The organism is Nostoc sp., assembly GCF_036917615.1.
GTDB lineage: Bacteria > Cyanobacteriota > Cyanobacteriia > Cyanobacteriales > Nostocaceae > Nostoc.
Genome location: NZ_JBALCZ010000061.1, coordinates 1 through 57671, shown reverse-complemented (window position 1 = coordinate 57671; position 57671 = coordinate 1). Strand labels below are relative to the sequence as shown.

General features: G+C 41.4%; 51 protein-coding genes and 1 pseudogene (1 of these 52 running past the window's edge). 23 read left to right on the top strand and 29 right to left on the bottom strand.

Going from position 1 to position 57671, the window contains the following annotated elements:
* Positions 1–765 carry the 3' portion of a glucokinase gene (locus V7K85_RS21600; protein ID WP_334816409.1) on the top strand. The gene continues 258 nt to the left of window position 1, outside the view, so 765 of the gene's 1023 nt are visible here — the last part of the coding sequence; its start codon lies beyond the left edge, outside the window; it ends in the stop codon at positions 763–765.
* A gap of 45 nt (positions 766–810) precedes the next feature.
* Positions 811–1413: a hypothetical protein gene (locus V7K85_RS21595; RefSeq protein ID WP_334816407.1), complete on the top strand. Its 603-nt coding sequence runs from the start codon at positions 811–813 to the stop codon at positions 1411–1413.
* Positions 1414–1749: 336 nt separating this feature from the next.
* Here V7K85_RS21595 and V7K85_RS21590 read toward each other — a convergent pair whose 3' ends face one another.
* Complete coding sequence (locus tag V7K85_RS21590) at positions 1750–2967, bottom strand: ABC transporter permease (protein WP_334816405.1); 1218 nt, start codon at positions 2965–2967, stop codon at positions 1750–1752.
* Positions 2968–3759: 792 nt separating this feature from the next.
* On the opposite strand from V7K85_RS21590, the gene V7K85_RS21585 reads away from it, so the two are divergent.
* Positions 3760–4722 (top strand): hypothetical protein, encoded by a 963-nt coding sequence (locus tag V7K85_RS21585; protein ID WP_334816403.1) that lies wholly within the window; start codon positions 3760–3762, stop codon positions 4720–4722.
* Positions 4723–5147: 425 nt separating this feature from the next.
* Here the strand turns inward: V7K85_RS21585 and V7K85_RS21580 are convergent, their stop codons facing one another.
* Positions 5148–6611 carry an efflux RND transporter periplasmic adaptor subunit gene (locus V7K85_RS21580; RefSeq protein ID WP_334816401.1) on the bottom strand — a complete coding sequence of 488 codons (1464 nt, stop codon included), beginning with the start codon at positions 6609–6611 and terminating at the stop codon, positions 5148–5150.
* Between the two features lie 1293 nt (positions 6612–7904).
* Here V7K85_RS21580 and V7K85_RS21575 point away from each other — a divergent pair.
* Complete coding sequence (locus V7K85_RS21575) at positions 7905–9197, top strand: NAD(P)/FAD-dependent oxidoreductase (protein ID WP_334816399.1); 1293 nt, start codon at positions 7905–7907, stop codon at positions 9195–9197.
* Positions 9198–9494: 297 nt separating this feature from the next.
* On the opposite strand, the gene V7K85_RS21570 is transcribed toward V7K85_RS21575, so the two are convergent.
* The 4 genes and pseudogenes from V7K85_RS21570 to V7K85_RS21555 all read right to left on the bottom strand — a co-directional run bounded on the left by V7K85_RS21570 (position 9495) and on the right by V7K85_RS21555 (position 12106).
* Complete coding sequence (locus V7K85_RS21570) at positions 9495–10841, bottom strand: NAD(P)/FAD-dependent oxidoreductase (protein WP_334816397.1); 1347 nt, start codon at positions 10839–10841, stop codon at positions 9495–9497.
* Between the two features lie 330 nt (positions 10842–11171).
* A complete protein-coding gene (locus tag V7K85_RS21565) occupies positions 11172–11369 on the bottom strand; it encodes a hypothetical protein (RefSeq protein ID WP_334816395.1) in 198 nt (65 codons plus the stop codon).
* Positions 11360–11951 (bottom strand): annotated as a pseudogene (locus V7K85_RS21560) (Uma2 family endonuclease). Before V7K85_RS21560 ends, V7K85_RS21565 begins: the two are co-directional and overlap by 10 nt.
* 29 nt (positions 11952–11980) lie before the next feature.
* Positions 11981–12106 (bottom strand): hypothetical protein, encoded by a 126-nt coding sequence (locus V7K85_RS21555; RefSeq protein WP_334816393.1) that lies wholly within the window; start codon positions 12104–12106, stop codon positions 11981–11983.
* Between the two features lie 55 nt (positions 12107–12161).
* Between V7K85_RS21555 and V7K85_RS21550 the strand changes: the two genes are divergently transcribed.
* Positions 12162–12926, top strand: coding sequence for an ABC transporter ATP-binding protein (locus V7K85_RS21550; protein WP_334816391.1), 765 nt, complete (start codon positions 12162–12164; stop codon positions 12924–12926).
* Between the two features lie 149 nt (positions 12927–13075).
* Here V7K85_RS21550 and V7K85_RS21545 read toward each other — a convergent pair whose 3' ends face one another.
* Positions 13076–13606, bottom strand: a complete 531-nt coding sequence (locus V7K85_RS21545) for an orange carotenoid protein N-terminal domain-containing protein (protein ID WP_334816389.1) — start codon at positions 13604–13606, stop codon at positions 13076–13078.
* 217 nt (positions 13607–13823) lie between these two features.
* Between V7K85_RS21545 and V7K85_RS21540 the strand changes: the two genes are divergently transcribed.
* Complete coding sequence (locus tag V7K85_RS21540) at positions 13824–14201, top strand: hypothetical protein (RefSeq protein WP_334816387.1); 378 nt, start codon at positions 13824–13826, stop codon at positions 14199–14201.
* Between the two features lie 281 nt (positions 14202–14482).
* Here V7K85_RS21540 and V7K85_RS21535 read toward each other — a convergent pair whose 3' ends face one another.
* Positions 14483–15118: an HAD-IA family hydrolase gene (locus V7K85_RS21535; protein ID WP_334816385.1), complete on the bottom strand. Its 636-nt coding sequence runs from the start codon at positions 15116–15118 to the stop codon at positions 14483–14485.
* A complete protein-coding gene (queG, locus tag V7K85_RS21530) occupies positions 15093–16067 on the bottom strand; it encodes a tRNA epoxyqueuosine(34) reductase QueG (protein WP_334816383.1) in 975 nt (324 codons plus the stop codon). The genes V7K85_RS21535 and queG overlap by 26 nt, the downstream gene beginning before the upstream one ends.
* A 314-nt stretch (positions 16068–16381) precedes the next feature.
* Between queG and V7K85_RS21525 the strand changes: the two genes are divergently transcribed.
* Entirely contained in the window at positions 16382–16813 is a 432-nt protein-coding gene (locus tag V7K85_RS21525) for a nuclear transport factor 2 family protein (protein ID WP_334816381.1), read from the top strand.
* A gap of 105 nt (positions 16814–16918) precedes the next feature.
* Here V7K85_RS21525 and V7K85_RS21520 read toward each other — a convergent pair whose 3' ends face one another.
* The 3 genes from V7K85_RS21520 to V7K85_RS21510 form a co-directional block, all read right to left on the bottom strand.
* Positions 16919–17344 carry an ATP-binding protein gene (locus V7K85_RS21520; RefSeq protein ID WP_334816379.1) on the bottom strand — a complete coding sequence of 142 codons (426 nt, stop codon included), beginning with the start codon at positions 17342–17344 and terminating at the stop codon, positions 16919–16921.
* 3 nt (positions 17345–17347) lie between these two features.
* Complete coding sequence (locus V7K85_RS21515; protein WP_334816377.1) at positions 17348–19021, bottom strand: SpoIIE family protein phosphatase; 1674 nt, start codon at positions 19019–19021, stop codon at positions 17348–17350.
* Between the two features lie 164 nt (positions 19022–19185).
* Entirely contained in the window at positions 19186–19905 is a 720-nt protein-coding gene (locus tag V7K85_RS21510; RefSeq protein ID WP_334816375.1) for a response regulator transcription factor, read from the bottom strand.
* A 502-nt stretch (positions 19906–20407) separates the two neighbouring features.
* On the opposite strand from V7K85_RS21510, the gene V7K85_RS21505 reads away from it, so the two are divergent.
* Entirely contained in the window at positions 20408–21217 is an 810-nt protein-coding gene (locus V7K85_RS21505) for a WecB/TagA/CpsF family glycosyltransferase (protein ID WP_334816373.1), read from the top strand.
* 263 nt (positions 21218–21480) lie between these two features.
* Positions 21481–22227, top strand: coding sequence for a cell division ATP-binding protein FtsE (gene ftsE, locus V7K85_RS21500; protein ID WP_334816371.1), 747 nt, complete (start codon positions 21481–21483; stop codon positions 22225–22227).
* Between the two features lie 274 nt (positions 22228–22501).
* Here ftsE and V7K85_RS21495 read toward each other — a convergent pair whose 3' ends face one another.
* Together V7K85_RS21495 and V7K85_RS21490 are read right to left on the bottom strand one after the other, a co-directional pair.
* On the bottom strand, positions 22502–23275 hold the full coding sequence (locus V7K85_RS21495; protein ID WP_334816369.1) for an armadillo-type fold-containing protein: 774 nt from the start codon (positions 23273–23275) through the stop codon (positions 22502–22504).
* Positions 23276–23714: 439 nt separating this feature from the next.
* Positions 23715–24299, bottom strand: a complete 585-nt coding sequence (locus V7K85_RS21490; protein ID WP_334816367.1) for a hypothetical protein — start codon at positions 24297–24299, stop codon at positions 23715–23717.
* A 556-nt stretch (positions 24300–24855) separates the two neighbouring features.
* Between V7K85_RS21490 and V7K85_RS21485 the strand changes: the two genes are divergently transcribed.
* A complete protein-coding gene (locus V7K85_RS21485; protein WP_334816365.1) occupies positions 24856–25752 on the top strand; it encodes an alpha/beta fold hydrolase in 897 nt (298 codons plus the stop codon).
* A 580-nt stretch (positions 25753–26332) separates the two neighbouring features.
* A complete protein-coding gene (locus V7K85_RS21480) occupies positions 26333–28267 on the top strand; it encodes a type I restriction enzyme HsdR N-terminal domain-containing protein (RefSeq protein ID WP_334816363.1) in 1935 nt (644 codons plus the stop codon).
* Between the two features lie 2 nt (positions 28268–28269).
* On the opposite strand, the gene V7K85_RS21475 is transcribed toward V7K85_RS21480, so the two are convergent.
* From V7K85_RS21475 to V7K85_RS21465, 3 genes are all read right to left on the bottom strand, one after another.
* Positions 28270–28857, bottom strand: a complete 588-nt coding sequence (locus V7K85_RS21475; RefSeq protein ID WP_334816361.1) for a Uma2 family endonuclease — start codon at positions 28855–28857, stop codon at positions 28270–28272.
* Between the two features lie 78 nt (positions 28858–28935).
* Complete coding sequence (locus tag V7K85_RS21470) at positions 28936–29640, bottom strand: ImmA/IrrE family metallo-endopeptidase (RefSeq protein WP_334816359.1); 705 nt, start codon at positions 29638–29640, stop codon at positions 28936–28938.
* A gap of 8 nt (positions 29641–29648) precedes the next feature.
* The gene (locus tag V7K85_RS21465) at positions 29649–30131 is read right to left on the bottom strand and encodes a helix-turn-helix domain-containing protein (RefSeq protein WP_334816357.1); all 483 of its coding nucleotides are present in this window, start codon (positions 30129–30131) and stop codon (positions 29649–29651) included.
* 49 nt (positions 30132–30180) lie between these two features.
* Here V7K85_RS21465 and V7K85_RS21460 point away from each other — a divergent pair, with 49 nt between their 5' ends.
* From V7K85_RS21460 to V7K85_RS21445, 4 genes are all read left to right on the top strand, one after another.
* The gene (locus tag V7K85_RS21460; RefSeq protein ID WP_334792873.1) at positions 30181–30384 is read left to right on the top strand and encodes a hypothetical protein; all 204 of its coding nucleotides are present in this window, start codon (positions 30181–30183) and stop codon (positions 30382–30384) included.
* Positions 30385–30421: 37 nt separating this feature from the next.
* Positions 30422–31243 (top strand): PD-(D/E)XK nuclease family protein, encoded by an 822-nt coding sequence (locus V7K85_RS21455; protein WP_334816355.1) that lies wholly within the window; start codon positions 30422–30424, stop codon positions 31241–31243.
* Between the two features lie 50 nt (positions 31244–31293).
* The gene (locus V7K85_RS21450) at positions 31294–33510 is read left to right on the top strand and encodes a Piwi domain-containing protein (protein ID WP_334816353.1); all 2217 of its coding nucleotides are present in this window, start codon (positions 31294–31296) and stop codon (positions 33508–33510) included.
* A 138-nt stretch (positions 33511–33648) separates the two neighbouring features.
* Positions 33649–34104: a nuclear transport factor 2 family protein gene (locus tag V7K85_RS21445; protein WP_334816351.1), complete on the top strand. Its 456-nt coding sequence runs from the start codon at positions 33649–33651 to the stop codon at positions 34102–34104.
* Positions 34105–34953: 849 nt separating this feature from the next.
* Here V7K85_RS21445 and V7K85_RS21440 read toward each other — a convergent pair.
* Positions 34954–35916 (bottom strand): orange carotenoid protein N-terminal domain-containing protein, encoded by a 963-nt coding sequence (locus V7K85_RS21440; protein ID WP_334816348.1) that lies wholly within the window; start codon positions 35914–35916, stop codon positions 34954–34956.
* Between the two features lie 682 nt (positions 35917–36598).
* Here V7K85_RS21440 and V7K85_RS21435 point away from each other — a divergent pair.
* Together V7K85_RS21435 and V7K85_RS21430 are read left to right on the top strand one after the other, a co-directional pair.
* Positions 36599–36811 (top strand): high light inducible protein, encoded by a 213-nt coding sequence (locus tag V7K85_RS21435; RefSeq protein ID WP_334816346.1) that lies wholly within the window; start codon positions 36599–36601, stop codon positions 36809–36811.
* Positions 36812–36861: 50 nt separating this feature from the next.
* A complete protein-coding gene (locus tag V7K85_RS21430; RefSeq protein ID WP_334816344.1) occupies positions 36862–37098 on the top strand; it encodes a hypothetical protein in 237 nt (78 codons plus the stop codon).
* A gap of 534 nt (positions 37099–37632) precedes the next feature.
* Here V7K85_RS21430 and trpE read toward each other — a convergent pair.
* The 3 genes from trpE to V7K85_RS21415 form a co-directional block, all read right to left on the bottom strand.
* Positions 37633–39147, bottom strand: a complete 1515-nt coding sequence (gene trpE, locus V7K85_RS21425) for an anthranilate synthase component I (RefSeq protein ID WP_334816342.1) — start codon at positions 39145–39147, stop codon at positions 37633–37635.
* A gap of 139 nt (positions 39148–39286) precedes the next feature.
* Positions 39287–39709 carry a photosystem I reaction center subunit II PsaD gene (locus V7K85_RS21420; RefSeq protein WP_334816340.1) on the bottom strand — a complete coding sequence of 141 codons (423 nt, stop codon included), beginning with the start codon at positions 39707–39709 and terminating at the stop codon, positions 39287–39289.
* Positions 39710–39852: 143 nt separating this feature from the next.
* On the bottom strand, positions 39853–41862 hold the full coding sequence (locus tag V7K85_RS21415; RefSeq protein ID WP_334816338.1) for a DICT sensory domain-containing protein: 2010 nt from the start codon (positions 41860–41862) through the stop codon (positions 39853–39855).
* Between the two features lie 1084 nt (positions 41863–42946).
* Between V7K85_RS21415 and V7K85_RS21410 the strand changes: the two genes are divergently transcribed.
* Positions 42947–45238, top strand: coding sequence for an amylo-alpha-1,6-glucosidase (locus V7K85_RS21410; protein ID WP_334816336.1), 2292 nt, complete (start codon positions 42947–42949; stop codon positions 45236–45238).
* 141 nt (positions 45239–45379) lie between these two features.
* On the opposite strand, the gene V7K85_RS21405 is transcribed toward V7K85_RS21410, so the two are convergent.
* From V7K85_RS21405 to V7K85_RS21385, 5 genes are all read right to left on the bottom strand, one after another.
* A complete protein-coding gene (locus tag V7K85_RS21405; protein WP_334816609.1) occupies positions 45380–46060 on the bottom strand; it encodes a hypothetical protein in 681 nt (226 codons plus the stop codon).
* On the bottom strand, positions 46060–46449 hold the full coding sequence (locus V7K85_RS21400; protein WP_334816334.1) for a RusA family crossover junction endodeoxyribonuclease: 390 nt from the start codon (positions 46447–46449) through the stop codon (positions 46060–46062). Before V7K85_RS21400 ends, V7K85_RS21405 begins: the two co-directional genes overlap by 1 nt.
* 124 nt (positions 46450–46573) lie before the next feature.
* The gene (locus V7K85_RS21395) at positions 46574–46870 is read right to left on the bottom strand and encodes a hypothetical protein (RefSeq protein WP_334816332.1); all 297 of its coding nucleotides are present in this window, start codon (positions 46868–46870) and stop codon (positions 46574–46576) included.
* Between the two features lie 227 nt (positions 46871–47097).
* Complete coding sequence (locus V7K85_RS21390) at positions 47098–47427, bottom strand: DUF2973 domain-containing protein (RefSeq protein ID WP_334816330.1); 330 nt, start codon at positions 47425–47427, stop codon at positions 47098–47100.
* Positions 47428–47751: 324 nt separating this feature from the next.
* On the bottom strand, positions 47752–48069 hold the full coding sequence (locus tag V7K85_RS21385; RefSeq protein ID WP_334816328.1) for a DUF2605 domain-containing protein: 318 nt from the start codon (positions 48067–48069) through the stop codon (positions 47752–47754).
* 384 nt (positions 48070–48453) lie between these two features.
* Between V7K85_RS21385 and thrS the strand changes: the two genes are divergently transcribed.
* From thrS to V7K85_RS21370, 3 genes are all read left to right on the top strand, one after another.
* Positions 48454–50304, top strand: coding sequence for a threonine--tRNA ligase (thrS, locus tag V7K85_RS21380; protein ID WP_334816326.1), 1851 nt, complete (start codon positions 48454–48456; stop codon positions 50302–50304).
* Positions 50305–50970: 666 nt separating this feature from the next.
* A complete protein-coding gene (locus V7K85_RS21375; RefSeq protein WP_334816324.1) occupies positions 50971–51672 on the top strand; it encodes a DUF433 domain-containing protein in 702 nt (233 codons plus the stop codon).
* Positions 51673–51826: 154 nt separating this feature from the next.
* A complete protein-coding gene (locus V7K85_RS21370) occupies positions 51827–52075 on the top strand; it encodes a hypothetical protein (RefSeq protein ID WP_334816322.1) in 249 nt (82 codons plus the stop codon).
* A 237-nt stretch (positions 52076–52312) separates the two neighbouring features.
* Here V7K85_RS21370 and V7K85_RS21365 read toward each other — a convergent pair whose 3' ends face one another.
* Positions 52313–52651: a hypothetical protein gene (locus tag V7K85_RS21365; protein WP_334816320.1), complete on the bottom strand. Its 339-nt coding sequence runs from the start codon at positions 52649–52651 to the stop codon at positions 52313–52315.
* A gap of 378 nt (positions 52652–53029) precedes the next feature.
* Positions 53030–55555, bottom strand: coding sequence for a cyclic nucleotide-binding domain-containing protein (locus V7K85_RS21360; RefSeq protein WP_334816318.1), 2526 nt, complete (start codon positions 55553–55555; stop codon positions 53030–53032).
* Between the two features lie 212 nt (positions 55556–55767).
* Between V7K85_RS21360 and V7K85_RS21355 the strand changes: the two genes are divergently transcribed.
* Positions 55768–56055, top strand: a complete 288-nt coding sequence (locus tag V7K85_RS21355) for a type II toxin-antitoxin system Phd/YefM family antitoxin (protein ID WP_334816316.1) — start codon at positions 55768–55770, stop codon at positions 56053–56055.
* A gap of 79 nt (positions 56056–56134) precedes the next feature.
* Positions 56135–56773, top strand: coding sequence for a transaldolase family protein (locus V7K85_RS21350; RefSeq protein WP_334816315.1), 639 nt, complete (start codon positions 56135–56137; stop codon positions 56771–56773).
* Positions 56774–57330: 557 nt separating this feature from the next.
* On the opposite strand, the gene V7K85_RS21345 is transcribed toward V7K85_RS21350, so the two are convergent.
* A complete protein-coding gene (locus tag V7K85_RS21345; protein WP_334816313.1) occupies positions 57331–57555 on the bottom strand; it encodes a hypothetical protein in 225 nt (74 codons plus the stop codon).
* Between the last annotated feature and the right edge of the window lie 116 nt (positions 57556–57671).

The following is a 57671-nucleotide window of genomic DNA, read 5'->3' as shown; positions in this document are numbered from 1 at the left end:
GAACGTCTAGAACAAGAATTGGGTATCCCGCAAATTTCTTTGATTAACGACTTCGCCGCCGTTGGCTATGGCATTTTAGGTTTACAAAAACAAGACTTGCTGACATTGCAGGTTGGCAAATCTCAACCCGAAGCCCCCATTGCGATTATTGGTGCTGGTACCGGGTTAGGGCAAGGATTTTTAATTAAGCAGGGAAACAACTATCAAGTCTTTTCCTCAGAAGGTGGACACACTGATTTTGCTCCCCGAAACGAGATGGAGTTTCAATTGTTAAAATACCTCCTGAATAAACATGATATCCAGCGCATTTCTGTAGAACGCGTAGTTTCTGGAATGGGAATTGTCTCAATTTACCAATTTTTGCGCGATCGCAAAATTGCCCACGAATCACCAGACATCGCCCAAATCGTCAGAACTTGGGAACAACAAGCCGGACAGGAAGAGAAAATCGATGCTGGTGCTGTCATTGGTACAGCTGCACTAGAAAAACGCGATCGCCTCTGTGAACAAACTTTGCAATTATTTATAGAGGCTTATGGTGCAGAAGCAGGCAATCTCGCCCTTAAACTCCTACCTTACGGTGGCTTATACATCGCTGGTGGGATTGCGCCCAAAATCCTGCCCTTAATCGAAGACAACAGTTTCTTATTAAATTTCACCCAAAAAGGCAGGATGCGCCGTCTCCTTGAAGAGATACCCGTGTATATTATCCTCAACCCCCAAGTGGGACTAATTGGTGCTGCTTTACGTGCTGCTGGGTTATAACAACTAGCATCATCAGTGATATCAGCATCTCGAAAGGCAAAAAATATGACAGTTAAAAGTCTGTTGCGATTAATCGCCGCCACCTTTGTCTGCGGTGGATGTGTTCTGGTGGAAGCGCGTCAACCTAAACCTGGGGCGGCTGTTGTCAAACCAACCGTTTATCAACCCACACAGCCACAATGGAAGTTATTCACCGCTCCAGATGGGCGCTTTTCTATTTTGATGCCGGGAAGCCCCAACAGAAATACCCAATCCCAAAAAACTTACATGGGGGAAATTAACTTAGAAATATTTGTCGCTCAACCACCAAAACAGGAAGTAGCATATGTAGTTGCTTACAATGATTTTCCTTACAGTTATGGTCAAATGGCTAACCCCAAAGCTGTACTTAATAATGCACGGGATATGGCTTTAAAGACTACGAAAAGTAATTTAATTAGTCAACGAAACATTCGTAGTTCCAATAATCATCCTGGCAAAGAAATTGAGTACATCAATTCTGGAGGAAAAATCACTAAAAGTAGAATGTATGTTGCCGAAGGAAGATTGTATCAAGTAATGGCAATAACTACAAAAAAACAGCAGAAGACATTAGCTAAAACCATTACTGGGTATTTAAATTCCTTTCATGTGGTTTTGAAAAAGTGAAATAACTAAAACCTCTACTATATTAGCCTTGCAATCAATTGCAGGGCTAATAAATAGGTAGGCACAAATAATTGAAGATGGTGTAAAATATGCTGACTTTTCACGGTGGAAAACCGACGCGAAACCTAACCCCCTAGCCCCCTTCCCTACCAGGGAATAGGGAGAATTCAAAGCCTCTCAACAGCAGGAGAGAGGAATGGAAGTGAGATTTTCCAAATAAGAGTGAAAAGTCAGGTAAAATGTGTTATGGCTTCCGCAAGTGATTTAGTGAATTACTTAGAAAATATCTCCCTAACTCAACCTGATCAGCAAGATTAAGTTTCGCCATCCCGATCACTAAGCACTTCTTAACGCCACAATCGGGTCGAGTTGAGCAGCGCGACGTGCAGGAACAACACCAAAGAATAAACCAATACCACCAGAGACACCAACTGCCATAATAATCGCTGTTGGAGAAAGTGCCGCTTCTAAGGGAGTCAAGGCTCCCACTAATAGAATGCCACTGACGCCAACCGCAGTCCCAACTAAACCGCCAGCGGCTGAAACTATTACTGCCTCAATGATGAACTGTAGCAAAATATCTTGTTCAGTTGCGCCGATCGCTTTTCTCAATCCGATTTCTTGGGTGCGTTCGGTGACGGAAACAAGCATAATATTCATGATGCCAATGCCGCCGACAAACAGCGATATACTTGCGATCGCTGCTAGCATAATTGTCAATGCACCAGTAATTTGACCGACAGTTTGCAAAGCATCCTTTTGAGAGCGAAGAGTAAAATCATCTTCACCATTAATTTTGTGTCGTAAACGCAACAAATTAGTAATTTGAAACTCTGCTGCATCCACGCTTTCTGAATCACGAGCGGCAGCGACGAGATAATCTAAGGCGATACCATAAGGAGAATTCTTTCCCACAAGTCGGTTTGCGGAGGTTGTGATTGGTATTAAGGCAGCATTATCATAATCTGCTCCCACGCTGGAACCTTTGGCTATTAACGTCCCAATCACTTGAAAGCTCGTATTTCCAACTCGCAATTGCTGACCTATAGCGTTACTATTACCAAATAGTTTTTCTGCCAAGTCTCCACCTAGCACAACGACTTGGTTACTTCGCTTGATGTCTACCTCAGAGAAAAACCTGCCTTTAGCAGTTTCAAAATCGCGCACCGATAGGAAGCTGGGAGTTGTGCCAATAATGTTGACATCGGTGTTTCTGTTGCGGTATGTAATTACCTGTCTTGTATTTAACTCAGGCGCAACTCCTACTACAGTTGGTACTTGAGAGGCGATCGCTTCGGCATCTTGTAACACCAGAGTTTTTGGCACTTCAAAGGAGATACGCTGAGTTTCTCGATTACCTGGCAGTATAAACAGCACATTTGGCCCTAATGACTCCAGCTGTTTATTCACGTATTTTTGCCCACCTTCACCAATGCCAATCATGGCAATTACTGAGGCGTTGCCAATAACTATACCCAGCATGGTAAGGGCGCTACGCAGCTTATTTGACAGCAGGGTTTTACCTGCCATATTAAGGCTTTCTAAGAGGTTCATACTAATCCCTAATTCGTAATTCGTAATTACAATATAATTAGTTCTATTTTAATGTATTACGGAAAGGACACTATACTTCAAGGTTAGTGAGAATAGTAACTCAACCTTAACCAAAAATTTTTAACTCTTAATCAAGAGAAAATTTGTTTTTAACAATAGTTAAATATATTACTTTCAGGTTACGAAATGTAGTGATTATTTCAAAGGTCGCTTTTAATCTTAAAGTTTGACTTTTGGAAGGCGAATTATAGAAGTCTAAAATTACCATAGCAATCCGAAATTATTTGTGAACTTCTTTCTTTTTTTAGCGTCTTGACAGTTCGCTTAAAAGTAATTCTCACAGATTATATGGGATCGCTATCTCAGTAATTTTCCAGCGCCTATAAACGTTCACTAGAGTTAAGAGTGTTTGTTGACCAATTACCAGATGCAACAGTTTTGAGTCAACTTACAGAATTTCATAAATTATAGCCTTATCGAGTCCATATAAGACTCGTCACTAAGGTGCTAAATTTGTCACTGATTTATGAAATGCTGTAAATTCTCTTAGTCTGTTAGCAATCGAAAGTTTAGTAGCACTCCAGATTTGCAAACATGCCTGGTGAATAGAATTCACGGCTATACAGAATGAAGTTCGATTACGTAAAGAAATTTCAAGGCTTCCTTTGTGTAGCTGAAGCAGTGCCTTGCGAGGTTTTTCTGGTTGTAGGAACTGCTATCTAGACTTCCATTTAGAGGGTAATTTGCATATTTGGAATACTACAGAAGTTTACCCCAAAGGAGCAATTTTTTATGGCACTCTACGGCTATACCATTGGAGAAGATCGTGATGGAAACGCTAGTAATGGAAAGCAACTTGATGTTTACCGCTTTCTTATCCCTACTGCGCCAACTTCGCTAATTACTCCTACGCGAGTAGGTACAGTCAATATTGCAGGTACTGTTACTAACGCAGATTTAGAAGGCTTGGGAACTAACCCTATTACTGGAAGGGTAAGCGCCGTTAACGAACCACGTGCTGGTGGTACCCCATCAACTCCTCCAACTGTTATTCGGGTAGATAATGTCGATCAGCCTTTTGCTGGAACTAGTGTGTTGCCAACGCTTACATCATCTGACCTACGTCGTTTTGGGTTTGATTCAGGTGCTGACTTTGGACGCGACTATTCAGTAAGTGGTCAACCAATTGTTCTGTACAATATTTCCGGGAATGATGATAGCAAGAATGGTTCAGTAGGAAGCTCTCTTTACAAAATTACTACAGCTACTCCTGGAGTTGTTAGCCTTGTAGATAGCACACCTACTGTTACAGAAAGACAAGGAACTCAACCTACTAATCTTGGAAAATTTGCCGACGGATTAGCTATCGATAATCTTAATCCTGGTCGGACTCGTGCTCTTGCTAGCGATTTCAGCACTGCTGATGGAGATGGCGACCAGCTTTACAAGGTCGATTTGCTCACTGGTCAGCTATCTGCGCCAATTGTGATCAGAAATTCTGCAGGTCAACCTCTTAATGTCGACGCAGATTCGGGACTAGCATTTACCAACGTTACTGGATCTTATCAACAACTATTCGCTTTGCTGGAAACTGGCTTTGTTTATGGGATCACAGGCTACCAAGACGATCTCAACGCAGCAGGTCTAGGTTTAGGTGACGGTTTTGCAACGGCCACCTTACTTGGTAGAGTCAATTTACCAAATGCTTTGAGTGGAGTCGTTGATTATGAAGGCTTTACGATCGCTAACCACTAATAGACTTTAGCAGTTAAAGAAGAAGAAAATAAAGGGTCAAAGGATAATTCTATCCTTTGACCCTTTATTTTCCCAACTAAGTTAAGTCGATGACGATAACTCAAACTACAGCAGATTGCAACAGGCGTGAAGTACAGATTATCTTAAGGGCACAGCAGTGCTGTGCCCCTACCTGTGTAATTCATTTACCTGAAAAACCCTGTATATTAACTAGTGTAAAAAATATTGAAATTATTTCATGAAAAGGAGTCATTCGTCAGAATATCCTAAGCAGTCAAGTCAGGGGTTTCAAGCAAGGAATACTTTTATTCTCATCTACGATTGAAGTCGCTTGCAAAAGAACCACGATTCATCCACAATTTCTGTCAGAATTCAATTCTCAAGTCTGACTCCTGACTTTTGAATTCTTCTTCGGTAATTTGGTATTATTTATTCTGTTGCTCCTTGGCCTTTTCGATTTTGTAGTCTTTGGGTGGGTTTACAAACACGCGATCGCCTTCTTTAACTCCCCCTAAAATCTGAGTTTGGTCTTGGATTTGCGCCCCAACTGTAACTTCGCGAAACTGAGGTTTATTCTTTGCATCTGGTATGAGTACGCCAGTTTTACCCTTTTCGGTGACGATTGACACCGTTGGTAACACCAAAGCATCATTGACGCGATCGCCCAAAAAAGTCAGATCCACATTTAAGCCAGAACGCAGTTTATCTGTGCCAGTATCAAGAGCAACCCGCACCTGGAAGGATGTTACACCTTGTTCTATCACTGCTTCTGGAGCAATCAGGCGCACATGAGCTTTAAAAACTTGATCGGGATAAGCATCAGCGACAATTTCTACCTGCTGTCCCTGTTTAATTCTACCAAGATCGGCTTCGGGAACTTGAGCTAATATTTCTAAACCGCGTGCTACAGCGACAATTGAACTGGAAGTTGCCGATGCACTAGTAGAAGCAGAAGTTGTGGGTGTGACAAACGCGCCTGGTTCAGCATATTTTTGCGTCACAATTCCCGAAAGAGGAGCGCGAATAATTGTATCTTCCAACTGCACTTGCACACCCTTCAATTGAGCCTCAGCAGCTGCAACAGCTGCTTGACGCTGGACAACTTCTTCAGGACGGGTGCCATCTTCCAACAGTACCAATGCTGCCCGTGCTTCAGTAACAGCTGCTTGGCGTTGGTCGATTTCCTCAGTCCGAGTGCCACTTTGGACTAACGAAAATCCTTTTTTCGCTTCTTCTAAATTGGCTCTAGCACTTTTGTCTTCGCTAATGGCTTGATCGAGTAATTGTTTATTTTCTGCTCCCTGTTCGTATAGGTATTGATAACGCTTTACCTGTCCACTGGTGTAATTCGCCTTTGCTTGAGCTGCATCCACTTGGGATTGAGATTGAGCAATTTCTTGGGGACGATTACCAGATCGAGCTGCGGCTAGCTGGGCTTGAGCTTGTGCTAACCGCGCCTTTGCTTGAGCGATTTCTTGAGGACGACTACCAGCAACGGCTTCGGCTAGTTGTGCTTGACTTTGGGCTAAGTTAGCCCGGTACTGGCTACTTTGAGCCTCAATGCTGGCACTATCCATGCGAGCGAGAATTTGCCCTTGTTGAATGCGATCGCCTTGTTGTACATATAATTGCGACAGCACTCCAGGGTTCTTCGGACTAATATTTACGCTCTGAACTGGCACGACTTTGCCACTAGCTGTAATCCGCAAGGTGACGTTTTTCGCTGCCACTGGCACAGTTAATTGAGCAATGTCTTCTTTTGTCCCTTGATTTACCAGGGTGTAGGTTGTAATACCAACAACCAAAACACCCCCTGCTATCAGCCCCATCAGCCAGCGTAATGGATACTTAACTTTGCCAATAACAGGAATTTCTATCTGCGTAGCCATATCTAGAAGCCTATAAATCTTGCTTTATGGGAGTAGCCTGTAATTAAAGGGCAAGTGCAGGAATGCGGATTTGTTAAAATTTTTAGATTAAATCTTTAATTAGTTAACTAAAAATTAGATGCATAATTAGCTTCATAGTTGCTTAATCTTCCTTCATAATAGGTATTACATGTCTGTATGTCTTCACCTGAAAGGGTGACCTTAGCCACATTGTTAGGTAAAACTTCGCTAGCAGACCTACTACAAGTGAGGTTACACTTTATTTCTCCCTAGGCTGAAGCCTGAAGCTACCCGTAGCTTGCTTTTAATTGCCACATTTTTGGCGATCGCCACTATCGCTCTTCTATTACTCTGGTCAAATAAAAATAATCGGAGGTTGGAGGGTTTCGGATTTTTATCTAGCGAGAGTAATAAAAGAGGGCTATTGCACCAAAGAAGTCACAATACTTAGGATGCTGGGCTTACAGTATTGAAGCATTATGCTTGCCCCCACATTCTGCACTTCATTTTGTAACATAAATCCTGATAGAAAATTTAACTTTAATAGGACTTACGCAATAACTCTCTGAAACCTTATTCCTTTGTGTCCTTCTCTACGAGACGCTACGCGAATGCGTCCTTTGCGGTTCGTTTTTTCATGATTTTGCGTAAGTCCTGTTTAATAATTGAATATATATACTGATAATTAATATCGACAACTACATTTACTTGTTTATGCATAAAAGTGTAGTTAGCTAAAAAGATTTTTATTGGTGATTCATCATCGAAATCTGTATCTGTATTAGATTCATTAAGCTTTTAACATATCAAGCATGGCTGATATGATAGGATATAAGAGCAGAAGTAAACATGAATAAATATCATCTCTCAAATTATTCATAACTCCTTGGGGATTTTGTAACCCATTACACCTAAATATTCTTAATGCGTTTGGCTTCTGCTGAAGAAAGCAGTTGAACTTAACCGTACCATGATCTTTATTGCAACAGAATTTGTTTGGAGTCAATAGGAGCAGTTGTTTTTGCACTAGGATGAAGCTCTTGATTACTTACAGACAAGAGAATTTGTTTGGAGTCGATAGCAACGATTAGCACATTAGGATAGCTACAGATATTTTTTGACAGTTGTTCGACTGTGAATTCTCTATTTACACTTATCTAATTGCTGACCCCAAGAGCCTCAAAAGATGATGAAAGATATTTTCGCTAACCAATGTTGCGGGAATCTAGCTTCCCCTTGTTAAACCTTTAGCTTAATATTTTGTTTGTGACTTTTAAAGGAGACAAAAGCATTATGTCGTCTGCGTTAGTTAAGCCATTAGATCGCGAATCAGCCATTCTAAGTGACGCAAAGAGTATGCAGTATCAAATCGTAATTGTCGGGGGTGGAGCCGCAGGTATCACAGTCGCCGCCCAACTGCTGAAAAAAAATAAGCAGCTTGATATTGTGATTATTGAACCAGGAGACAAACACTACTACCAACCAGCTTGGACTCTAGTTGGCGGTGGCGTTTACAAAGCTCTTGATACTGTAAGGGATGAAAAAGACTATATTCCTGATCGTGCTACTTGGCTCAAAGATTATGTAGCTCAGTTAGACCCAGACAACAATACAGTTATTACTCAGCAAGGAAAGCGTATTTGCTATGAATATCTGATTTTAGCTCCAGGTATTCAAATTGATTGGCATTTAATTAAAGGGCTAAAAGAAACAATTGGGCAAAATGGCGTTTGTAGTAATTATGCTTATGAATACGCCCCTTACACTTGGGAAGTTATCAAAAACTTCAAAGATGGTAATGCTATTTTCACTTACCCTAATACTCCAGTTAAATGTGGAGGGGCACCACTGAAAATTACCTATTTGGCTGATGATGCCTTCAGAAAACAAGGGATACGCCCTCAGTCAAAAATCATGTTTTGCACAGCTATGGGAGTTATTTTCGGCGTCAAAGAATTCGCAAAAACATTGCTTTCTGTAGTAGAGCGTAAACAGATAGACGTGAGATACAAACAGAATCTCAAAGAAATTAAAGCTGATACCAAAACAGCAATTTTTGATGTTTTAACAGATTCGGGTGTCGAAGAAGTAACTATCCAATACGACTTGCTTCATGTCACACCACCAATGAGCGCACCTGACTTTATAAAACAGAGTAAATTAGCTGCACCAGATGGAGCAAGTCTTGGCTTTGTTAATGTAAACAAACACACCCTACAGCACAATGTTTACCCCAACGTGTTTAGCTTAGGTGATGCTGCGAATCTCCCAACATCGAAAACAGCGGCTGCTGTGAGAAAACAAGCGCCAGTTGTTGTTCATAACTTACTGGCTTTAATTAACTCAAAAAACCTCACTCAAAAATACAACGGCTATAGTTGCTGTCCAATAACTACAGGGTATGGCAAGGTAGTGCTTGCTGAATTTAGTTATGAAAACAACCTTTCCCCCACATTTCCAATTGATCCAACTAGAGAACGGTACAGTATGTGGTTGCTAAAAAAATATGGCTTCCCCTATATCTACTGGAATAGAATGTTGAAAGGTAAACCTTTTGAAGGGAAGTTATTAGGAATTGGCTCTTGAATTTATTTTTATGGAAGATTCCTACGAGTTAGTCTCAGATTTATTGACACTAAGTTCTAACGAGCGCAATTACTACCAGCAAGGGGAGAGAGTTATGAAGCTTAACTCTCAACACCTGCAATATCTTCTTAACTGCCGTTTTCTCTGACTCCATCTCTTGAACTCAATCCAGTAGGTACATTGGGATGAACTTTTTCCTAGAACAGCTAATCTTCGCCCAAGATTTGCTACCACACGGCACTCATTACTCTAATAGCCCCTTGTACCATCGTTGACTAATGCTGTGGGTACCTGAAGTTACAAAGGTGTCCCAGAAGGCTGTTGCACCCTATGGTTAACAGTTTTTGGTTCTACAATCCTTTCTCGACCTGTAATCAATCTAGAGCGACGATTACGAGTGATATAATTCCACGCCCACTGAAATACTACTAGTAATTTAGTGTCAAACTCGATTAAGAAGTAGATGTGAACTAATAGCCAAAATGCCCAAGCAATGAAACCTGTGAGTTTGATTAAGCCTAAATCTACAACAGCTAAATTTTGCCCAATCATCGCCAAACTACCCACATCGTTGTAATTAAATTGTGGCAAAGTCTTACCTTGAAGCCGTCGTCGAATTAGTTTACCTACATACTCTCCTTGTTGTTTAGCTACGGGTGCAACACCAGGTAAGACTTTACTATCTTGGTGGGAGAAGTTAGCTAAATCTCCAATTACGAAAATGTTGTCATAACCCTCGATAGACAAGTCAGGTTCTACAATTACACGCCCAGAGTAATCGCACTCTACACCTGTACTTTCTGCTAAGACTTTCCCCATTGGGGAACCTTGGACACCTGCTGCCCACAATATAGTTTTTGAGGTAATTTCTGTAAATTCATTGCCTTGCTTGAAAGTAACGATATCATCTTCAATATTTGTTACCCTGGTGTGAGTGTGGAGTTCGACACCCAACTTTTGCAAAGCTACTGCTCCTGATTTCGATAACTCTGGCGCAATGTGTGGGAGGATGCGAGGGCCCCCTTGTAATAGTAAAATTTTTGTTTCTGAAGTGTTGATGCTGCGGAAATCTTCTTTGAGAGTTTTGTGTGCTAATTCCGCGATCGCACCTGCTAATTCTACACCAGTCGGGCCACCCCCCACAATCACAAAAGTCAAGAAAGCACGGCGAATTTCTGGATTAGTTTCTTTTTCTGCTGCTTCAAATGCGCTAAATATCCGGCAACGCATTTCTATCGCATCTTCCACACTTTTCAAACCAGGAGCAACTTTTTCCCAGTTATCCTTACCAAAATAGGAATGGTTAGCACCTGTGGCGACAATTAATGTATCATAAGGTACTACTTCATCACCCAAAAAAACTTGTTGCGCTTTTGGATCAATATCATTTACTTCTCCCAACAACACTTTTGTATTCTTGCTTTTCTTAAATACAGATCGCAATGGTGCGGAAATATCAGAAGGTGATAGCGTACCTGTGGCAACTTGATATAAAAGCGGCTGAAATAGATGAAAGTTACGTTTATCAATGAGAGTAACATTTACATTCGCTGCATTCAGACCCTTTGCTGCATACAGTCCACCAAAACCACCCCCAACGATAACTACCTCATGCGGTGCATTCTTCTCAAGAGAGACTACCATAATAAAAATTTCCTTGTGTTAAGAAGTTGTAACTATTCTTAACAAAGTTCTAACAGAATTATCATGCAGGTTGCCGTTTATTTAGAACAATTAAAAAAAGAATGAAAGTAGCCAAACCCACATTCCGCACTTCAATCAGTAGGATGAATAAACTATATTTAAGTAAAAGTCCAAATTATAATTTTGACTCCTAAGTAATACTCAAAAAAATAAATTATGCAGGATAAATACCCCAGCTTTCAAACACCACTAACAAAGCTAGTTATCCAATAACATTTAATATCAATTATCTTCACTTATTAAAATATTAGAAGATAGTCCCATAATTAATCAAATATTTTTATTGCCAACTTTAGTACCAACTGCGTCAACAAAAACCTGTTTAACAGCGATCGCCACAGAGTAACTAAACAAATCTTTGCTATGCACTTGAGCAGATTGCAACTTTTGTTTGAGCTGCCAAACTCCGTTTTCTAGACGATTTTTATATTTTTCCTTACCACTAAAATGGTAAAATGTCAACTCCACACTTCGGTTAAATCCAACATAAACCCAGGTAAAATATCTTCCCCTGACAAATTTACAGGTTTATTTAGAACTTCTACATCCCGACTTTGGCGATAAATTTCCACCTTTTGATTCTTCCGCTCAATTAACCAACCTAAACAAGCGCCATTTTCTATATATTCCCTCATCTTGGCGCATAACTTTTCTATGGAGTCATTTTTAGAACGTAATTCCAGTACGAAATCAGGACAAATTGGAGCAAAACTTTCTTGCTGTTCTATAACTAAGAGCATCCCATCTTTCTTGACGTATCCAAGCAGCACCAGGAGAGCGATCGCTCCCATTAGGTAGATAAAAATCAGTAGATGAGTCAAAAGCTACACCTAATTTTGTTTGACGGTTCCATAACCAGAGTTGTCCAGCGATGTCAAAGTTTCGCTTGCCTGTATCGCTGCCAGTTGGTGGTATAACAATCAACTGTCCGGTAGCAGTTCGTTCTAATTGTAAATCTCGGTTAGCCAATGCTAACTGAACAAATTGCTCGTGGGTGAGTGTGGGTGGAATATTGACGGCTAAAGTTTGGGATAAGTTGGCTTGTGTCATTGTTCCGTCTTTAAACTAGAACTCAAATCTTACAGAAGGCTAAAATAGTTTGTCTTCTGGTTATTTCCAAAGTAACGTGCTTCCTCGCATTCTACGTTAATGACATCATGAAGTTCGTTACCAACAGCACGGCGATCGCCAGGATAACCCGACAATTTGTCTGGCGATGGTGGTTACTATAGTGACAACTCCAAGATTACCTATCTGTTTATGACAAACACTATTTCAATTACCGATTCCCTGGTTCATAATTCTGTACCGAAACCAGCAATAATTCGACTAGAAAACATTTACAAGATTTATGGTAGTGGCGAAACAGAAGTACGAGCGTTGAATGATGTCAACCTAATTGTGGAACAAGGCGAATATTGTGCAATCATGGGGCCCTCAGGTTCTGGTAAATCCACAGCCATGAATATTATCGGTTGTCTAGACCGTCCCACAGACGGACATTATTACTTAGATAACCTCGATGTAGCCCAAATGGACGATCGCTCATTAGCACACATCCGTAATAAAAAGCTGGGGTTTGTATTTCAACAATTCCATCTATTGCCCCAACTAACAGCATTAGAAAATGTCATGTTGCCGATGGTGTATGCTAATGTCAACCCAAAAGAAAGAAGCGATCGCGCAACAGTTGCACTGACAAGAGTCGGTTTAGCAAATCGCCTCAACAACAAACCAACCCAGCTATCTGGTGGACAACAACAACGAGTAGCGATCGCCCGAGCGATCGTCAATCATCCCGTAGTACTCTTAGCCGATGAACCCACAGGTGCACTTGATTCGCGCACAACCCAAGAAGTCTTAGACATCTTTGGCGAACTCAATGCTAGTGGGATTACTGTTGTCATGGTTACTCATGAACCAGAAGTTGCTCGTCAAACCCAGCGCATCGTTTGGTTCCGTGATGGTCAAGTTATACATTCCAACCTCACCCCAGCCGAATTAAATCATCTTGCTGTGTCATAACTTATTAAAGTCCCCCTATGCAGGTTCTCCGTACCCCTTCTCTTAAAGCTTGCTACGCATAGCGTCCCGTAGGGAAGGAGTAGGCAAACGAGAGTTTGTGTAGCCGCGACTTCTAGTCGTTAGGGCTGATAAATGCGGTTTTGATCTGATTACAGACTTGACGTTTTGCCAGTTTCTGCTTGCGTTGCGATCGGCTTAACATCGGTGTAACCCAATTCACCAGATATTGTCCGGAACACCGACATTTGCTCTTCAAATTCTAATCCTTCAATTTCCGAAAGCAAACCATTAATTTCTTTAGTTGGCTGGTAGCTGCTTGGCAAATCAACTACCGTATCTCCCATAGCTACCGCCCAAGCATACCAAACTAACAATTGATTGTTTTCTTTTATCGCCCCATAAGCACGGGAATACTCTGTATCCTTACGGTTTACTATATCCCGCATAATTGCCAGTTGCTCTTCATCTGACAATTTAAAATAGTCTTCTGATAAAATTGGTGATAGTTCTGGTTCAGCAGCAGTTGGAGCGGCTGGAGTCACAGAGTCACCCATTTTTTTATAAACCAAATAGAACCAGGCTAATTTTGCATCGGTGTCTAAGGCGTTAAACGAGTCCACCAATTTTTGAGTTTCATTGCTCTGGGCTTGAGAAATATTTTTATCGTAACTTGCAGTCATAAATTTGTTTCCAAGGAAATTTTACAGGACAAACTAAGGCTTACCAAAGTTTGAGCATCCGATTCTACTACCTATAGAAAGAGTTAAATTAGTTGAAAATTGCAGATTTAATCTACCCTTTAATAGAGGTAAAAGTCTCCCCTAGGAAGCAATAAATTAGCACATTACTTTGCTATAATCGCCCCAGCAATAAAAAATTTACCTAAAGGTTTTAATTATGCCTGATGAAGAAGTGAAGCCCAATTTAAATGAAGCTTCCACCCAGGATGCACAATTAGCTGCCGATAGCATAGCTAGTGGTCAGGAAAAAGCGCCAACGGTCAATTTTGATGCTGATTATGCAGCTGCACAACAATTCAGCGTGAGTGAAGTTGACCGCACAGGTAAAGGTGCAGCAGCAGCCGAAGCAGCCACTGCATCTAACCAGAAAACCTCTCAGCCACAAGAGACAAAAACTCAAGCGCAGTCAACTGGTAATCCTGATGATTTTCTAGAGTTAGCAAAGGAAGTTGGGAATTCTCCGACTGAAGGTGTAACTAATGTTAGTGATGATTTAGTAAAACGAGCTTTGGAAAAGGGTGAACGGAAAAATTAAGTTTTCCTGATATTTTGTAGGCTAGGCAATGTCACAAATATTAAAACTGAAGTTTTCGGCATTGGTAGACATTGCCCACCCTACTGTTTTAGTTAATTGTCAATTGTTAAGATTTTCACTATCGACTTTTTACTATAGCGGTTCTCGTTTGGATGCATTACAGTCTGACCTCTTTGCTAAAAGGAGAAAGGCTTTGAGGCTTACTCCCCAACGCTACAAGGGTTGGGGCTGTTCTTGTTAAGTCTGTATTCCATGCAATTGAGAACCGTTATATTGATTAATTAGCGACCATTCATGACTTCTAGAAGTTCGCTAGGTCGGTGAATTAAATAATCTGGATTTTGCTTGGCTAGTGCTTCCGCTGAGTTAAAGCCCCAAGTCACTGCAATCACTTGGATATTTGCTTTTCTTGATGCTTCTATATCTCTGGTTTCATCTCCAACATAAACGACTTCTTGAGGTTGGAGTTGATTTTGCCTCAATACATTATTGATTATCGTTGTTTTGCCAAAAATTGTAATTCCTGAGTAGATGAAATCAAATAGGTGATTTAAATCATTAATTGTCAGGAATTGAGTTACATTATCTTTAGAATTAGAAGTGATAATGCCCAGTTTATATCCTTGATTTTGGAGTTTCATTAATGCTTCTTTGATCCCCGGAATTGGCTTTAATTCTGGGATTTTGTTTTTTAATTCTCCTTTAACTTTTTTAACTAGAAAAGGGATCTTAAATAGAGAAACTCCGGAGTACTTAATAATTTCCCTAGATGTGAAGTTTTTGAGGAGGGCTAATTGCTCTGGGCTTATTTGTCTATAACCAAAATCTACAGCTAGACGATTAGCAATACTTACAAGGGCATCTACTGTATCAGCAATTGTGCCATCAAAATCAAAAATAATTACTTTCGGGGTCATTCTTCCGCCTGAATGCGTCAAGATTAGCTAGGGCGTTGCGTCGTAACATTTCTGGCTTAATCCGCCGCAAGGCAGATGCTGGAAATCGTTTATCCCACTCCTGATCTGAGATTTGGGCTAATTCTAGCAGATGGGGAGCAATATTCCCAGGATATGGCTGAAGCTCTGCAATATCAGTTGTGCTGGCAAAACGTTGATTCCAAGGACAAACATCTTGGCAAATATCGCAACCAGCAACCCAGCCTTGCAAATGAGGTGTGACTGTTTCTGGCAATTCCTCTGCCCGATTTTCAATTGTATGATAAGCAATGCAGCGATTAGCATCCACGACAAAAGGCTGAGTAATTGCACCCGTAGGACAAGCTTGAAGACAACGAGTACAGCTACCGCAGTGTTCTGTATGCGGGCGATCGCTCTCTAATTCCAAATTTGTCAACACTTCTCCCAAAAATACCCAAGAGCCATATTCCCGTGTAATCACATTACCATTTTTGGCAATCCAACCAATACCAGCTTTTTGAGCCAACACTTTATCTGGCATCGGCCCAGTGTCTGCATAATAACGAGCTCGTACGCCTTCATCAAGTGATTCTAGCCATGTAGATAGCTGCTTGAGTTTTTTATGCATCACCTTATGATAATCCCTTCCCCAACCATAACGAGAAATTTTGGCGTATTCCTCGCCTTCGGGACGTTGATGTGGTGTATAGTAATTTAGCGCCACACACACTAGCGATCGCGCTTCTGGCATCACTAAGCTGATATCTTGACGCTTTGGATTAGCCATCCATTCCATATCGGCGTGATAACCCAGTTCAATCCATGCTTGCAACCTCTGCGCTTCTGTGGCATCTACCCTATCTACAGCAGCAATTCCAACTTTGTGAAAGCCCAACTCCCTGGCTTTTTCTTTCACTACACTGCTGCTTGTTACGGAATACTGATTCATTTTTTTATCTGGATTTTGCCTAACTAAAGGCATGATGATTATACATTACGTATTCAATACCTTTGATTAAGATTTGTTGCCTATCTTACGGATAAATTTTATTTTTAAGCCAATGCGCTGCCTGCCCAATCCTGGGTGAGCTTAATTCCCTGCTTTTTAAGCAGGGTTATAACTGCCTCTTGCTAAATTCTGCTATAAAACTTCCATCGTGAGGAAGATTTACCAATATGTAGCAATCTATCTCAATAGCAGCTTTCTTTTTAGCTATTTTTGTATTGAAATTAATATTTAGCTAGCCTGATACAAGTAATTTTATGACCTCTGCTGAATTTATATCCCCAGCGCAGTTGAAAGAAGAATTCCAGATTGAGGGAATTACAGAAACAAGTATACTGCGTTATTTTGAAACCTTAAATGCAGGAGAATTTGAGGCAACTGCTGCTTTATTTGCGGTAGATGGTGTGATGCGTCCACCATTTGAATCTGATATTGTGGGGACAGATGCGATCGCAGCCTACTTAAAACAAGAAGGCCAAAACATTAAAGTTTACCCCAACACAGGAATAGCCGAGACTTTAGAAAATGCTACGAGCCAAGTCCAGGTAACAGGCAAAGCACAAACTTCGTGGTGTAGTGTCAATGTCTTGTGGCTATTTATCCTCAACCAACAACGGCAAATTCTCTATACTAGAATCAAACTTTTAGCTTCCCCCCAAGATTTACTTTCTTTACGTAGTGAAAAGTAGCAAATAACTATAAATGGTTTAGGCTATATTTGATCATACCCAAAACAAAATCTCAGCATCGAAAATTCGTATAAATCACATGACTTGAAAAATAGTAGCTTTTGTCTATTGGACTAATTCGGGTAAAGTAGCTTCTAACTTGAGACAGTTGGCACCATTAATCTGCAACTGGTAATCTACTTTATCCATGAGACGATTCATAATAAGCCAACCATAACCACCTTCTTGTTTTTCCATCGGGTTTGGAGCGTAATAGGTAGACATATCAAAACCTTCGCCGTAGTCCCAAACTTCCAGGGCAAGATCCCGGTTTTTCACTTCCAAACGTAGTAAAATCGGTAAATTTGGTTTGTCCTTGTGAGCATGACGGACTGCATTTGAGTAGGCTTCTACCAAAGCCAGTCTCAAACGACTTGATTGCCGCGACCAATCCACAGATTCTCCTAACTGGATTTTCAAACATCCCAGCAACCAGTTTTCGACAATATTCAGAAAATTCAAGTCACTTGGTACATGAAGCTCACTTTTCATGACTTACAAAATCTCCAGTGAAAGTATAGTTTGATCATCTTCTTGAACTTGGTTATCGGCTTGGATGCGAGCTAGTAAATGGTTAAGAGAAAGCGGTTGTTGCTCTTGTTGTAAGAGTTGCCAAAGACCATCTTGATTCAGCATAGAACGGTTAACTGGCTCAACGCCAGTCTCGCTTTTTACTGCTAAATTCAAATCATTTGAGATCATTGCTTCTGTAATTCCATCGCTGGCAAGTAACAATGTGTCTCCAGCAGCGAGAACCAAACGACCAGATTGTGCCTGCCACTTAGGCAAGATCCCCAAAGGAACGCTGCGGACTTTCAGGTAATTGGGATTGTCGGCTAAAGCGCCTTGGCGTGACCATAACAGTGGATAGATATGACCGGCATTAGTGTAGACGAGTTCCTTAGTGGTAGGGGTATAACAGGCTAACACAAGGGTGATGAAATAATTGTTGCTAATTAAATCTTCACTGAGAGCGTGGTTGAGGTTTTGCATGACCACATTCGGCTCGGCTGGTGCTTCTTGAGATAATTCCCGGCGTAAAACTGAAATAATACTAGCCATAAATAAAGCAGCTGGGACGCCCTTGCCAGAGACATCACCCACTGCCAACCACAAATCGCCTTTGGGATGAACAAAAACTTCAAAAAAATCGCCTCCTACTTCTCGCGCCGGGTAACAGCAGGCTTGTACCTTCACACCTTTGATGTCAGGTAAACTTTGGCGTAGCAAGTTGTATTGAATTTGGCGAGCTACCTCCAACTCATTATAAATCTGCTGTTGCTTTTCTTGGAGACGCTGGTAGAGTTTTGCTTGAGAGAGGGCTAAGGCTGCTTGTTCGGCAACACCTGCAATCAGTTGGATGTCTTCGTCTTGCCAGGGGCGATCGCTTCCCCATTGGTGGAGGGCTAGTACAGCCAACAAATGCTGCTGGTAACTAAGTGGTACAACCAGATGGTGACAAGGGTTGCCGTCGTATATTTCTTGAGCAAGTTGATAATGACGTGTTTCCAGCACTTTTTCAATTAAAACACTGGAATCGAAGAAGAAATCTAATACACGGGATTGAGGATCGCGGTATAAGAACTCGTCTTGTGTGAGGCGATCGCCCTCTACTGGTCTGAGCAAGCAACTGGTAGCTTCAAATCTTTGTCCAATAGTTGCTACAATCTTTTGCAGCATACTGTCGTAGTCTAAAGATTCCCGAATTGCTGTTGTTACCGCATTAAACAAAGATTCTCGCCGTAGGGATCGACTCAACTCTTGCGTGCGCTTCTTAACTAGGCGATATGTATCACTGGCTTGCTCAACTAACCCTCTAAGCCGATCCGGATTCCAGGGTTTGGTAATGTACTTGAATACCTGACCAGAGTTAATCGCATCTACCAAATCTTCGACATCAGTAAAACCAGTTAACAAAATCCGAATCGTGTCTGGAAAGCGCTCGACGGTGCGACTAAAAAATTCGGTGCCATTCATTTCTGGCATTCTTTGGTCAGAAATAATCACCGCCATCTCGCCAAATTGATCCAAGATTTCTAGAGCACCAAAGGCATGATTGGCTTTATATACTTGATAATCTCGCCTAAAAGTGCGGTAGAGTAAATCTAAGTTATCTGGCTCATCGTCTACCACCATGAGCTTGAGTTTGTCCATCCCGATATCAGCCATATTTGACTTTAGTTTTCACATATTTGAATGGCGAGATAGCGTGATGTTTATCCCACCTGATAATTAACAAAAAATCAGAGAAGCCATTCACTTTGAAAATAAAACTTTCTCAAAGTTGTGAGTTTCCCTTAATCATCCTCAATTGCTCCATACCAAAATTAACTTTATCCAACCAACCCAGAACGCAAGGCGCGGACTGCTGCTTGGGTACGGTCATCGGCACATAGCTTATTTAAAATATTGCGAACGTGAGTTTTAACAGTGCCAACAGTGATGTAAAGTCTTTCTGCAATTACTGCATTACTACAACCTTCGACAATCAACTGTAACACTTCTAATTCCCTTTCTGTCAGGGTGTAAGGTTGAATTCCTTCCAGATTTTCAAAAGAATCAGAGTTAGGGGCAATAGTCTTGGTATCTACAAAAGCCGATTCCAACTTTTGGGGATTTTGTTGCGCTTGTTGTAATACAATCCGAGCGATCGCCGGATCGATCCAGGCGTTGCCATTGTAAGTTACTCGCACTGCTTCCAGCAAATTATCGAATTTGATATCTTTCATACAGTAAGAGTCTGCACCAGCTGCAAAAGCTGCCAACACAGCTTCTTTGTTATCCCGCAGCGTCAAAATTAACACCTTTGTGACTAGCTGCTGCCCATTAGCAATAGATTTTACCTCCCGTGTCAGTTCAATACCATCCTTATCTGGTAAACCAATATCTACAATGGCAATATCTGGTTGTACCGTTTTTAACATTTTTAGCCCCTCAGCAGCATTGGCAGCTTCACCTACAACTTCAATTTCATCCTTTTGCAGTAATGCTGTCCGAATACCTACACGAGTTAGGTCATGATCTTCAATCAGAGCGATACGAATTTTACTCATAGCCAACTTCAGCCCGTTACACTACCTTAACCGTAAAGTCGAGTTTCGTGACATACTCCCACACTAATTGCAAGCAGTATAGTGGGGGCTTCTGTTCCCGGAACCAGAGTTGTGAATTGAGCGTTTTATCCTAAGTAGGTAGGCACAAATTAACCTAACTATGTAACAAAATGTAAAACCGTCAAAGTCCTTGTGATTGCTTCTCTACGAGACCAAGGCGTAGCTTGCTTCTCCGTAGGAGTACGTTGCACTCCGTTTCACTCGCAATGACATACTTATAAATTTTCCCACCCACCTACTTAAGTGAATATTACACTTTAACAACAATAAAATTTGGATTAGTTTAGCTCAAATACAAGCGCCCAAGACTAATTAGTTTAATTATGCTTTCTCTTGTTGCAGGGCAATGGGAAATCTCTCCTGCCTAAGTTCTAATATAAAAAAATTTGATAAACTTAACATTTAAGTAAAATCTGGTGTGAGGCTTAATCAAGAATAGGCTATGTCTAGTGGTAATCAAGCATTTTCAGTGTTGGGAATACCAGTTCATGTGATGGCTAACTATCCAGGCTGGTTGTTAGAATGCCTGCACGCAGGCAGAGGAACTCATGTAGTAACGCTCAATGCAGAAATGACTATGCAGGCAGAGCGAAATCAATTCTTAGCTCAGGTGATTAAAAATGCTGAACTAGTGATTCCAGATGGAGCCGGGGTTGTTTTGTATTTGCGGTGGCTGTTATGGCAAAAAGTGCAGCGTTTTCCGGGGATTGAATTAGCAGAAAAACTTTTGCAAGAACTTGGGCAACAGAAGACAGGGGCAAAGGTATTTTTCTATGGAGGAGCGCCTGGAGTAGCCTCAATTGCGGCAGAGTTTTGGCAGCAGCAAATTCCAGATTTGAGTATAGCAGGCACTCACTCAGGCTACCATTCCCCAGAAGAAGAAGCACGATTGCGACAAACTTTAGCTCAATTGCGGCCACAAGTGATTTTTGTCGGTTTGGGAGTGCCACGTCAAGAGTTATGGATTGCCGAAAACCGCCATTTGTGTCCTCAAGCAATTTGGATTGGCGTTGGTGGCAGTTTTGATATTTGGTCGGGAACTAAAACTCGTGCTCCTGCCTGGTTAGGAAATAATAATTTGGAATGGTTGTATCGGCTTTATCAAGAACCTTGGCGTTGGCGGCGGATGTTGGCTTTGCCAGCGTTTGCTGGCAAAGCGTTTGTTTATCGTTTGACAGCAAGGGGTGCAATTATAACGTTTCTCGTTTGTATGCAATACACTTTGACTTCTCTCCAAACCTCTCTTTTATAAGGAGAGAGGCTTTGAATCTTACCCCCCAACCCTTGTAGCGTTGGGGCTATTCTTGTTAGGTCTGTATTGGACTCAACCGAGAAGGGCTATAGTCAAGAGTGCTAAGTGTTTTTACTTAGTTAGTACTGAAGTCTTCTAAAAATTTTAAATTTTCTTTGTTGAGTTTTAAATTCCCAGGCGAAACCTGGGAATCCTTATTTTGGGGAGAATATCAAATCTAAGCCCGCAAGCTATTTGATTGTGGGTATGAGGAAAATTTAACAATGCCAGTATTAACAACTCAAGTTAAGACAGACAAATCCGTTCATAGAGAGGACAGTGAAACTCAACAGCACGGTAGTAATACTACTGCAAAGGTGCAATTGCAATCTGTAACCAAGACCTATGCTAATGGCACTCACGCCTTGTTGAATGCGAACCTTGAGGTAAAAAAGGGAGAATTTCTGTTTATCACCGGGCCAAGCGGTTCTGGTAAATCAACACTTTTGAAACTGCTGTATGGCCAGGAGTTGCCCACACAGGGAGAAGTAATTGTTGATGAATGTAATGTAGCCGATTTACGGGGCGATCGCTTGTCATTATTGCGGCGACGGATTGGCATTGTATTTCAAGACTACAAACTGATTACCCGACGAACAGTAGCGGAAAATGTGACTTTTGTGCTGCAAGCTCAAGGGTATACCCGTAAAGAAATTCAACGACGCCTAGAACCAACCTTGAAGCTGGTAGGTTTACTGACAAAAGCTGACTGCTTTCCAGATCAACTGTCTGGGGGAGAGCAACAGCGGGTGAGTATTGCTCGTGCGATCGTTGGCACACCACCGCTGCTGTTAGCGGATGAGCCGACTGGAAATCTCGATTTAGATAATTCTTGGCAAGTGATCCAGATTCTCCAGAAGTTAAATTCCTTTGGGGCTACAGTAATTGTTACCACCCACGATGAACAATTGGTAAGGCGGTGCAATCATTCGGTAGTGCAAGTTCGCAATGGACGGCTGTCTCGAAAATAGTCATTAGTCATTGGTCATTGGTCATTGGTCATTGGTCATTGGTCATTGGTCATTGGTCATTAGATATTTCCGAAAATTAATTATGCGTTCACTCAAACCCTTGTAGAGACGCGAAATTTCGCGTCTCTACATTCTTTTCTGGAGATGTCTATTAGTCATTAGTCATTGGTCATTAGTCATTAGTCATTGGTGATTGGTCGTTGGTGATTAGTGATTGGTGATTGGTCATTGGTTATTGGTTATTGGTTATTTGCAAAACACAAAGGACAAATAATTAATAAAGGTGGTGTTTGACTTTTGCAGATAAGGGTGCCAAAGTTGCTGCTGTTTTGGCTGCTACGACTTGTAGGCGATCGCAGGCTTGTAAACTCTTAAAAGCTGCCTCTCGGATCACAACTTCCTCCTCTCGACTGAGTAAAAGTTGCAAGCATTCGACAACATCTTGCTGCACTGTAGAATCAACTCGCTTACGGCTGATGAATTTAGTTAGTTGACGTAGGGCAATCAACCGCTTCAATGGATCTTTTTCTGTTAAATTGACCAACAACTGATCGAGGTGATCTTCTTCTCGATTTTCATGGAAGTTGACAATTTGCCATACCAATAAAATTAAAGTTAACAGCGTTCCAACACCTTGCACAATAGCACCAGCGGCAATCCAGGGACTGTGAGAGTCAACCCAAATTGCAGCTGCCATGTAAGTGCTGACAGTAGCAAGACCACCACTGACGACTGCTAAGGCTAACCGACGATTTGAACTGTTTAAGAACTTACGTATCTTAGACCAGTGCAATTGCCAGTCCCACTCCTGCATTGAGTAAACCAATACCATTATCCCAACGCCGATTAAGAGAGCCAATAGCAGTTTCCAGTTCCACAACAACATAGCAACAACGATTGTCAGGAACCCAAGAAAGCCCCCAGGTCCAGAGAAGCGCTTAAATGTTTGCTGCTTTGTAGCTCCCTTTGTCTTGAATTTTGTCAGCGACCAGTTCCAGTTGGGGATCTGATTGATCAATTGCTGCCAAGAAGACGAAGCCTGTGCCACAGTGTTTACCTACTTGATTACGAAATTACCTATTGTATAAGTTTTACTAGGGATGAAGAAAGGGTGAAGGCCCAAACCACAAGATGCCCGGTTTTCATGCACGGATAGTAGAATAGTACAGGACGGCGGAAATCAAGATACCATTTTAAATGGCTCAGAGCAAGGGCATAAAGGCTTTTTAAATTTTGAATTTTGAATTTGGCGAATGCGGTACTAGGCTATTCGGTACAGTCGTTCCTATACTCTAAAGGAGAACCCGTTTGACGTTTGGCAAAGCCCTTGCAGTCGGGTAGGCTAAAAAATTAATCATATTGAATTAATTTATACTTCATACTTTGCCAGTACCTGGGAGTGTAATTTGATGATCAATATACTCTAAAAGAATACCCTGACTGGGCAAGTAAGATTAATTTGGTCACTGAGTTTTTAACGTTTTAGGTTAAAGACAAAAACGAAAGTTATCAAGGGTGAATTGACCATCAAAAGCACAAAAGGTAACGCTGTAAATGTTATTCACAGTTATAGATAATAAGGTATTGGGAGAAATTGCCGAGTCTGAATTAGCAAGATTAGCGCTTGGTAGTGCAGTTTGACTGAGCAATTGCTGATCGCGATCATAGGCGGAAAGCACTAGCCGTTGCGAACTAGTGACAAAGGCGCTAACCGAGTTAACCGGATGCAAGAAAGTAGCTTCTAAAAATCCGCTTTTAGGCGCTCCCATTAAAACTGTTAGCCCTGAATAGGTTGGAAATGCTGGATTTGATGGTTGTATTGCTAGACAATTGTGGAAAATAACTCCCCAGCGTTCATACTGGCGCTCTACTGCTTCAAAACACTTCAAGTTTTCTAAGTCTAAACAAATACAAGTAGGTACAGTCACTCTGGCAGGGTTAATAGCTGACTCAACCTGACCTTGCCAAACTGAAGCTGTAATTTCGTTTTGTATATTAAAGTTGTCAAGCGCAAATTTAGCGTCTTCAATCGTTGGCAGTTTATTTGATTGAAGAGTAGCCTGCTTTACCATGACATCCCGCCTTACGATTACTTAGAGAATAATCAGATTAGTTATACATCAAAAACTATTATTTCTACGTATATAAGTAGAATTAATAGTTTATTAAAATAAGCCTTTCAACTATTCTTGACGCTCAAAATTATTTATTAGTTTCTTGATAGACTACCACGAAAACTTTTGTTTTATTCACGCTTTAGTGATACTCGCTACCGTAAGAAACCCTTATAAAACAGTAATTACAACGTTAAGTTACTTTTTATTGTGAAAAAATTCACCAAATCTTTACAAGTGATCCAGTAATTTTATATTTACTTAATCTGACGGTGGCAAGAAGTCTTAGAGTGATTAGTTCGCTGATAATAACAATGAGTGGGGAGTTTGAACTAAACACGTAAGCATCCAGGGTGACCAAAAAAGACACGAGGAAGGGAAGACGCAAAGAGGGAAGAAGACGCAAAGAAATTATCAAATACTGTTTCCGTGTCCCCGTGTCCTCGTATCCCTGCGTTGCAGGTTTCTCCTTTCACTTATGCCAACTAATCACTACAATCAACAAAAAATACTTATGTTTCAACCACCAGGATTTGAACAACGCTCCATAAATACCTCGCTAGGTAGAATGGTATATTATACTGCCGCTGGGTCACCTTGGCTGGACAATCTAACTACCAAAGATGATCGGGAAACTTTAGTGTTTCTGCACGGCTTTGGTGGTGGATCTTCTGCTTATGAGTGGTCGAAAGTTTATCCGGCTTTTGCCGCCGAATATCGGGTGATTGCGCCAGATTTAATCGGTTGGGGTAGGTCTGAGCATCCGGCACGGAGTTATCAGATTGAGGATTATTTGACCACGATTCGGGAGTTTTTCGAGCAGACTTGTACTGGGCCAGTAACAGCGATCGCTTCTTCTTTAACCGCAGGATTTACAATTCGAGTAGCAGCAGCTCATCCGGATTTATTCAAGTCTTTAATTCTCACTACCCCCTCAGGACTTTCCGACTTTGGCGAAGACTACTCCAATAGTTTTTTTGCCCAGTTAGTCAGCGTTCCCCTTGTTGACCGTTTACTTTACAGCACTGGAATAGCCACCAGTGGGGGTATTCGCAGCTTCTTAGAGCAACGGCAATTTGCTCAGTCTAATCGAGTGTACCAAGAAATTGTAGATGCTTATTTACAATCCGCTCAACAGCCTAATGCTGAGTATGCAGCACTGTCCTTTGTCCGTGGCGATTTATGCTTTGATTTATCCCTTTTCATTCAACAGTTGACCACTCCTACCGCCATTATTTGGGGACAAAGGTCAGAATTTACAGGCCCCTCAATTGGTCGCCGCCTTGCGGAAATTAATCCCCAAGCGATCCGATTTTTTCAACAGTTGGAAGATGTGGGGTTAACACCGCAATTGGAATTGCCAGCAGTCACAATTGGGTTAATTCGCCAATTTTTACCTTTGCTTAATTAATAGTTTGTTCAGTAGTGAAAGCCCCAGCTAATTTCCTACGTTCTTTACTGAGCTAATTTCAACCATAAGTGTGTAGCTAGACATTTGATTGTCGAGGATTAATAAATTAAGTTAAGGGCGTTACTGAATCACCTTTCGATTTTGTAACGCCCTTAATTTAACCTTAAACTTACTTACAGATTGCTTATGTATATTGCAAAAATATCTCACTAAAAATATAAATAATTCAGTTACTGTTAGTACTAATAACCCAAGTCGTGGATTATTAATTATAGGGTTATCTAATTAGGCGATCGCGCACAATTAAATTTCGGTTACGTACAACACAACCCCGCCTGGGGTTTCCCTGATCTGGTGACTGGCGTCCGGCTTTGCCAACTTAAAGCAACTGGCGTACAAATTCTATTCGCCAGGGCTGGGCATATTTTTACAAAAGTGAGATGCTTCCAGGTCAAGTTCAAGACGAATGGTTTCATTATAGTATTCACAATCACTATACTATCCAATCTGACTTGATAAATTGCTAATTATACAAACAAAATAAGGCATAGCAAATTTATACTAGCAGGTAGATTATCTGATGACTATTCCAGAGTCAATTAAACAATTCATCACATGGATACAAGGTTTTGACCATCGGATTTTACGAAATGAAGATGATGTCAAAGAAAAGTTTATTTTCCCAATGTTTCACTATCTCTGTTATCCAGATAAATGTCATAGTGAATACCCTTTAAAAATATCTAAATCAGGAAAGTACGGGATAAATCCAGAAATTGCTCAGATTTATTATACAACAGATGATATTAAGCAACAAAATACAGATACTTCACTTATTTTTATTGAAGCAATAAAACCGCATCAAACTAAATTAAATGACGCTATTGAGCAAGCCAAGTTTTATAGTAATCATTTTAAAACACTATTTTTTATTGTTACTAACGGATATCAAATCAAGGTTTTCCAACAGCTACGTTATCATAAAGAAGAGTCAATATTTGATACAAATATAGATGCGCTTAGAAATTATGATATTGCCTCAAAATTTTATAATCAGCTAAATTTTGATTCAGTTAAAAAAATCGATAAAAATACAGCAAGTATTTTAACATATACTAAATATAACTTAACAGAAAGATTTATCAGACGCTATCCAGATTTACAGGATGTTTTAGAAAAATGTGATTTTGAGCCTTCCACTACCAGAGAAGGCTACCACTTAGTTATTGTGAAACCAAAAGTAGCGATCGCATGTAATTTACCCAAAGCTTTTGGAGAGGGTAATTGTGAAATAGAATTCAGCAGCATCATTTTAAGAGGTCTAAAAATTTACTTAAATCATCAAGATATTTTAGGTCAATTAATGACTGGATTGCACACCCAGGCAGATTGGGGATGTCGTCGGTTTTTTAAACAGTTAGATAAAAATACTTTCGAGGTATATTTAGGTCATACAACTCTAATTTTATCAGAGTTAGAAGCAGTAGACTTGTGTTTGTGTATTGATGGAGTTTGCCAAGAATATAAAAATTTAATCATTGAATTTGAAAATGCTTTAGAAACATGGAATTTTGAATTCGTAAAGTTTTCAGAAAGTCGAGGTTTTATCCTTTTTTCTGTAAGACAAGAATTATGGGAGTTAATGCAGCAGTTTGCTAATGAATTTGATTATACTAAAGGCAAGTCAGAATGGCATCTATTCTATAGAAAAGATATATCAATTAGAGTCAGTCGAGGAATTCGCGATCATACATTTATCTTAGCGAAAATTGATAGAAGTTTTGATTTATTGCCTAATAATCAAATTAATATAATTTATCAGCTAAATGACGTTAATTTACAATCTATTGAGACAGGTAAATTTACCTTATGGCAGCAAGATATTGGAGTCCAGGGAATTTGGACAGCTAGATATACCAAACAGTGGTTATTAGAGAAATATATTCCAAAAGTTATTAATTATTACTTAGCAAAGGCTCAATTAGCTGAAGCTGAATTGCTAGCCAAAATAACAAATTACACAATGGATCGGGCGCTTATTAAAGAAATTGATAATATTAGAGATTTAGCACCTTATCTTCGCGACATCCAATCTTGGCTACATATATATGTGGAAAATATTGCTGCTTCTCTGTTGAAACCATATTACCAAGCCTATACAAATTTGGTGCGTAATACTGATTCGTCCATAACAGGTATAGACTATATTATCGGAAATTTGCATAGGGTTGAGTGGAAAAATACGCAAGAAGAAAATCCTAGCAATTCCACAGATTGGAAAAACTTTACTTTTAAATATGCTATAAATTGCTTAGATCAGCAAGTAACAAGAATAAATAATTGTCAATATGAGAATAGTTTCAACGCAGATTTGATAACTCGGACATTTATTTGGATTATAGAAAATGGGAAAATCTCTTTTACGCAAGCTAAATTAAATGCTGCTAAACAGGCTTTGCTACCACTTTGGGAACAAAGTCGCTTTGAAATGCGCCATGTGTATCCTAACCGATAAAGCTACATAATCTGCTGTAAATCCAACACAAATCCAGGTAGGATATTTTCCCCTGATAAACTACCAGGATTGTCTAATATCTCTACATCTTTACCTGGACGATAGATTTCTACTCGCTTGTTTTTCCGATCAATTAACCAGCCTAATTGAGCGCCATTTTCGATATACTCCTGCATTTTCTCCTGCAATTCTTTCAAGGAATCAGTACGAGAACGTAACTCTACTACAAAATCAGGACAAATTGGGGCAAATTTTTCTTGTTGTTCTGGGGTTAAAGCATTCCACCGCTCAATTTTCACCCAAGAAGCATCGGGAGAACGTTCTGCACCATTGGGTAGGGTGAAGCCAGTTGAAGAATCAAAACCTTTGCCTAATTTAGTCTGTTTATTCCAGATTCCTAACTCAACAACCATATCAAAGTTACGGTTGCCAGTATCACTACCTGTAGGTGGCATAATTAATAATTCCCCTGATGCTGTACGCTCAAATCGATAATCGCGGTTTTGCTGACACATCTGGAAAAATTGCTCATCAGTTAAGTCTATTTTCAATTTGAGTGTAGAAGGTGAAGTGGTTGTCGTGGCGTTCATAAGCTATTGTGAGCATCTTACTTCTAGTTTAGTGGTGTGTAAGGTGCGATCGCTTGATGAGATAATGGCGATCGCACTTTACCTATTAAATAAATTTGTCTGCCCATTCGGTGCAGTTTTACCAGGATAGATTTGCTTAGAACCCTTGGGAATAGAAATCCAGCCAAGGTCTTGTAGGCGGTTTTTTAAATTAGAAATTGTGACACCAAGCTCATCTTTCATTGCATAAAGATGTTTCCAAATAGTTAAATTACGTCCTCTTTGCACTTCTTCTAGTTTAAAAAGTGGCATGAGAAAGCAACTTGCAAAATACTGAGCTTGCCATTCAATGCCTTGCTGAGTACTAACACTGCGGCATAAAAATGGTTCTACAGTTTTTTCAATACCCATTTCTTGGAGTTCTAAAAATCTAGAAACCTTATTTTGATCTATATGAAGTATCCAGTGTCCAATTTCGTGAGCTATTGATGACTCTTCAAATCCTTGAGGTAGATCACGATGATTTTCATTCATTATAATCTTACGTTCGGTGGGTAAAATCATAGCTGCGATCGCTCCATACTCATCAGCAGGTATTTCCCCACAATCCATATCCAATCCTAGAGCTTCCGCCATATAACCAGCATCAATTGGCCATTTGAGAGGAAGTCGGCGCTTTGCTTGCACATACATGAGAACGTCTGTCGCTCGACGCTCAATGTCATGTTTGGGAATGAAGCGATACGGCTTAATAACTTTTAACTCTGATTCATCTTGGGAAATGAAGGAATGCTGTTTGTTCACCGTTAACTCTACTTCTCCTCACCTTCTGATTTTGTTGTTTCCCTGAGTAATTTGTGAGCGAAGTCAGGCTCATCCCTCATTCGGCGTAATAAAGCAGGCATTTGCTTATACTTTTTGACCAAATCCTCAAAAACTTTTGTGTCATCAGGCGTAATTCGACCAGCAAGGTGTCTTAACTCTTCTTCATTCAAATTTAGGTGAAGGGCTAATTTATGAATGACATCCTCACTAGGAGGATACCCAGCATGATCATTCTCTAGTTTGGATAGGTAGGTGTAATCCACACCTATCAATTTAGCCATCTCACGCTGACTGAGTTCCTTTTCCTTGCGGCTTGTACGAATAATATGGCCAAAAGTTCTACTCACTTTAGTGTTCCCAAAATTTCCTGAGCTATCTTGACAAACTTGATTAAATTGGTCAACATGGTCATTGTGTGCAATAATTTCAGTATAACTCATCGCATAACCCGTGCGATCGCCAATTTCCATTTTTTTGAGCTTTAAATTATACCTACCTAAAATATGAGTACTCAATTTAATGAAAGAACAACCTGTAACTTTTGAACAATTGTCCTTTTCTGTTGGTAGACCTTTACCAGTTCTGCTTGAAGAAATTCAAAAATCAAGCCGCAATCCACAACTCATAAAAGCTGCGGAACAGATGCTAGAAGGCTTGCATACCTTGGAAATGGCAACCGAGATTGGTGTATATACGGCAATCTACGAAATCCTAACTAAGTAAAACTTTTTTCTCTGCTAAATTCTGGGGTTTGACATCAATGAGCCAAAATTGGCTACCATTTGCCAGCTACAACTTATGGTTGCAGTACTCTCCACCCATAGGAAAAGAACACTTACACTGTGACATGAAACGAGGTTTTACAAAAGCGCGATCGCGAGAACCTGCGGTTGCAGCAATCTTGGCAAGTGATAGCACTCCTGTGCGAATTGGATTACTAGCACAAAAGGGGGTTTATGAGTTTCATGAAAACTTCCCGATGTTACATCAAGAAGACGCTGTAGAACAAATGATAGAGATTCTGGAATTGTGGAAAGAGTCAGATTTGGTTCAGCAGCGAGTACTTCAGATACTGACAAACTACCAGCAAAATCCAATTCTTGCTGAGAAGAAAATTATTCAACTTAGCCGAGGTGATGAGGGTTTTCCAGAACCAATTCTGATTAAGCAGGGTAATCAATCTTTTAACTTCTTTGCTGCGATTGACTGCATTTTTGCCGAAGAAGATGATACTTTGCACATTTTAGATTTCAAAACTGGCCACTCTGATTTTGATCGGCGACAAGGGTATATTTATTTACTAGCTGCTAGTTACCGATACCCCCAGCAAAAAGCAGTAGCGTCTTTTTATAACTTAGAAAATGGTAACTGGTCAGAACCTATTAGCGCAACATCTAACATTCTTAAGGCTTTTCAGATAGAACTCGCTTTAATAGCTCAACGATATCAAGAAGATTTGAGACGCTACCGTAAAAATTCTGCTGATTTCAGTCAAATATTTCCCCAAAATCCGGGTATAAGTTGTCGCTACTGTTCGTTTAACTCAATTTGTGAATTTACTATATCAGAGGTTTCTACATGACTGCTGGTGTGCTTCAATCTCCCTTAAAAACTAATATATCCCCAATATTTTTGGCAGAGATATTTTTACTAAATATTCCTCAACCTAACTTAATCTGCTTTCGACTGACTCCCAGATTAGATACTGAAATAGGAAATCGCTTAAGTTGGCGGTTTAGTCAGCAATTTGATGATATTATGGTCTTTTTTGCAAATGGTAATTTCTGGGTTTTAGCTAAACCTGATCAACCAATGCGAAGTTTAGATGAATGGCGAAAAGCTTTAACAGGAATTCAAGAGGAATTGAAAAAAGATACTGGCGATCGCTATTATTCAATCCAATGGGTAAGCCAACCACAGATATCTGCTGATATCCTTTCTCAACTGGCTATAAGAATATTAAAAATTAGACGACCATTTTCATATTTTACTACTCCATTTAACAACGTTGAGGTTAGACGAGAAGCAAAATTTTGGGAAGAAGTAATTGAAATTAAAAATATTTCACACCCAGCTATTGCTATAACCGTTCGCAGTTCCTTTGTATTTAAAGGAAAACTGTCTGATTTTTACGAGAATCATCCTTATAGACAAAATCCAAGAGATTTATTAATTGGTTTAAATGTTCGAGATATTGAAAAGAATAGTTCAGCTACTATTGTAGATATTGAAGGAACTATTGGTCAGCGTGAAGAAGAATTACTCAACTATAAGCCTGCATCAACCAGTGAAATCGCTATTCGTGGAGCACCTAGAGATCAACCTGTTGTACTTGTGCAATTTGGTAAGAATAAAAAACGGTATCCTTATGCAATGGCTGCTCTTTTTCCTTGTATCACAGAGGACACTGCCAAACGATTTGATGTAAACTATGGGGATTTACTCAAAGAAGCTAAGATTCCTTATCAAGAGCGGCAAAATAGTTTGGCTTCATACAAAAAAGAAGCTGCACTAGCTCTAAGTATTTATGGATTTGTGTTATCGGAAACCTGTATTAATAGTAGAAAGAGCGGTAATTGCTCTGAATTATTCTTGCCACTAAAATTTAAGCTTGAAGATACTCAACTTCTATTTGGAAAAGATAAATCTGGTCACAATTTTATAAGTAGGAGAGGAGATGTCCTTAAAGGACTATCACAAGGAGGCGTTTATCGTCGTCAATCTCAATATGAAGATAAAGCAACACCGATTCGCATTACAGCTTTGAAACTTTGTGATTTGAAGGCAGATCCTTTTATTAGGGAAGTTCAGCAACGTCTAAAACGCTATGGGTTTGAAAGCATAATTGTTCATCGATTAGGTGTATCAGTAAGTAGTTCAAGCGTCTCTGATGATAGAGAAAAAGTTGAGCAAGCTATTAATGAATTAATGGCGATTCCTACTGATATTGTTTTGACATTTTTACCTCAGAGCGATCGCCATGCTGATAATAGTGATGATGGTAGCTTTTATTCATTTATTTCTTCACGCTTACTCCGGCGTGAAATTGCTAGTCAAGTAATTTATGAAGAGACATTAAAAAATCCCAGCAATTATGGGAATATACTTCATCAGGTAATTCCAGGAATTCTAGCAAAATTAGGAAACTTACCCTTTATTTTAGCTGAACCTTTAGAAATTGCTGATTATTTCATCGGCTTTGATGTTTCCAGAGTTTCTAAAAAGAAAGGATTTGGAAGTAGAAATGTCTGTGCAAGTGTGCGTCTCTATGATAAGCGAGGGGAGTTTATTCGTTACCGATTAGAAGATGCTTTAACCGAAGGTGAAACAATTGATAAACGAACACTAGAAAGGTTTCTACCATCTGCTGAATTAAAACAAAAAACTGTACTAATTTACCGTGATGGACATTTTTGTGGTGATGAAATAAAAAATTTAAGAGAAAGAGCAAAAGTTATTGGTTCAAAGTTTATTTTGGTGGAGTGTGTAAAATCTCAGATTCCACGACTATATAAATTTCAGCAGTCTGTAGTGACAGCACCAACTAAAGGGTTAGCTCTTCGCTTATCTCCGTATGAAGTAATTTTAGTCACGACTGAAGTAAAGTCTGAGAAAATGGGTTTACCTTATCCTCTGCGTTTAAAGGTTATTCCCGATCCTGAACATGAACAGCAAGTATCAATTGAAAGTTTAATAGAAGCTACACTTAAACTGACATTGCTACATCACGGGGCGTTGAAAGAACCTCGCTTACCCGTCCCATTATACGGTTCTGACAAAATAGCTTATCGGCGGTTACAAGGAATTGCTCCAGGTACAGTGGAAGGCGATCGCCAATTTTGGCTGTAGAATTAACATCAACGCTACAGAGATTCTGCATCCAATTAAAACATGATTTTTTGCAAGAGCGATCGCAATGCAAACAACTTCTGGTTAAATGTTACAACTGCTCTATAGCTTGATACTTTTGAGGATAGAAAAATCTCGATGCTTTGGTTATCTCGATGGCTAGTCTTAGGAACTATATTTGTTAGCTTAACTTTTAGCACACCTTTATTTGCTAGTAAGTCTATGAACCAACAAGATATCCAGATATTGATAGAAAAAGCTAAAGATGCATGGGTTGCTCAAGATGTCGATACTCTTGCACAATTATTTACGGATGATGGGGAACTAATCGTGCCTAATCAATCCTGGCGGGGGCAAGAAAGAATTCGAGAAGAAGTTAACCATTTTAAACAACAGTATTCAGATGTCAAAATAGACATCCAGCGGATTATTGTTGGAGCAAATCAGGCAGCAGTAGAATGGTACTACGAAGATACGGAAAAGGCGACAGGCCGTCGTAATAAAGCTGATGACGTAATTGTCGTAGATTTTAGAGATGGTAAAATTAGTCGTTGGCGTGAATATTTTGACACACAAACCCCAACTAACAGATAGTTGCACTAGCGGTGATAGTTAAATCTCCTTAATTCATTTTGAACTAAGGAGATTGGAGTGTGAAAATTAAGTTATAACCTAAAAAACACAAGACGTTTACCACCTCAGACCGCTCTGATAAAGAATTTAACCTTCCCTTGGTGATAATAAAGTGGAGGAAGCGACAAAAACTCCACACCATCAAGCCCTTTGATTTATTTTATTTACACTGTTCAAACATCTGCGGTCGCTCTCCTTCGATGTCTGATAATGGGTCACAGCGGCATAACACCCATACAGTGTTGTTTGTTTTCATTAACTATTATAGTTAACATCTGGGTGAAAAACCCTCCCTCTAGGATAGAATACTACCTAGTCAACAGAGAGAGCTATATTGGTTACACAAGCCTGTCTAAAGTAAGATTTTAATTCTTCTTTATAACTTTAGATGCTCATTTGACGTGATTGGCACTGTGCTTGGTTAAACTGCTTTTGTTGTGGTGTTAATTGGTTGTAATCACTTGAAGATTGCATATTTCACTGTAATTCCGCTAGTAACAGTAAACTAACAGTGATAATTAGCCCCGTTGAAAGAAACTGCATGACACCGCAGTACGGTAAAACTAGGATTCCCAGCAAATGAATAAACCCCATCAGAAAAAATGTGCGTGAACGCATTTTTACCCCGATGCAAAGGTAGCCGATGGAATCGGTTGCTTTCAACAACCATCGCACGACAAAGGTGTCAATGAAGTGGTTATCGTGATCAGTTTCTTTTGCTTAAGCGTGGTGAGGTGGCGATGTCTACGACGGGCTATTCGGTGACGCTCCTTCACTCATCCACGCTTAAGCAGCGACTAATCTAGGACTCTATTTACGTACTAGATTGAGCAGTTCTTTAGGAGAAGCAAGCAAGTCAATCGCTACAAAGAAAATTTTGCCTTGGGGATCTAGCAAAAACCGCCATGCAATATTCATCCCCACACTGGCACCGAACCAAGGGGTTTGGACTTTGCCTGTAACTTTAACCTGCGTGTAGCCATCTTCCAGTGGCTCAGATACGCCGCGCTCTGGTATCATCTTCAGACTCTGGCATTCTTCACGCATATAAGCGCGGATTGCCTCTTGACCAACAATCGGTCTTTCAAAGGGAGGTTGCAAGGCACCTTCAGAGGTAAACAAAGCAACAGATGCGTCAAAGTCATTGGCATTCATGTTGTTGATATAGCCCAGCACCGTCGCATTGTTGATGCCCTCAATGGTTACCTTAGTCCGAAATGCTTGTGCAGTCGGAGGAGCCACAGGCTCTGAAACTTTTTTGTAACTACCAGGAGCGTTCGGGTCGAATCCCATGCTAATTACGGTATTGCGTAGGATCGTGATTTGTTGACCTGAATCAGCATTGCGGATTGCTTGCAACACGTCGGTAGCTTTAGGAGAAAGCTTGTAACCTTCTGGGATAGGGGCAACGATTCCCTGAGCCATCCATTCTCCTAACTGATACCAGAAGCCCAACTTGATGTTCACCGTGAAGGATGCATAGGAACGGCACAGGGGAGTGTCAGCACGGTTAGCCAAATCGTACATGACTTGCGTTTGAGCCTCAAAAGGCATCTGCTTAATTTGTTCCATTAAGCCCTGTGCGAGGATCATGTTTGCTGCCCCTGGAGCGGCAACTGTAATACTTCTACCCATCTCGGTATAGGCAAACCAGAGTAATGCTAGTTGGTCTTCAGCATTGAGCTTAGAGAATGATTCGATAACAGTTGGAACAACGTCAGCAACTAGGGTGCCGGGAAAAATACTTTGAGCCGACTGGATGGTAAAAGACATAGCAGAAATTCCAAAAAGAAAATTACAGTTCTATCGAATCTGAAAAATCAAATGTGCAAAGACGGAAGGTAAATACGTTTATCTGTTAACAAAGGCACTCAGCAGTAATGAGAAGACAAACAATCTTTGCAAAGGCGTAGCCTGTCCGTAAACATGGCTCTACCAAAGGCATAGCGATTCTGTTGCCGTTGAGTTTGAATACTCGGCAAAGCACATCGCAGACTCAACTGCATAGTTATTTAAAAAACCTTGATCAACAGTGGTTTAACGCATTTACGTTACTTTGTATCATTATGTAAAGAAACATAACAACTTTGTTACAAAGAAGCAATACTTTCTCGGTTCTAAATTGATAATTTATGCTTATGCAGATGATAAGTTTTACTGAAGTCAGATTAAACACAATTGATGCCTTTGTGTGTATAGACTTCCCAGAGTGATGTCTACGACGGGCGTAGCTGCGGCACGTCTCTAGATGTATCAAATTTCCATAAACAATCTTTAATGGAACCTATTCCGTAGGCGTAGCCCGTAGTACACATCGCCTACTTCTCCCACAAATCCAAAATACCCTACTTGCTTAGTACGGTTGTTACTACTTTTTTTGCCCTGTCAAGTAAGTGCAAAAAAAATTTACAATAGTTAATATTCATTTACAGATAGCAAAAATAGGGAGTAAAAGATGACAAATAGAGGCTTTACCATTAACGAACGCGGTCAACTTAACAGATTTGCGATTGAACCCAAGGTTTATGTTGATGAAACTCCACAGACAGGCTTCACCCAATATGCCGAAAAACTCAATGGTCGTTTGGCAATGATTGGTTTTGTCTCACTCATAGGTTTGGAAGTTCTCACTGGACACGGTTTGGTTGGATGGCTAACCAGCCTTTAGAGAAGACACTTTGAGATTTACGAAAAATAAAACAATTTAAGGGCAAACTTATGAAAACTGATTTTGATTATCCCAGAAAAGATTTGATTGGAGCAGTCATTTTTAGACCTGATTTCAACAACTTTGAGACCATCAATGCAAATCAAGCGTGGTCATTGTTTTTCAGTGGCGGTCAAGACGACAAGGGACTGGGACAAGAAATTGAATTCGGCAGGTTTTTCACTAACCTTTTAATTGCCATTGGAGTAAGTGGAATTATTTGGGCGATTTACTTCAGCCAATTGTGATCAGCAAGTTTGTTCACTTCTAGTGTGTAGTAACTTCAATGGAGGTCTTGGATTTAGATACCAGGACTTCTTTTAACTTTTCACTCTTGTCTAAAAAACTCTGTTTAGCTTTGGAAAAAGTTTGATGTTAATTGAATTTATAAACCTTCCCAATTTGTCACGGTATTGTGAATACGTGGGCTTAGAAGTAGCACAAATATAGCGGTTCTCAATTGCATAGAATACAGACCTAACCCCCAGCCCCTTCCCTTGTAGGGAAGGGGAGTAAGATTCAAAGCCTCTCTCCTTTTAGGAGAGAGGTTTGGAGAGAGGTCAGAGCGTATTGCATCCAAATGAGAAGCGCTATAGTTTCCAAACATCTTGCAGTTCAAAGTAGAACTTATGTGGTTCAAAATAGAAGTATATTGGTATATCAACTTTTAAAGTCTGGTCTGGATTCTCCTACAGCAAATCGAACTGTTATTGTACTTGCATCAAGCCCGGTTTTACAATTAACCAACAAAAATCAATGTGCAATTAATTCTAGTCTCTAGTTCAACGCAAACAACGAATCGCCTCTAATAGAGCTCTAGCTTTATTCAGCGTCTCTTCGTATTCTTTCTCTGGCTCAGAATCAGCCACCAAACCTGCGCCAGCTTGTACGCTCACTGTCTGATCATGCACTACCATTGTGCGAATTGCGATCGCAGTATTTAATTGTCCTTCAAAATCGTAATATCCATACACACCGGAATAAACACCCCGACGACTAGACTCTAACTCGTGGATAATTTCCATCGCCTTAATCTTAGGTGCGCCGCTTACCGTACCTGCTGGGAAGCAAGCTTTCAGTAAATCCCATGCTGTTTTACCAAGTGCTAATTTACCCACAACATTGCTGACAATGTGCATCACATGGGAGTAGCGCTCAACTACCATTAATTCATCAACTTTGACGCTACCACTTTGACAAACACGCCCCAAATCATTTCGTCCTAAATCCACAAGCATCACATGTTCGGCAATTTCTTTGGGATCTTGGAGTAAATCCTGGGCGAAGGCTGCATCTTCCTGAGTGGTTTTACCCCGTGGACGTGTCCCTGCAATCGGCCGTACCGTTGCTATCACTCCACCATCTGGATCTGTTTCCGCTTTCACCATCACTTCAGGACTGGAACCGATAATTTGCCAATCTTGGAAGTTAAAGTAAGCCATGTAAGGCGAAGGATTAATCTGACGTAGAGAACGGTAAAGGGCAAAGGGATCGCCTGTGTATGCTGTTGATAGTCGCTGGGAAATAACTACTTGAAAAATATCCCCTGCTTTGATATGAGCTTTTGCTTTCTGGACGCTGGCACAAAAATCAGGGCGGGTAAAGTTGCTGGTGTATTCCTCTGCTTCTTTAGATACGCGACTTTCAGGCGGATTCCATTCCAATCTGGTTTTTTGCGGTGATAGGGGTAGAGATAGCTTTTCGAGCATTTGGGTGACGCAATCGCCCGCTTGTTGATAGGCTGCTTGAAAATCTACATTAGGATCACGTAAATCAGCATAAGCGATCGCCCAAATTTTCCGCTTCACCTGGTCAAAAATCAATAGGTGGTCTACCTGCATCCACAACCCATCAGGGATATTTCGCTCATCTGGTGGATAAATTGGCACACGCGGCTCAATCCAGCGAATCAATTCATAGCCCCAAAACCCAAACAAACCGCCAATTCCTGGCGGTAGCTGTGGTAGCTTGACTGGGTGAAAAGGTGATAAACATTCGGCTAAAGCTATAAAAGGGTCGCCTGCAAAAACTACCTGCGAACCATCACGGTTTAACTGGGTCGTGCGATCGCCCCTTGCTTCCAAAACCCAAAGCGGATCACAGCCTACTAAACTATAGCGTCCCAGCTTTTCCCCGCCTTCTATCGATTCCAACAAAAAGCTATAGGGCTGACCTGCACAGACTTTATACCAAGCAGATACGGGCGTATCTAAGTCTGCTACCCATTCTTGATATACCGGGACGAAGTTACCTTGTAGAGCTAGCTGAGAAAATTCAGAGAAATCGGGGAATACCATAAATTGCTTAGGGATTAGGGGTTGGGGATTAGGGATTGGGGATTAGGGATTGGGGATTAGGGATTGAGTATCAGAAGGATTTCTTAATACCCAGTTCCCAGTTCCCAGTCCCCAGTTCCCAGTCCCCAGTCCCTAGTCTCTATACGTCGTGGGTAGCTTTAGAACTGAACTTGAGTTCTGCTGGACTGGGGTTTTCCCCAATCCGGCGTGGGACATAACGCACTTTTTCACGACCTTCAGTCACCTTTTCGGGGAAGACACCATCAGCGGGGTGAATTAAAGTAGTTTCTCCATTGGGTAAAATCCGGTAAATTTTGTAATCTGTAATTTTGAGTTTCCGGAGTTTCTGACCGCCCAAAGCGATGCCATATTCTTTCCGAGCTATATACAGCAGGTTTTCACCTTTCCGCATAGTAGCAGCACCACCTGTAGGCAATTCAAATACTTGCTCTTTCGGGCTAGTCCAAGTGATAGCGTACTTTTCTTCTACTTCTGCTTTTCTGAGCAAGCCACCGGTGCTGCCACCGAATAGCGGGGTTTGTCCAGAGAGTGTTTCTGCCATAAAGTGTTCTCTCAACGTTTTTAGGGAATCCTAACACCGCAACCAGGATCATATTGCGATCGCGTCATAGACTGTAACAGTTTTTAGTCATTAGTCATTTGTCATTAGTCATTTGTCAAAAACTAATGCCCCATGCCCAATACCTATTTACTCTTGACTTTTGTCCGCTTTTCGTCTTGGCTACTCTGAACAATCGGGATGGTGAAGTGAAATTGACTACCCTGGTCTTTGCCAGTTGACTCTGCCCAAATTTGCCCACCCCAGCCATTAACAATTTGACGGCAAATTGCTAAACCAAGTCCAGTCCCGCCAGTGGTGCGGCGCAGCGCTCCCTCTTCTTGATAGAAGCGGTCAAAAACTACTTCTAAACGATTCGGTTCAATGCCACGTCCAGTGTCAGCCACAGTCACCTCGACCATTTGGCGGCTGTTGTGAATCGCTTTAATAGTGATTTCTCCTTGGGGTGGCGTAAATTTACAAGCATTGTCCATAAGTTTTGCCAGTACCTCTACTAGCCAATCGCCGTCAGCTCTGACTAAAGGTAGGTTTTGGGCAATTTTAGTTTTGATTTGGGGCGGCTTTTCCGTTGAGGAACGCGTCCGATTTCGGCTGAGTGCTAAATCCACACATTCTTGTAAAGTCAGGGATTCTGGATGCCATTCCACCCGACCGCTTTCCAAGTTGGAAAGTGTGAGGAAATCTTGTACCAGTTTTCGCATCCGTTCCGAGTCGGAAAGAGCAGTGTTAAGCATGACCTGCTGCAATTCCAAGGGCATATCCGGCTCACTAGCCAGACTTTCCAGGCACACTTGAATTGTAGATAGGGGGGTACGCAGTTCGTGTCCGGTGATGGCTATGAGGTTGCTGCGGGTGCGGTCTAGGGCTTCTAGCTGCTGGTTAAGTTCTTCTAGGTTGGCGTAAGCTTCCGCTTGGATGAGAGCCGCTCCCACTTGGGTAGCGATCGCTTCTATCAAATCCAATTCCCCAGGTTGGCACTCGTGCGGTGGCATCCGGCAATAGTGTAACTCCACAATGCCCAATAATCGCCCCTGATAGAACACTGGTTCCATCAGCCAAGAACGAATGGCAAACTTTTTGGCGATCATCGAGAGTCCTGGCGAATTGGTAACGCGAGGGTCAGTCAGCGTATCGCTTACACAAACCCCTTCCCCTTGTTCCACTATGTCCCGAAATAGGGAATTTTTCTCTAACTCCCAGGTTTGCCCACAAACAGATAAAACACCAGGAGTCAAAAACTCGTGTTCAATTATCGCTTGGCTATCTGAGGCTTGAGCGCGGTAAATTAAACAGCGACAAGCTTCTAGGTGTTGTCCTAATTCTTGTGCCGCCACCTGGAGAACTTCGTGAGGATCGAGCGATCGCCGAATGGCAGTGCTAATCGAGTTGACTAATCGTTCTTTACGTGCTTGGGCAGCGATTGAACGGTAGGCTTTGTGCAATTTGTACTGGCTAGCTTGCAAATAAGTTAGTAACCGTTGCACAAAGGGATCTGTATCGATGTCACAAGCATATTCGTTGATTTGTTCTGCTCCAGAGTAGTTTCTCGGCTCCCCGATGCTAAACCTCTGACGGGCCTCCTCAATTTTACTTGCCAGTTCTGGTCTGTAAACCAAAATCCTGTCTAACAGCAATTCGGCTGCTTTCAGGCTAACTCCCCTTTCCGATGTCCAAATTCCCTCAAATCTTCGTGCTGTGTCTATATCCAGACTAGGGCTTAGTTCTGGTAGTTGCTTATTTTTAGCAATAGAACCAAGGCTTTCCCGGCAAACCAGACAAGTCGCATAATTGTCAGCAATCACTACCAAATGCCACTCTTGACTTAAGCCATCCTCTCGGTCAAAAGCGACCTTTTCGTAGTGTTCCGAACTGTTAGTGAAATCCGTTTCTGGAGCAGATAATACGTATATTTGATTACTTCGCAAGGCAAGTCGCTGGTAGCGATGAGCTTCTTGGCGGTAAAATCGCTCTCGCTGGAAACTAGCAATTACAAGGGGTTGGGCTAAAGTCGCAGCCAAAACTTGATCTTCCATCGCGTGGGAGAGAGCCGTTAGTGAAGCCTTAAAATATAGCTGGGGCCGCAAGTAGGGTAGGGACTTTAGCAGATCACTCAGCACAGAAGTCGAAATGCTCATGAATTATTGTTAAACGCTCAACCTCGATAAGATCCACGTCACAGCTGCATTGTACAAATTCCAAGAGACTCTCAAGTTAAATAGACAGTTGCAATATGTAAAGAACGCTAAAAAGCACTTTTCGCCAAAGCAGGCGCAACACTTTGTTACCAAATAGGAGAGTGCGTACAACTTGATTTGTTGATTCACAGCCTACTACGCCCAATATACATTCTCAATTAACTTTGCCATATGCTTGCACAGGTAAAATCTTTCAGCACTAAGTACGAAAAGACTAATTATTGTATGGTTTTAACTGTTGTGTTTATTAATAACTACTGATCGTTGATTGATAGTCCAGGCGACGCCGATAGCGTACCCCTACAATACAAGCAAGCTACGCAAAGCGTTTGGTAGATAACTTAAGCCGAGTCTTTTCCCTACAGCCCTTTGGGCATCCTAAGGCAGGCGTTAGTCTCTCACGAATCGGAGAAGGGGAGACGCCAAAGGCGATAGCGCAGCCTTTTCTCTACGAGAGGCTGCGCCAACGACTGTGCATAGCGCCACTTTTCAAGACAGACATTGCCTACTATGCCGACCTTGATTTCTGGTCACTAAAGAAATTTTCTTACCCAAAAATCATCACTGCTACATTCACATAATTTAATCCCTAATTAGTGACTAAATTTAATCAATTAATTAATTATCATAAATTTGTCTAATCAAATACCAAAGATATTTAAGACAAAATCGTATAATAGTAGGAAACAAATGCTCTCTATACCCAAGAAAAAGTGTGAATTTCACATTTTGCTGAGTATACTAGATGTCTTGTCTGTTGACAATGTTCAATGACTAATGAATTATCTCAAAATCCTCGGTTTTCAGTCTTGACTTTAGACTTATAAAATATAAATTTATCTTTATCAAGGTTTGCTTATATGGATTTGAACGCTGCTATTTTGTCAGCAGTATGTAAGGATTATTTTGGCTCGAATGGCTCAAACGAGTTTTAGAGAGCATCTTTTTTCCAGAATTTGTGAGGGTCAACGACCTCTACTCGCAAGACCACAAAAATATAGACCTGTACACGGAACTTTGACTAATGACACCGGATACGCTAATAACCCCGGAAAAAATTTTTCTGGATGGAAAAACTTTTATTCCTGCCGAACAATTACCTATCCCGGAGTGGCCTTGTGTTGTGAGTCAAAGACCACAACCGACACTGACGGTTAAAGATGATGATTTATTTTTCGTGACAGATACTATCGGGAACATTTCTGGCTGTTCCCTCAACGATGGCAATCCCAGCATGGGACTGTTTTGTTGTGATACGAGATTTCTCAGTCGCTTGGAGTTGCAAATTGAAGGGCGATCGCCTGTACTCCTCAGCAGTACTGCCCAAAAAGGGTTTTCACTCTCAGTTTTGTGTACCAACCCCAGAATCGACGAACGCCTGAAAGCCGAGACTGTCGGAATTCGCCGCGAAATAGTGTTGAATGGGGCACTATTTGAAGAAATAGAGGTATCTAACTACAGCACAACAACCGTCAGTTTTGAACTAAGCATCAGCTTTGATGCAGATTTTCTTGATTTATTTGAAGTCCGGGGCTATGACAGAGAAAAACGAGGTCGGCTTTTACGCCTAGCGGAACTGACGGCTGAGGAAGGAACATTTTCTCTGGTCGATGGCGTTTCACCTGTACCCAAAGAGCCATCCGCCTTTAGGGAAGAATCCTTGACACTCGCCTATCAAGGTTTGGATAGCTCCGTGATGGAATCCCGTATTGTATTCCAGCATCGGCAACCAGACTATTTCAAGGGTTACACTGCGGTTTGGCAGCTAGAGTTGGCTTCTCACGAAACTCAAAAGCTGGGCTACCGAGTAAATATGTTGAAAAACAACCAGTCCAGTTCAACCGTCAGCGCCGCATTCACTTTAGGACAAGCGAAAGCTGCTGAGTTGATGGAGGAGCAAAACTGGTTACAGCAAATTACACGCATTAGCTCAGATAAGAATACCTTCAATCGAGTGATTGAGCGGGCTGAACAAGATATGTATTTGTTGCGCCAGTCCTTTGGTAAGCATAAGACTGTTTCCGCCGGAGTACCGTGGTTTTCAACACTATTTGGGCGAGATTCGCTGATTGCAGCTTCTCAAACCCTGATGTTAAACCCGCAAATCGCCAAGGAAACCCTAATACTACTTGCAACATACCAAGGTAAAATCGACGACGAATGGCGCGAAGAAGAACCGGGTAAGATTTTGCACGAGTTACGTTTGGGAGAAATGGCTCGTTGTCAAGAAATTCCCCACACACCTTATTACGGTACAGTTGATGCCACTCCGCTGTGGCTGATGCTCTATGCCGAACATTATGCTTGGACTCACGATCAAGAACTCCTAGAGCAACTTTGGCCGAATGCTCTAGCAGCAATGGAGTGGATCGATCGCAATACCAAGCAAACCAGTTACCTGAGTTACTTCCGTAAATCCAAACGCGGTCTTGTTAACCAAGGTTGGAAAGACTCTGGCGACTGTATCGTAGACCACAAGGGAGAATTAGCCAATGGCCCAATTGCCCTGTGTGAGGTGCAAGCTTACGTCTATGCTGCAAAAATGCGCCTAGCAGAAATAGCTAGGATGAAGAAGCGGCTTGATTTAGCAGATCGTTGGCAAGAAGAAGCTAGAAGTCTTAAGGTTCGTTTTAATCGAGATTTTTGGGTGGAAGACCAGGGTTTCTGCGCTTTGGCTTTGGATGGAGATGGTAAGCCAGTTGACAGTATTACCTCAAATCCTGGTCATTGTCTGCATTTGGGCCTGTTCACACACGAAAAAGCCTATAGTGTAGCAGAACGGTTGCGGGCACCAGATATGTTTAATGGTTGGGGGATTCGTACCCTGAGTAATTTGTCACCCGCTTACAATCCAATGGGCTATCACATTGGTTCAGTTTGGCCCCATGATAACGCTCTGATTGCAATGGGATTGCGATCGCTCGGTCTGATCGATCAAGCCCTGGAACTTTTCCAAGGTTTATTTGACATGACTAATCAGCAGCCCTACCAACGTCCTCCAGAACTTTTCTGCGGCTACGAACGGAACGGTGATAATGCCCCTGTGCAGTATCCAGTTGCCTGTACTCCCCAAGCGTGGGCTACTGGTAGTATCTTCCAACTACTGCAAATGATGGTCAACTTGGTGCCTGATGCTCAAAATAACTGCTTGCGAATAATCGACCCCGCTTTGCCAGAATCGATTAATCGCCTATCATTTCATAATTTGCGAGTCGGCCCCACTATCCTCGATTTGGAATTCGAGCGTTCTGGTACTACGACTGCTTGTCGCGTTGCTAAAAAACGGGGCAATCTCCGGGTAGTTATCGAAGCATAAAAAGGGAGTAGGGAGTAGGGAATTCACCACTCCCTATTTTATGCTGAGTGCGTAGGCGTAGCCCGTCGTAGACATCGCACTCAGCATCACCTGAAATTCAGCAGCATGTCTGTCCTACCATCCACTCCAACCAACGTAGTGTTAATCTGCTTCATCGCCCATATGTAGAGTTCTCAAGAGCTGCTCTGTAAGCTCGATCAATTCATATACAGAATTTTGCGTAAGTTCTGTAGTTTTGAAGCCATGAGCAATAGGATTACGTAATAGAAGTGCATTCATTAGTAACTGATACTCAGATTTTGAAATTACACCTTCAATTGCTAATTGCTTCACTAAGTAGAGTGGATCAAATCTTTGTAAATTTAGCTCTTCCTTTTGGGCAATAAGTCTCAAAGTTGCTTCTACCAAAGACCAAGAATATAAGATAGCTGATTCTGGATGTTGCGTTGTAAGTTGCCTTGCTACTTGCAACTGTGATTCTATTTCATGTTCTTGAAGAGAACCCTCTGCTTTCAGAGAATACATTATATCCTCTGGGTTGGTCATTACTAATTCAAATCTCCAACCAGGATGTTTTTCTACCGCTTGAGCTAAATTACCTAAGTATTGATTAGAAGAAGAGTTAAGTGAGGAGCGTGACTTGACTTCAATAACTACATTTTCTTCTCCCCAACGTACTATCATGTCGGGGCGATAGGTTTTAAGGAAGTCAGGCAAGTCTTCTAGATTTGGATGAAAAAAAACTTCGTAACCTTTTTCACGATACTCCTCTGCTAGTTTAAGTAATCGCTCTCTTTCTAAGTTTACGGTTGAAGTTGCCATCAAGTAAGTACCTCCTGATCAGGAGCATCAATTACGACAATATGTAAGAACTCATTACCACGGGCAAAGCCTTCCGTCAATGTCGAGGTCATGTTTTCTACTTTAAAGTTACCTGATAAATTCCTCTTTCTAACTAGGAGGTCGCTTACTTGCTGATCATCGACGTAGGCTAATCCAATAATTGCATCTTGAATAGGCTTCACTATATTGTCTATATCTATTTGAACAGAATCATAGAAATAGGTTATTTGGAGCATAACCAACCCAGGATCTGTTTTTTGTTCCGAAGACCAGTATTTTTCAGCCTCTTGTCGCAACTGTTTTTTTCCAATCTTGAAGCCGATTACCCTTACCGCGATTACGAGCCTGTTGTGATACTGGTGGTCCATCTACTATGAACTCAAATCTGGTCAATGCACTTCTAAATAATAGATCACAGGTTATTCTATGCTAGTAACCTTGAACACAAGCAGATAACTCCCGCTACTCATAGACACAGGAATATTGCTATTACTAACTGTTGCTGCATCGCCCAGTAGCTTCGCTGAGTGCTTCACGAATTATCTCATCACTTACACTATGCCGTTTCAGGCTCGCAATCAATGTAGAAACAGTATCACCCTCAAGTCGCTCAAGATCAGCTCGGAGTCCTTGTCCGATGTAAGCACGAACTAATGGCTGGTAACCAGAAAACCCTAACAATGCTCCTACTCGCTTCAAATCCTCAATCACATCTTCAGGAATGCGAATTGTGATTGTCGTCATTGGACGACTTTTATCGAGTCGCTTTCTGAAGACTTCAGCTTTCATAGTATTCACATTCCTTGCGCGTCGCTTTCCGAGCCGAGATGATCCGAATCACGTCGTTTTCACGCTCAATGTAGACGACGTACAGAAGATTCTATGTTAACTTACCAGCCTACCGACACGATCGCCTCAAATTCTAGCATGGTAAGAAATTTTTGCTAACAGAAGAGTTAAGGATGTAAAAACAACAATAATTTACACCCAAATTCCTAACTTCTAATTCCTAACTATTACGCTTCTTCTGAATTTTCACTTTTATGTCCTGGGGATGCTTCGTAAAGTGCATCGAGATGTTGACGCGCATCTTCAACGTTAATCGAACGCATTACCAAAAGTGGCTCTTTAATTAAGTTGCCCGCGCTATCTAATAACTCTGGATGGGGTGCAAACTGTTTTTTTGATGAATAATAACCATAGTTGCCTTGATTATTCATTGGCGAGGAATTCGTCGGGTAAGTTCGCTCCCGATCAAAACTGAACATGATCAGGTTGCGAATTAAGTTGCCAACAGCTATAAATGCAAGGATTGTAAAAGCCAAAATGTAAAGCAGGTGTAACATTGGATTTTCCTCCAGAGCAGCAATTTTTAAAACTTTATTTTGTAACGCTTTGCTTCGCCGGCACTGTGACTCACAGTTAAGACAAGCATTTGACGCACTTTTTGTGCGATTACATTTATATGAAGCTATTTGTCAACCGTTATTCCACTTACGGTAGCATAGGATACATTCTTTTGTTAATCCCAAGAATGTTAAGAAATTGTTAAGAATTTTCTACTATCTCTTTAACGACTGATCTACGATCTTGCGTTAGACGCAAAGGGGCTTGTGATTAGACATCGTTAAGTAGTCTACTGAAATTTAGCAGATGCTCGCGTCTGCTGCTTATACTTCACGCCCTTGACGATAGCGCATTGCGACATTCCAGCATTCCGTTACTAATTGATGCCAAGGCATTAACGTTGCCATATCAATCCCGACTTGTTTATCAGTAGCATTAAACAGCATCTTCGCCGTATTTAGTTCATCCTGCGCTTGCTTAACCCGCAAGAGCAAGTCAGATTGCTCTTGGTGACTCATAAATGATAGTTGCTCGGTTTCGAGTAAATGGCGCGATCGCGTAAACCAATGCTGAAAATCTTCTAGCAGGGGTTCTAAAACCGTTTTCAGCAACTCAGGCCCTGGTACATTTGAGTTTGACATAAATAAGAACTATATTTTCAACTTGCTTACTAATATTAACGTTATTTATGTTTCTTAACATTTTTCTCATAATTCAAATAAATAGAAAATATGTAACAAAGAATACATTATTTATTATATAGTCTTGCTATCAGGTTTGTACAGTTCCTTTGGAGAGGCATCTATAGGAATAGCTGACACCGAGTTGCAATCCATAAGATAATTTAGCGATCGCGTGGAATTCTGAATTTGACACTCAGGGAAGCAATCAAAAATTTATCTTTATCCCCGATTAAAAATTAATTCAGTAGTTGGAAGATAAAGCCGGACTGGCAAAAATCAAAGTCGTTATAGTTGAATAAGCCTACAGATTCAGATAAATCACCTTTTGTAATCACTTCGCCAATGGTTCAGCAGCCAATGTCGCTAAAATCATCGAATCAGTCAGAACCCTCAGAACAAGTTGAAAAAATTTATTTACCGCGTACCAGCGAATCGGAGAACTTAAAAAAGATTCGCCACACTGCTTCCCATGTTATGGCAATGGCAGTACAAAAGCTGTTTCCCAAGGCGCAAGTTACAATCGGCCCTTGGATTGAAAACGGTTTTTACTACGACTTCGACAATCCAGAACCATTTAGCGAAAACGATCTCAAAGTCATCAAGAAAGAGATGGCGAAGATTATTAATCGTAAACTGGCAGTTAGTCGGGAAGAAGTCAGCCGCGAAGAAGCCGAACGCCGGATTCAGGAAATTAAAGAACCTTACAAGCTAGAAATCCTGGGAGATATCAAAGAGGAACCAATCACGATTTACCACGTGGGGAATGAATGGTGGGATTTGTGTGCGGGGCCTCATCTGGAAAATACCAGTGAATTAAACCCCAAAGCAATTGAACTAGAAAGCGTTGCTGGCGCTTATTGGCGTGGGGATGAAACCAAAGCCCAACTACAACGCATCTACGCCACCGCTTGGGAAAGCCCAGAACAACTCGCTGAATATAAGCGACGCAAAGAAGAAGCGCTGCGGCGAGATCACCGAAAACTGGGTAAGGAACTGGGATTATTTATATTTTCTGATCTAGTGGGGCCGGGTTTACCTTTGTGGACACCCAAAGGTACTTTGTTACGGAGTACTTTAGAAGACTTCCTCAAGCAGGAACAGCTAAAACGGGGTTACTTATCTGTAGTAACACCTCACATTGCTAGAGTAGATTTATTTAAAACCTCTGGACATTGGCAGAAATATAAAGAAGATATGTTTCCTTTAATGGCAGATGATCAGGAAGCTGCTGCACTGGAACAGGGCTTCGTTATGAAGCCGATGAACTGCCCCTTCCACATCCAAATATATAAGAGTGAGTTACGCTCTTATCGGGAATTACCGATGCGACTGGCGGAATTTGGTACTGTTTACCGCTATGAACAATCAGGGGAACTGGGCGGTTTAACGCGGGTGCGCGGTTTTACTGTAGATGATTCTCACCTGTTCGTTACCCCAGAACAGCTAGATAGCGAATTCCTCAGTGTGGTGGATTTGATTTTGTCGGTGTTCAATAAGCTGCAACTGAAGAACTTTAAAGCTAGACTCAGTTTCCGCGATCCTGCTAGTGATAAGTACATCGGTTCTGATGAAGTTTGGGACAAAGCTGAAGGTGCAATTCGTCGTGCAGTTGAAACTTTGGGGATGGAACACTTTGAAGGGATTGGAGAAGCGGCTTTTTATGGGCCCAAACTCGACTTTATCTTTAGTGATGCCCTAGATCGGGAGTGGCAATTAGGAACTGTGCAGGTAGATTACAATTTGCCAGAACGCTTTGATTTGGAATACGTTGCTGAAGATGGTGTTCGCAAACGCCCAGTGATGATTCACCGTGCGCCTTTTGGTTCACTGGAACGGCTAATTGGGATCTTAATTGAAGAATATGCAGGCGATTTTCCTTTGTGGTTAGCGCCAGTGCAAGCGAGATTACTACCAGTGGGTGACGCACAGCTAGACTTTGCTAAAGATGTGGTGGCGAAAATGAGAGCCTTGGGCATCCGTGCAGAAGTTGATACCAGTGGCGATCGCTTAGGTAAACAGATTCGGAATGCAGAGAAAGAAAAAATACCTGTGATGGCAGTGGTAGGAGCTAAGGAAGTGGAAACCAACACCTTGAGTATCCGTACCCGCGCCTCTGGGGAATTGGGAGTTATCTCTGTCGATGAGGTGGTGGATAAGATGAAGGATGCGATCGCTAAGTTTGATAATTTCTAAAATCTAACCTCGATCATTTCTAAAATCTAACCACAGACGCACACTAATCACAATTGGTGTGCGTTTTGTCTAGTAGGGCACTGAGGCTAGCTGGTAGGTTTTGGTAAAGGTGCGATCGTAACGTATTTAATATCAAAGGCTCATTAATGGAGTTCAAAGACTCATTCACGAGTATTAAAGACTCATTAATGGAGTTCAAAGACTCATTCACGAGTATCAAAGGCTCATTAATGCAGTTCAAAGACTCATTAACGGAGTTCAAAGACTAGTTGACGGAGCTAAAAGACTCATTGTAATTAAATCAACGTGAGTTCGACGAGTCACACGAATCAAAAGACCTCTAAGAAGGTTTTACTATGCAAAACCTGTCCCTCTCCGAGTCGGAGAGGGACAGACTTGAACTAAAGTTCAAGACTGGGAGAGGTTCGTCGAATTCACGTTTAATTAAATCAAGAATTTACCCTCAGCCTAGATGTCAAAGCAATAATCAAAGTGCGATCGCTTGTTTTATAATTGGATAGCTAGCTATCCAATCAAGCCGAGCCTTCGAGACAAAGCGATCGCTTCACTAAGAAGAAGAATTTTTCATAAAGCTAAGACTTTGCTTGTTTTAATATGTATCGATATCGAAGATAATAAAATTAAGCATCCCTGGCAGGCACGCAAATGACCGAGCTTTACGGAGGAACCGATCCTAGAGACATTCCCGCCTACTCCATTAGCGATGCCGCTCGTTATTTACGCATTCCAGCAGGCACAATTCGTTCTTGGACAGTTGGGCGACACTACCCGATTTCAAAAGGTTCTAACTTTTTCAAACCCCTTATCCCAATTCGCGATCTCAAGCCAAAACTCCTCTCATTCACCAACCTAATTGAAGTTCATGTTTTAAGAGCAATTCGCAGAAATCACAAAATTGATCTAGGCAATGTACGAACCGCTCTTGATTTCCTTGAGGATCAGTTTCAAACATCCCACCCGCTTGCTGGTGAAAGTTTTCTTACCGATGGTGTTGACCTGTTCATTGAGCGCTATGGCTCTCTCATTAATGCATCGAGAAGCGTGCAAACGCAGATGAAAGACGCTTTTAATGCTCATCTTGAGCGAATTGAACCCGACGACACTGGGCTTGCAATTAAACTGTATCCCTTTACTCGCTCTCACGAGGAAGATAGCCCTCGTGTTGTCGTCATTGATTCCCGAATCGCCTTTGGTCGCCTTGTTATTGCTGGGACAGGAATTACCACCCGCGTGTTAGCAGAACGTTATAAAGCAGGTGATTCAATTGACGATCTCGCTTATGATTATGACAGCGAACGCTTCAAGATCGAAGAAGCTATCCGGTGTGAACTACCTGCTGTTGCATGATTCAACCCCAGTCCATTACTTTTTTTATAGATAGATGTCTAGGTAACAGACGCATTGTAGAAACGCTTCGGGCCGCAGGTGTCACTATAAAAATCCATGACAACACTTTGACAAAGGCGCTTAAGATGTAGACTGGTTGCCACAGGTCGGCAAAATGGGCTGGGTTGTTTTGACCAAAGATGGCAAGATTAGCAACAATTTATTAGAAAGGATTGCCGTTACACGCGCTCAGGTCAAGATGTTTATATTTGTTTCCCAAAGTTTATCAGGGGCAGATATGGCCGCAATTTTTCTCAAAGCAATTGTGCCGATGCAAGAATTTGTTCGGAAACATCCTGCTCCATTCATTGCGAAAATCTATCGTGATGCAAGTATTGCCTATGGAAAGACAGCCAGGCGCTAGTAGAAGAATTAGAACGGTTTTTTTAGATTGCGCGATCGCCTTTTTTGGATACTTAAGCGTCCAATCAAGTAGGCAGATAAGAGCGATCGCTTTGTAATTTGGTGTAGATGCTTAGGCATGGTTGAAGCCAATTCGTAATCAGCCTCTCTACGAGACGCTGCGCGAATAAATACTCGCTAACACTGCGCTAACGTAATCAGCTAGGCGCCAGCGAGTTGAGCTGATCAAATCGCCACATTATAGTTCAATTAACTTGAAGCCCCAAGGTTTGAGAGCCGCTTCAGCTATTTCTGTATTTACACCTTCATAAGCCTCCCATTCCAACGGATGCTCTTTAGGATGTCCGTCGCCGACATTACCTGCAACTTTGATGATCGCACAGTTGGCGATGCGATCGCGCTCCAACCCTTTTGGCACTACTAGCTCGATTTTGTGCCCGACAAACTTCGCTGTACTTTCATTAGCGACAGATTCACGGATTAAACAAATATCACCAGCAGTCCCCCAAGTAGTTTGGTAAATGTGGAGGAACGATATATAGGTTTGTGGTTTGATGGATCTTTTTAGAACTTGCATTATCTGTAATCCTTACACTATGAGCGAAAAATCATATGAGTATTTTCTATCACGTTCGTAGGGAAGAATGTTTTTAACTCACATTTTGCACCTAGCCCAGGCGATTAAAAACCGCCTAGTGGAATATATCTGAAGCTCAACAGGACTATTTCATTCTCCGAAAAGCCCGCCTGAGAATGAATTCACCAGTCTAATAGCGAAAGTCGTTTTTAGACGACTGAGAAAAGGTTATAGTCCGTTTTAACGGACTTTGCTCGTTCCTAGTTTATGAGTAGGAATGCCTAAATCAGGCTCTGCCTCCCACAAAAGCGGCAGAGCTGCAATGAGATTGCATTTCCAGGTTCTACTTGGAAACGAGATCAGCTTTTGAGTAATTCGTTAAAACACAATAATCGCCCACATACTAACTCCCAACCCAATCGCTGCTAGGTGTTGCCAAAGGAGCGATCGCACTGGTTGCTTGGCAATCTTTTGCGTTAATAACATAGTCATCAACACTGATAAAATTATCGTTGCACCTTGCAAAAAGGCAATCACAGCCGGGTGAGCAACCAATATTGGCAATTGTTCACCACTCAAACCAAGAGTAGCAAAGGTAACGGGTAAAATCCGCCCGCCTTCGCCTAAGCCCAAACGCAGATAGTGAGCCAAATTTCCTCCTAAAACTAATGGTAGGTAGCCATAGGCAAGCTCTACAAATGATTTTGGTTTCCGGTTAAAGTTCAATAGTTTCAGTAAGCCATATACAGCAAAGGTAAAAATCGCTGGGATAATTAACACTAGCAGCGATAATCCAAAGTGCTGCCAAAACTGAGTTAAATCCAGTTGTAACCCTAGCCAAGATTGCAATTCTGGCAAGCGATGCAGATATATCCCACCCAACAGCAAAAACAATAATGCCACCTCATAGGTGCGGGGTACATGAGTTGTCCACAGTTCAATACCAGGGGGACGCAAGTTGAACTCAACGGAACGATGGGGACAGGCTTTCAGGCAAGTCATGCACAGGACGCAATCTCTGTTATCTTCTAACTGGGCTGGGTGCGAGTATAAAGGACATCCATTCGTTTCCAACCCTTCGCCCTTTTGCGGTCCACCTTTATAACACTGATACGTGGTACAGCTGGCAGAACAAATACCTTGCTGTGCCCGGAGTTCCGTCATTGAGAGTTTGGCAAACAAACCATTCATCCCACCGATGGGGCAGAGATACCGACACCAAAACCGCCGCTCAAAAAGAGCAGAGAAAATCATCGCCCCAGCGGTAATTAACAGCAGCAAACAAGCGCTTAGATAGGCAGTATTTTCTAAATGCCAGAGTTCTTCCCATAAGAAAATTAGGGTGAACAAACCAAACATGAACCATCCGCCCCATTTTTCAGCTTCCTGTCTCGGCCAGCGCTTGAGTTTTCGAGGCCACAGCCACAAAGAGAGTTTTTGGGTAATTTCCCCGTAAATCATGAAGGGACAAACAGAACACCAGATACGTCCCAAAAAGGGAAAGAGAAATAGGAAGAAAGGCCACCACCAAGCCCAAAATAGATTTAATACGAAATTGCGATCGCGGGTTTGTGGCCCAATAAATAAGACTGCAACACCAATTGCAAAAGCCGTTGCAGTAAAACCATAGTTAATGCGATCGGGCCACCACGGACTACGTAAAAACCGCCGCAAACGAGGATAGGCATTTAACAGATTCACCCGAAATCGTTTTTTCTTAATTTCCGCTGGCCAGAAAATTTCTTCTGTTAATTCATTGGCACCCTCCGCTTGCACGATCGCTCTTTCAACCAGATTTTTCAATTCCTTGAGGTTCCCAGGAAAATCATAGGACTGGAGGCGACGCAAAGCTTCTGGGGTAATGTGCGGTTTCGCAACGCCTCTAGCCCGAATGTAAAGACTAGTATAATATTCAACCTGTGCCTGAACATCGGTTTTCCGCACTCGTAGCGGCGGTACTTTAATAATGTGACCAACAGAACGTTCAATTGTCGGCTGAGTTTTTTCTGAAACAATCAGAATTCTGACTTTACTGGGGCGAGGTTCAGATGCTGGTTCTCCAGAACGAGCCACGGGGGTATATGTGCCAGTTTTGAGTAAGTGCGTTACCGGAGGTAATAATTCTTCGGGCAATTCTTGAATGTTGTTGAGAACTAGAGTTCCTTCCCCCAACCATTCCAACAGTCCTGCTTTACCGCCAGCGCGACCGAATAAATCTGCACCATTAGTTTGGAGAATACCACAATTTACTTTTATAATTGGTTCTCGCCGTTTTGGAGAACCAAAGTGGATTAGGGCTGCTATATTGTCTTTTTCTAACCCTGGTTCTCCAAAAATATCCACTGATTTGCGGTCAGCAGCCGCTTCTCGAATTTGCTCCCGCAGCCGCACCGCATAGCGACTTGTACCGATAATTCCGCGTTGCGCTTTGGTGACCAAATATGGTCGCAAGGCGAGGGAACGTTCTTGTTCATAGCCAAGTGCAGATGTCACCTGAGCTAACTCTTGAACCAATTGGCGGGAAAAAGCCAGAGCAATTTCGGGGTATTGACTGACTAATTCCCGAAATTTATCAGCAGGTACAACCCACAAGTGACATTCAGTTACCGTAGTAATTGTGAATGAAGTTAATTCATCCAACAGCAATTCTTGGAGGTGAATTACTGCTCCGGGGAGGAATCCACAAGCTAAGGCTGGATTGCTTTCATTGGTGCTATTGCTTTCGAGTTGACCTTCTACAAGAATATAAAGGGCTTCTGGAGGAGTGCCTTCGCTAACTAAGTCAGTTTCGGGTGGCACAACTTGTTCTTCAATTACTTGAGCGATCGCATTTAACACTTCAGGCGAGAGAATTCCTAAACTCGTGCGCTCTTGTAGCCATGTAACCGTTTCTGGAGATGTCATATTCAGTTCTCCGTGTAGGCTGCTGTATAACAAAAATTATCTCTTGAAAGAGGATGTCAAAATATCTGTGTTCAGTTGTTATTAATACACAATATGCAATATTTGTTGTTGCTGTTAACGCTAAAAACCCTTGTATTACACTCGTATTAAGCGTAAACTAAATTTGCCTCAAATTTAGTGAACTTTACTAAATTTTGTGCATAGGAGGTTTCATGTTGAATATCAGTAAGGGTATTAATTCTCTCTCAAACTTGAAGCGGAACACCACAGAATTTATGGAGCAGCTACGGGAGACTGGACAGCCGATAGTACTGACTGTTAACGGTAAAGCCGAACTTGTTGTGCAGGATGTAGAGTCGTACCAGAAACTCCTAGAGCTTGTTGAAAGGCTTGAGACTATTGAGGCGGTTAAGATGGCACTCGAAGAGATGAAAGCAGGAAAAGGGGAGCCTGCTCATGAGGTATTTCAGGAGATAATCAAATCGCTGGATGAGGAATGAAGTACCGAGTTATTATTCTTCCAGTGGCAAAGGCTGATATGAATGCAGAGTTATAACAAGACTATTAAGCGGACGAATTATGGCAATTTATTTAGACTCAGCGATCGCATCTGAAGCTGAAGTTGTTAAGCTTTGGGGATGGGTGAAAGGCATTACAACAAATCCGACGCTGTTGGCTCAAAGCGATATCCCACCAGAAACCACGCTCAAAAATTTGCTTGCCTTGACGAATGGCCCGTTATACTATCAACTTGTGGCACCTGATAAAGCTCTTATGCTAGCTGAAGGTAGAAAAGCTTTCGAGATTATTGGTTCACAAACAATTTTGAAGATTCCCGCAACACCTATAGGTTTTGAAGTGGTGGCGAGTCTATCCTCAGAAATTACCTGTTCGGTGACAGCAATTTACAGTGCAGCACAAGCAGCAGTCGCGCGGGAAGCGGGAGCTAAAATTGCCATAGCTTATGTAAATCGTGCTACGCGGTTGTTAGGTGACGGTATTGCCTTAATCCGGGATATGGCTAGCGTCCTCAAAGGCAGTGATACTGAAATCTTGGCAGCTAGTATCAAATCTCCCGAAGAAGCAGCCGCCTCATTGCAAGCCGGGGCGGATCATTTGACTTTACCATTGGCAATGTTGCAAGCGATCGCTACTCATGAATTTTCACAGAAAACTGTTGAAGAATTTGCTAAAGGAGGTATTGGCTTAACGATTTAAGTTTTTGTCCTAACGACAGAAGTTAGTGTGGTAATTACAACTTGTTGTGTCATGACAACAAAAGTTAACTTAGTAACGACAACTTGTTGTGTCATGACAACAAAAGTTAACTTAGTAACGACAACTTGTTGTGTCATGACAACAAAAGTTAGCTAAGTAACGACAACTTGTGCATTATTACAGTTATTACAGCTATTTTCAGGTAAATAGACCACGCTCTACGGGCATAGCAATGCTGTGCCCCTACGAAAGATGTGGTTCAAATACATGAAAACTGCTGTAACGAGCAGCTAAATCTTTTAGTCCTACTTTCTTGAATTAATTATGAGTTTGTCAGATATCCCTAATCTCTGGGTTCCCTTGGTACTTTTAGGTTTAATTATTGTCGCTGCTGTATTTTTCAGTCGTAGCAATTGATTACTAAGGCATTAGGACTTACGCAAAATCATGAAAAAACGAACCGCAAAGAACGCATTCGCGTAGCGTCTCGTAGAGAAGGACACAAAGGAATAAGACTTTCAGAGGGTTATTGCGTAAGTCCTAAGGTATTACAAAAGTTATGTCAGGTAAAGTAGGAGAGGCTTCTGTTGCCTGACAGTACTTTGGTAGTAATCAACAATTTCGTTATAGTAATCTGTCATCCAATCCAAAATTTCTTCTTCAATCCAGTCAATCCAGGGAATTGGTTCTGATTTCTGGGATTCTCGGATAAAACGATTCTGGAAACCCTCTGGTGAAAGTTTTAATAATCCATCAAGAATCACCGCGCAGACAATCTTCATCAATAGCGGCCACTTGGTACGATAAGAGCTGATTCGTAAAGAAAATCTAAAGAGAATTAAGTCTCGCTTTACTCAGGTTATAGGCTAAACCGAGAGCAGTTATGTTATTGTCGATG

What these genes read in the sequence shown, in the direction of transcription:
- V7K85_RS21595 (WP_334816407.1), top strand. Translation starts at nt 811, where the DNA reads ATGACAGTTAAAAGTCTGTTGCGATTAATCGCCGCCACCTTTGTCTGC.
- V7K85_RS21590 (WP_334816405.1), bottom strand. Translation starts at nt 2,967, where the DNA reads ATGAACCTCTTAGAAAGCCTTAATATGGCAGGTAAAACCCTGCTGTCA.
- V7K85_RS21585 (WP_334816403.1), top strand. Translation starts at nt 3,760, where the DNA reads ATGGCACTCTACGGCTATACCATTGGAGAAGATCGTGATGGAAACGCT.
- V7K85_RS21580 (WP_334816401.1), bottom strand. Translation starts at nt 6,611, where the DNA reads ATGGCTACGCAGATAGAAATTCCTGTTATTGGCAAAGTTAAGTATCCA.
- V7K85_RS21575 (WP_334816399.1), top strand. Translation starts at nt 7,905, where the DNA reads ATGTCGTCTGCGTTAGTTAAGCCATTAGATCGCGAATCAGCCATTCTA.
- V7K85_RS21570 (WP_334816397.1), bottom strand. Translation starts at nt 10,841, where the DNA reads ATGGTAGTCTCTCTTGAGAAGAATGCACCGCATGAGGTAGTTATCGTT.
- V7K85_RS21550 (WP_334816391.1), top strand. Translation starts at nt 12,162, where the DNA reads ATGACAAACACTATTTCAATTACCGATTCCCTGGTTCATAATTCTGTA.
- V7K85_RS21545 (WP_334816389.1), bottom strand. Translation starts at nt 13,606, where the DNA reads ATGACTGCAAGTTACGATAAAAATATTTCTCAAGCCCAGAGCAATGAA.
- V7K85_RS21540 (WP_334816387.1), top strand. Translation starts at nt 13,824, where the DNA reads ATGCCTGATGAAGAAGTGAAGCCCAATTTAAATGAAGCTTCCACCCAG.
- V7K85_RS21535 (WP_334816385.1), bottom strand. Translation starts at nt 15,118, where the DNA reads ATGACCCCGAAAGTAATTATTTTTGATTTTGATGGCACAATTGCTGAT.
- queG (WP_334816383.1), bottom strand. Translation starts at nt 16,067, where the DNA reads ATGAATCAGTATTCCGTAACAAGCAGCAGTGTAGTGAAAGAAAAAGCC.
- V7K85_RS21525 (WP_334816381.1), top strand. Translation starts at nt 16,382, where the DNA reads ATGACCTCTGCTGAATTTATATCCCCAGCGCAGTTGAAAGAAGAATTC.
- V7K85_RS21520 (WP_334816379.1), bottom strand. Translation starts at nt 17,344, where the DNA reads ATGAAAAGTGAGCTTCATGTACCAAGTGACTTGAATTTTCTGAATATT.
- V7K85_RS21515 (WP_334816377.1), bottom strand. Translation starts at nt 19,021, where the DNA reads ATGGCTGATATCGGGATGGACAAACTCAAGCTCATGGTGGTAGACGAT.
- V7K85_RS21510 (WP_334816375.1), bottom strand. Translation starts at nt 19,905, where the DNA reads ATGAGTAAAATTCGTATCGCTCTGATTGAAGATCATGACCTAACTCGT.
- V7K85_RS21505 (WP_334816373.1), top strand. Translation starts at nt 20,408, where the DNA reads ATGTCTAGTGGTAATCAAGCATTTTCAGTGTTGGGAATACCAGTTCAT.
- ftsE (WP_334816371.1), top strand. Translation starts at nt 21,481, where the DNA reads ATGCCAGTATTAACAACTCAAGTTAAGACAGACAAATCCGTTCATAGA.
- V7K85_RS21490 (WP_334816367.1), bottom strand. Translation starts at nt 24,299, where the DNA reads ATGGTAAAGCAGGCTACTCTTCAATCAAATAAACTGCCAACGATTGAA.
- V7K85_RS21485 (WP_334816365.1), top strand. Translation starts at nt 24,856, where the DNA reads ATGTTTCAACCACCAGGATTTGAACAACGCTCCATAAATACCTCGCTA.
- V7K85_RS21480 (WP_334816363.1), top strand. Translation starts at nt 26,333, where the DNA reads ATGACTATTCCAGAGTCAATTAAACAATTCATCACATGGATACAAGGT.
- V7K85_RS21475 (WP_334816361.1), bottom strand. Translation starts at nt 28,857, where the DNA reads ATGAACGCCACGACAACCACTTCACCTTCTACACTCAAATTGAAAATA.
- V7K85_RS21465 (WP_334816357.1), bottom strand. Translation starts at nt 30,131, where the DNA reads ATGGAAATTGGCGATCGCACGGGTTATGCGATGAGTTATACTGAAATT.
- V7K85_RS21460 (WP_334792873.1), top strand. Translation starts at nt 30,181, where the DNA reads ATGAAAGAACAACCTGTAACTTTTGAACAATTGTCCTTTTCTGTTGGT.
- V7K85_RS21455 (WP_334816355.1), top strand. Translation starts at nt 30,422, where the DNA reads ATGAGCCAAAATTGGCTACCATTTGCCAGCTACAACTTATGGTTGCAG.
- V7K85_RS21445 (WP_334816351.1), top strand. Translation starts at nt 33,649, where the DNA reads ATGCTTTGGTTATCTCGATGGCTAGTCTTAGGAACTATATTTGTTAGC.
- V7K85_RS21440 (WP_334816348.1), bottom strand. Translation starts at nt 35,916, where the DNA reads ATGTCTTTTACCATCCAGTCGGCTCAAAGTATTTTTCCCGGCACCCTA.
- V7K85_RS21435 (WP_334816346.1), top strand. Translation starts at nt 36,599, where the DNA reads ATGACAAATAGAGGCTTTACCATTAACGAACGCGGTCAACTTAACAGA.
- V7K85_RS21430 (WP_334816344.1), top strand. Translation starts at nt 36,862, where the DNA reads ATGAAAACTGATTTTGATTATCCCAGAAAAGATTTGATTGGAGCAGTC.
- trpE (WP_334816342.1), bottom strand. Translation starts at nt 39,147, where the DNA reads ATGGTATTCCCCGATTTCTCTGAATTTTCTCAGCTAGCTCTACAAGGT.
- V7K85_RS21420 (WP_334816340.1), bottom strand. Translation starts at nt 39,709, where the DNA reads ATGGCAGAAACACTCTCTGGACAAACCCCGCTATTCGGTGGCAGCACC.
- V7K85_RS21415 (WP_334816338.1), bottom strand. Translation starts at nt 41,862, where the DNA reads ATGAGCATTTCGACTTCTGTGCTGAGTGATCTGCTAAAGTCCCTACCC.
- V7K85_RS21410 (WP_334816336.1), top strand. Translation starts at nt 42,947, where the DNA reads ATGACACCGGATACGCTAATAACCCCGGAAAAAATTTTTCTGGATGGA.
- V7K85_RS21405 (WP_334816609.1), bottom strand. Translation starts at nt 46,060, where the DNA reads ATGGCAACTTCAACCGTAAACTTAGAAAGAGAGCGATTACTTAAACTA.
- V7K85_RS21400 (WP_334816334.1), bottom strand. Translation starts at nt 46,449, where the DNA reads ATGGACCACCAGTATCACAACAGGCTCGTAATCGCGGTAAGGGTAATC.
- V7K85_RS21395 (WP_334816332.1), bottom strand. Translation starts at nt 46,870, where the DNA reads ATGAAAGCTGAAGTCTTCAGAAAGCGACTCGATAAAAGTCGTCCAATG.
- V7K85_RS21390 (WP_334816330.1), bottom strand. Translation starts at nt 47,427, where the DNA reads ATGTTACACCTGCTTTACATTTTGGCTTTTACAATCCTTGCATTTATA.
- V7K85_RS21385 (WP_334816328.1), bottom strand. Translation starts at nt 48,069, where the DNA reads ATGTCAAACTCAAATGTACCAGGGCCTGAGTTGCTGAAAACGGTTTTA.
- thrS (WP_334816326.1), top strand. Translation starts at nt 48,454, where the DNA reads ATGGTTCAGCAGCCAATGTCGCTAAAATCATCGAATCAGTCAGAACCC.
- V7K85_RS21375 (WP_334816324.1), top strand. Translation starts at nt 50,971, where the DNA reads ATGACCGAGCTTTACGGAGGAACCGATCCTAGAGACATTCCCGCCTAC.
- V7K85_RS21370 (WP_334816322.1), top strand. Translation starts at nt 51,827, where the DNA reads ATGGGCTGGGTTGTTTTGACCAAAGATGGCAAGATTAGCAACAATTTA.
- V7K85_RS21365 (WP_334816320.1), bottom strand. Translation starts at nt 52,651, where the DNA reads ATGCAAGTTCTAAAAAGATCCATCAAACCACAAACCTATATATCGTTC.
- V7K85_RS21360 (WP_334816318.1), bottom strand. Translation starts at nt 55,555, where the DNA reads ATGACATCTCCAGAAACGGTTACATGGCTACAAGAGCGCACGAGTTTA.
- V7K85_RS21355 (WP_334816316.1), top strand. Translation starts at nt 55,768, where the DNA reads ATGTTGAATATCAGTAAGGGTATTAATTCTCTCTCAAACTTGAAGCGG.
- V7K85_RS21350 (WP_334816315.1), top strand. Translation starts at nt 56,135, where the DNA reads ATGGCAATTTATTTAGACTCAGCGATCGCATCTGAAGCTGAAGTTGTT.
- V7K85_RS21345 (WP_334816313.1), bottom strand. Translation starts at nt 57,555, where the DNA reads ATGAAGATTGTCTGCGCGGTGATTCTTGATGGATTATTAAAACTTTCA.